At 65.7% G+C, this 57,671-nt stretch carries 51 protein-coding genes and 1 pseudogene (1 of these 52 running past the window's edge); 31 read left to right on the top strand and 21 right to left on the bottom strand.

Annotated features, from left to right (window positions below):
• Positions 1 to 731: the 5' portion of a helix-turn-helix transcriptional regulator gene (locus tag ACT86A_RS13510; RefSeq protein ID WP_445092441.1), read on the bottom strand. It extends 1 nt beyond the left edge of the window; the window shows 731 of its 732 coding nt (coding positions 1-731); it begins with the start codon at positions 729 to 731; only part of the stop codon is in view: it crosses the left edge, with 2 bases visible at positions 1 to 2.
• 243 nt (positions 732 to 974) lie between these two features.
• On the opposite strand from ACT86A_RS13510, the gene ACT86A_RS13505 reads away from it, so the two are divergent.
• The 4 genes and pseudogenes from ACT86A_RS13505 to ACT86A_RS13490 form a co-directional block, all read left to right on the top strand.
• Complete coding sequence (locus ACT86A_RS13505) at positions 975 to 2,057, top strand: amidohydrolase family protein (RefSeq protein WP_445092440.1); 1,083 nt, start codon at positions 975 to 977, stop codon at positions 2,055 to 2,057.
• Positions 2,054 to 2,437 (top strand): metal-sulfur cluster assembly factor, encoded by a 384-nt coding sequence (locus tag ACT86A_RS13500; RefSeq protein WP_445092439.1) that lies wholly within the window; start codon positions 2,054 to 2,056, stop codon positions 2,435 to 2,437. Before ACT86A_RS13505 ends, ACT86A_RS13500 begins: the two co-directional genes overlap by 4 nt.
• The gene (locus tag ACT86A_RS13495; RefSeq protein ID WP_445092438.1) at positions 2,434 to 3,216 is read left to right on the top strand and encodes an SDR family NAD(P)-dependent oxidoreductase; all 783 of its coding nucleotides are present in this window, start codon (positions 2,434 to 2,436) and stop codon (positions 3,214 to 3,216) included. Before ACT86A_RS13500 ends, ACT86A_RS13495 begins: the two co-directional genes overlap by 4 nt.
• A gap of 111 nt (positions 3,217 to 3,327) precedes the next feature.
• A pseudogene (locus tag ACT86A_RS13490) lies at positions 3,328 to 3,779 on the top strand (LLM class flavin-dependent oxidoreductase); the annotation flags it as partial.
• 79 nt (positions 3,780 to 3,858) lie between these two features.
• Here ACT86A_RS13490 and ACT86A_RS13485 read toward each other — a convergent pair.
• The 3 genes from ACT86A_RS13485 to ACT86A_RS13475 all read right to left on the bottom strand — a co-directional run bounded on the left by ACT86A_RS13485 (position 3,859) and on the right by ACT86A_RS13475 (position 6,385).
• Positions 3,859 to 4,113 (bottom strand): ferredoxin, encoded by a 255-nt coding sequence (locus ACT86A_RS13485; protein WP_445092437.1) that lies wholly within the window; start codon positions 4,111 to 4,113, stop codon positions 3,859 to 3,861.
• Between the two features lie 323 nt (positions 4,114 to 4,436).
• On the bottom strand, positions 4,437 to 5,855 hold the full coding sequence (locus ACT86A_RS13480; protein ID WP_445092436.1) for an aldehyde dehydrogenase family protein: 1,419 nt from the start codon (positions 5,853 to 5,855) through the stop codon (positions 4,437 to 4,439).
• 125 nt (positions 5,856 to 5,980) lie between these two features.
• Positions 5,981 to 6,385, bottom strand: coding sequence for an SCP2 sterol-binding domain-containing protein (locus tag ACT86A_RS13475; protein ID WP_445092435.1), 405 nt, complete (start codon positions 6,383 to 6,385; stop codon positions 5,981 to 5,983).
• Between the two features lie 283 nt (positions 6,386 to 6,668).
• Here ACT86A_RS13475 and ACT86A_RS13470 point away from each other — a divergent pair, with 283 nt between their 5' ends.
• Positions 6,669 to 7,217, top strand: coding sequence for a TetR/AcrR family transcriptional regulator (locus ACT86A_RS13470; protein WP_445092434.1), 549 nt, complete (start codon positions 6,669 to 6,671; stop codon positions 7,215 to 7,217).
• A gap of 119 nt (positions 7,218 to 7,336) precedes the next feature.
• Here the strand turns inward: ACT86A_RS13470 and ACT86A_RS13465 are convergent, their stop codons facing one another.
• The 3 genes from ACT86A_RS13465 to ACT86A_RS13455 all read right to left on the bottom strand — a co-directional run bounded on the left by ACT86A_RS13465 (position 7,337) and on the right by ACT86A_RS13455 (position 11,548).
• A complete protein-coding gene (locus ACT86A_RS13465; RefSeq protein WP_445092433.1) occupies positions 7,337 to 8,245 on the bottom strand; it encodes an SDR family oxidoreductase in 909 nt (302 codons plus the stop codon).
• Between the two features lie 165 nt (positions 8,246 to 8,410).
• A complete protein-coding gene (locus ACT86A_RS13460) occupies positions 8,411 to 9,946 on the bottom strand; it encodes an acyl-CoA synthetase (RefSeq protein ID WP_445092432.1) in 1,536 nt (511 codons plus the stop codon).
• 399 nt (positions 9,947 to 10,345) lie between these two features.
• Entirely contained in the window at positions 10,346 to 11,548 is a 1,203-nt protein-coding gene (locus ACT86A_RS13455) for a TetR/AcrR family transcriptional regulator (protein WP_445092431.1), read from the bottom strand.
• A 261-nt stretch (positions 11,549 to 11,809) separates the two neighbouring features.
• Here ACT86A_RS13455 and ACT86A_RS13450 point away from each other — a divergent pair, with 261 nt between their 5' ends.
• Positions 11,810 to 13,105 carry a cytochrome P450 gene (locus ACT86A_RS13450; RefSeq protein ID WP_445092430.1) on the top strand — a complete coding sequence of 432 codons (1,296 nt, stop codon included), beginning with the start codon at positions 11,810 to 11,812 and terminating at the stop codon, positions 13,103 to 13,105.
• 537 nt (positions 13,106 to 13,642) lie between these two features.
• Here the strand turns inward: ACT86A_RS13450 and ACT86A_RS13445 are convergent.
• The 4 genes from ACT86A_RS13445 to ACT86A_RS13430 all read right to left on the bottom strand — a co-directional run bounded on the left by ACT86A_RS13445 (position 13,643) and on the right by ACT86A_RS13430 (position 18,436).
• The gene (locus ACT86A_RS13445; protein ID WP_445092429.1) at positions 13,643 to 14,500 is read right to left on the bottom strand and encodes a PaaI family thioesterase; all 858 of its coding nucleotides are present in this window, start codon (positions 14,498 to 14,500) and stop codon (positions 13,643 to 13,645) included.
• Between the two features lie 35 nt (positions 14,501 to 14,535).
• Positions 14,536 to 15,300: an enoyl-CoA hydratase/isomerase family protein gene (locus ACT86A_RS13440; protein ID WP_445092428.1), complete on the bottom strand. Its 765-nt coding sequence runs from the start codon at positions 15,298 to 15,300 to the stop codon at positions 14,536 to 14,538.
• A 42-nt stretch (positions 15,301 to 15,342) separates the two neighbouring features.
• Entirely contained in the window at positions 15,343 to 16,971 is a 1,629-nt protein-coding gene (locus ACT86A_RS13435) for a class I adenylate-forming enzyme family protein (RefSeq protein WP_445092427.1), read from the bottom strand.
• Positions 16,972 to 17,221: 250 nt separating this feature from the next.
• The gene (locus tag ACT86A_RS13430; protein WP_445092426.1) at positions 17,222 to 18,436 is read right to left on the bottom strand and encodes a TetR/AcrR family transcriptional regulator; all 1,215 of its coding nucleotides are present in this window, start codon (positions 18,434 to 18,436) and stop codon (positions 17,222 to 17,224) included.
• A gap of 131 nt (positions 18,437 to 18,567) precedes the next feature.
• On the opposite strand from ACT86A_RS13430, the gene ACT86A_RS13425 reads away from it, so the two are divergent.
• The 5 genes from ACT86A_RS13425 (at position 18,568) to ACT86A_RS13405 (ending at position 24,629) form a co-directional block, all read left to right on the top strand.
• The gene (locus ACT86A_RS13425; RefSeq protein WP_445092425.1) at positions 18,568 to 19,797 is read left to right on the top strand and encodes an acetyl-CoA C-acetyltransferase; all 1,230 of its coding nucleotides are present in this window, start codon (positions 18,568 to 18,570) and stop codon (positions 19,795 to 19,797) included.
• Positions 19,798 to 19,850: 53 nt separating this feature from the next.
• Positions 19,851 to 22,004, top strand: a complete 2,154-nt coding sequence (locus tag ACT86A_RS13420; RefSeq protein WP_445092573.1) for a 3-hydroxyacyl-CoA dehydrogenase NAD-binding domain-containing protein — start codon at positions 19,851 to 19,853, stop codon at positions 22,002 to 22,004.
• Entirely contained in the window at positions 22,001 to 22,864 is an 864-nt protein-coding gene (locus ACT86A_RS13415; protein WP_445092424.1) for an SDR family oxidoreductase, read from the top strand. Before ACT86A_RS13420 ends, ACT86A_RS13415 begins: the two co-directional genes overlap by 4 nt.
• On the top strand, positions 22,857 to 24,011 hold the full coding sequence (locus ACT86A_RS13410; RefSeq protein WP_445092423.1) for an acyl-CoA dehydrogenase family protein: 1,155 nt from the start codon (positions 22,857 to 22,859) through the stop codon (positions 24,009 to 24,011). Before ACT86A_RS13415 ends, ACT86A_RS13410 begins: the two co-directional genes overlap by 8 nt.
• 111 nt (positions 24,012 to 24,122) lie before the next feature.
• Positions 24,123 to 24,629 carry a nuclear transport factor 2 family protein gene (locus ACT86A_RS13405; protein WP_445092422.1) on the top strand — a complete coding sequence of 169 codons (507 nt, stop codon included), beginning with the start codon at positions 24,123 to 24,125 and terminating at the stop codon, positions 24,627 to 24,629.
• Here the strand turns inward: ACT86A_RS13405 and ACT86A_RS13400 are convergent.
• The 10 genes from ACT86A_RS13400 to ACT86A_RS13355 all read right to left on the bottom strand — a co-directional run bounded on the left by ACT86A_RS13400 (position 24,578) and on the right by ACT86A_RS13355 (position 34,838).
• Complete coding sequence (locus tag ACT86A_RS13400; RefSeq protein WP_445092421.1) at positions 24,578 to 25,387, bottom strand: FadR/GntR family transcriptional regulator; 810 nt, start codon at positions 25,385 to 25,387, stop codon at positions 24,578 to 24,580. The two genes, ACT86A_RS13405 and ACT86A_RS13400, sit on opposite strands and share 52 nt — an antisense overlap.
• A gap of 100 nt (positions 25,388 to 25,487) precedes the next feature.
• Positions 25,488 to 27,158: an AMP-binding protein gene (locus ACT86A_RS13395; protein WP_445092420.1), complete on the bottom strand. Its 1,671-nt coding sequence runs from the start codon at positions 27,156 to 27,158 to the stop codon at positions 25,488 to 25,490.
• Positions 27,155 to 28,204, bottom strand: coding sequence for an acyl-CoA dehydrogenase family protein (locus ACT86A_RS13390; RefSeq protein ID WP_445092419.1), 1,050 nt, complete (start codon positions 28,202 to 28,204; stop codon positions 27,155 to 27,157). Before ACT86A_RS13390 ends, ACT86A_RS13395 begins: the two co-directional genes overlap by 4 nt.
• On the bottom strand, positions 28,201 to 28,980 hold the full coding sequence (locus ACT86A_RS13385) for an enoyl-CoA hydratase-related protein (protein WP_445092418.1): 780 nt from the start codon (positions 28,978 to 28,980) through the stop codon (positions 28,201 to 28,203). The genes ACT86A_RS13390 and ACT86A_RS13385 overlap by 4 nt, the downstream gene beginning before the upstream one ends.
• Positions 28,977 to 29,840, bottom strand: a complete 864-nt coding sequence (locus ACT86A_RS13380) for a 3-hydroxyacyl-CoA dehydrogenase family protein (RefSeq protein ID WP_445092417.1) — start codon at positions 29,838 to 29,840, stop codon at positions 28,977 to 28,979. The genes ACT86A_RS13385 and ACT86A_RS13380 overlap by 4 nt, the downstream gene beginning before the upstream one ends.
• Before the next feature lie 38 nt (positions 29,841 to 29,878).
• Positions 29,879 to 30,754 carry a 3-hydroxyacyl-CoA dehydrogenase family protein gene (locus ACT86A_RS13375; protein ID WP_445092416.1) on the bottom strand — a complete coding sequence of 292 codons (876 nt, stop codon included), beginning with the start codon at positions 30,752 to 30,754 and terminating at the stop codon, positions 29,879 to 29,881.
• Between the two features lie 33 nt (positions 30,755 to 30,787).
• Positions 30,788 to 31,546, bottom strand: coding sequence for an SDR family NAD(P)-dependent oxidoreductase (locus ACT86A_RS13370; RefSeq protein WP_445092415.1), 759 nt, complete (start codon positions 31,544 to 31,546; stop codon positions 30,788 to 30,790).
• Positions 31,543 to 32,796 carry an acyl-CoA dehydrogenase family protein gene (locus ACT86A_RS13365; RefSeq protein ID WP_445092414.1) on the bottom strand — a complete coding sequence of 418 codons (1,254 nt, stop codon included), beginning with the start codon at positions 32,794 to 32,796 and terminating at the stop codon, positions 31,543 to 31,545. Before ACT86A_RS13365 ends, ACT86A_RS13370 begins: the two co-directional genes overlap by 4 nt.
• The gene (locus tag ACT86A_RS13360; protein ID WP_445092413.1) at positions 32,793 to 33,584 is read right to left on the bottom strand and encodes an enoyl-CoA hydratase/isomerase family protein; all 792 of its coding nucleotides are present in this window, start codon (positions 33,582 to 33,584) and stop codon (positions 32,793 to 32,795) included. The genes ACT86A_RS13365 and ACT86A_RS13360 overlap by 4 nt, the downstream gene beginning before the upstream one ends.
• Before the next feature lie 21 nt (positions 33,585 to 33,605).
• Positions 33,606 to 34,838: a CaiB/BaiF CoA transferase family protein gene (locus ACT86A_RS13355; protein WP_445092412.1), complete on the bottom strand. Its 1,233-nt coding sequence runs from the start codon at positions 34,836 to 34,838 to the stop codon at positions 33,606 to 33,608.
• A 108-nt stretch (positions 34,839 to 34,946) separates the two neighbouring features.
• On the opposite strand from ACT86A_RS13355, the gene ACT86A_RS13350 reads away from it, so the two are divergent.
• From ACT86A_RS13350 to ACT86A_RS13255, 20 genes are all read left to right on the top strand, one after another.
• A complete protein-coding gene (locus tag ACT86A_RS13350; RefSeq protein ID WP_445092411.1) occupies positions 34,947 to 36,113 on the top strand; it encodes a thiolase family protein in 1,167 nt (388 codons plus the stop codon).
• 50 nt (positions 36,114 to 36,163) lie between these two features.
• Positions 36,164 to 36,622 carry a Zn-ribbon domain-containing OB-fold protein gene (locus ACT86A_RS13345; RefSeq protein ID WP_445092410.1) on the top strand — a complete coding sequence of 153 codons (459 nt, stop codon included), beginning with the start codon at positions 36,164 to 36,166 and terminating at the stop codon, positions 36,620 to 36,622.
• A gap of 5 nt (positions 36,623 to 36,627) precedes the next feature.
• Positions 36,628 to 37,131: a MaoC/PaaZ C-terminal domain-containing protein gene (locus ACT86A_RS13340; RefSeq protein WP_445092409.1), complete on the top strand. Its 504-nt coding sequence runs from the start codon at positions 36,628 to 36,630 to the stop codon at positions 37,129 to 37,131.
• A gap of 82 nt (positions 37,132 to 37,213) precedes the next feature.
• Positions 37,214 to 38,737, top strand: coding sequence for an FAD/NAD(P)-binding protein (locus tag ACT86A_RS13335; protein ID WP_445092408.1), 1,524 nt, complete (start codon positions 37,214 to 37,216; stop codon positions 38,735 to 38,737).
• Positions 38,734 to 39,804 carry a hypothetical protein gene (locus ACT86A_RS13330; protein ID WP_445092407.1) on the top strand — a complete coding sequence of 357 codons (1,071 nt, stop codon included), beginning with the start codon at positions 38,734 to 38,736 and terminating at the stop codon, positions 39,802 to 39,804. The genes ACT86A_RS13335 and ACT86A_RS13330 overlap by 4 nt, the downstream gene beginning before the upstream one ends.
• 64 nt (positions 39,805 to 39,868) lie before the next feature.
• Positions 39,869 to 40,711, top strand: a complete 843-nt coding sequence (locus tag ACT86A_RS13325; RefSeq protein WP_445092572.1) for an alpha/beta fold hydrolase — start codon at positions 39,869 to 39,871, stop codon at positions 40,709 to 40,711.
• Positions 40,708 to 41,520, top strand: coding sequence for an enoyl-CoA hydratase/isomerase family protein (locus ACT86A_RS13320; RefSeq protein ID WP_445092406.1), 813 nt, complete (start codon positions 40,708 to 40,710; stop codon positions 41,518 to 41,520). Before ACT86A_RS13325 ends, ACT86A_RS13320 begins: the two co-directional genes overlap by 4 nt.
• Positions 41,517 to 43,154 (top strand): AMP-binding protein, encoded by a 1,638-nt coding sequence (locus ACT86A_RS13315; protein WP_445092405.1) that lies wholly within the window; start codon positions 41,517 to 41,519, stop codon positions 43,152 to 43,154. The genes ACT86A_RS13320 and ACT86A_RS13315 overlap by 4 nt, the downstream gene beginning before the upstream one ends.
• Positions 43,155 to 43,159: 5 nt before the next feature.
• The gene (locus tag ACT86A_RS13310) at positions 43,160 to 44,299 is read left to right on the top strand and encodes an acyl-CoA dehydrogenase family protein (RefSeq protein WP_445092404.1); all 1,140 of its coding nucleotides are present in this window, start codon (positions 43,160 to 43,162) and stop codon (positions 44,297 to 44,299) included.
• 54 nt (positions 44,300 to 44,353) lie between these two features.
• Positions 44,354 to 45,490 carry an MBL fold metallo-hydrolase gene (locus ACT86A_RS13305; protein ID WP_445092403.1) on the top strand — a complete coding sequence of 379 codons (1,137 nt, stop codon included), beginning with the start codon at positions 44,354 to 44,356 and terminating at the stop codon, positions 45,488 to 45,490.
• A 41-nt stretch (positions 45,491 to 45,531) separates the two neighbouring features.
• Positions 45,532 to 46,548: a cyclase family protein gene (locus ACT86A_RS13300; RefSeq protein WP_445092402.1), complete on the top strand. Its 1,017-nt coding sequence runs from the start codon at positions 45,532 to 45,534 to the stop codon at positions 46,546 to 46,548.
• Positions 46,549 to 46,685: 137 nt separating this feature from the next.
• Positions 46,686 to 47,843: an acyl-CoA dehydrogenase family protein gene (locus ACT86A_RS13295; protein WP_445092401.1), complete on the top strand. Its 1,158-nt coding sequence runs from the start codon at positions 46,686 to 46,688 to the stop codon at positions 47,841 to 47,843.
• A 14-nt stretch (positions 47,844 to 47,857) separates the two neighbouring features.
• Positions 47,858 to 48,835, top strand: a complete 978-nt coding sequence (locus tag ACT86A_RS13290) for an NADPH:quinone oxidoreductase family protein (RefSeq protein WP_445092400.1) — start codon at positions 47,858 to 47,860, stop codon at positions 48,833 to 48,835.
• A gap of 93 nt (positions 48,836 to 48,928) precedes the next feature.
• The gene (locus ACT86A_RS13285) at positions 48,929 to 49,510 is read left to right on the top strand and encodes a DUF6125 family protein (protein WP_445092399.1); all 582 of its coding nucleotides are present in this window, start codon (positions 48,929 to 48,931) and stop codon (positions 49,508 to 49,510) included.
• Positions 49,511 to 49,719: 209 nt separating this feature from the next.
• Positions 49,720 to 50,259 carry a TetR/AcrR family transcriptional regulator gene (locus tag ACT86A_RS13280; protein ID WP_445092398.1) on the top strand — a complete coding sequence of 180 codons (540 nt, stop codon included), beginning with the start codon at positions 49,720 to 49,722 and terminating at the stop codon, positions 50,257 to 50,259.
• 229 nt (positions 50,260 to 50,488) lie between these two features.
• Entirely contained in the window at positions 50,489 to 51,394 is a 906-nt protein-coding gene (locus tag ACT86A_RS13275) for an SDR family NAD(P)-dependent oxidoreductase (protein WP_445092397.1), read from the top strand.
• Between the two features lie 3 nt (positions 51,395 to 51,397).
• Complete coding sequence (locus ACT86A_RS13270; protein WP_445092396.1) at positions 51,398 to 52,297, top strand: FAS1-like dehydratase domain-containing protein; 900 nt, start codon at positions 51,398 to 51,400, stop codon at positions 52,295 to 52,297.
• Positions 52,298 to 52,301: 4 nt separating this feature from the next.
• On the top strand, positions 52,302 to 54,269 hold the full coding sequence (locus tag ACT86A_RS13265; RefSeq protein WP_445092395.1) for an AMP-binding protein: 1,968 nt from the start codon (positions 52,302 to 52,304) through the stop codon (positions 54,267 to 54,269).
• Positions 54,269 to 55,408: a thiolase family protein gene (locus tag ACT86A_RS13260; RefSeq protein ID WP_445092394.1), complete on the top strand. Its 1,140-nt coding sequence runs from the start codon at positions 54,269 to 54,271 to the stop codon at positions 55,406 to 55,408. The genes ACT86A_RS13265 and ACT86A_RS13260 overlap by 1 nt, the downstream gene beginning before the upstream one ends.
• A 1,418-nt stretch (positions 55,409 to 56,826) precedes the next feature.
• Positions 56,827 to 57,671, top strand: an 845-nt coding sequence (locus ACT86A_RS13255; protein WP_445092571.1) for an MlaE family ABC transporter permease, incomplete at its 3' end; no start/stop codon positions are given.

The raw sequence follows: 57,671 nt of genomic DNA, 5'->3' as shown, positions 1-57,671 counted from the left end.
CAGGACACTCCCGTACGGATGGATAGCGCCAGTTCGGTACGCGTCCGGCAGCCTGTAGCGGCCAGCACCCGGCTGACGTATTTCTTCACCGTGTCCTCGGCGAGATGCAGCCGCATACCGACGTCCGCATTGGTCAGTCCCTGGCCCACAAGCAGCGCGACCTCTCGTTGGCGCCCATGAATTCCGTCGAGAACGTCCATTTGTTCGGATGGTCGCAGAAACCGGGACACCGATGAGAGCCGCTGCGCAAGCATCTCCAGGCCGCGCGCGTCCTCAGAGACGAAGCGAGCAGGGTCCGGGCCGAAAAGGCCGACAAGTCCCACGGATCCGTTGCCGAGCGGAAGCAGGATCGCAGCCGAACCGGCGAGCCCGCCGGGCATAAGAAACTCCTTGACGTAGCTGTGCGACTCGACCGAGAGATCAGACAGCGCGCTCAGCACGGCCACCCGCCGGTGGACGAGCTGATTGATAGCAGCGGGCGTGCTGTACACGTCATAGGGCTGCCACCGTTCCTGATACTCCTCATACATGTGTTGCGCAGGCGAGTCACCCGAGATCACGGCCCGCTGATCGGAAAAAGCGGCGCGTAGGCAGCTGCCGGTGAAAAAGCTCGCATAACGGACCTGATAGGTCGTCTGGAGCACCTCGACGAGGCGCTCCTTGAAGTCATGCATCGCCGTCGCACCATCGCAGTGCTCGAGCACGGTGAAGACACGTTCGTATCCCGACACGGTCAATCCATGGCGCCGTGAATAGTCATTTGGTGCCGCGACCAATGGTTCCCACCTCAACGTGGTCAACAGCCCCTCCGAGCTGAGAAGGGGCCACCCCGTGCCAAATATAGTGTCTATTCACTAGGTTGCCAATGCGTCACGATCGCCTTTTGTCCTTTCGTCCACCTTCGTGCACTGCCATGTCACCGCCCCGCTCCTTAGCGTGAAAACGACCTACGCAACCTGAGCAAAGGCGATCAGATGCTCGACGGAAAGTTTGTCATCGACGGCGTGGCCCATGCCTACAACGTGGACCCGTCGAACTACGCCGTGCAACCGACGGCGCAAGCGATCACCCAGATGGTCTATGCAGTGGCTGGGGGCAACGTCCCACCCGAGTATGCGGTACCCCCGGAGAAGTGGATCCGAGATTGGAGCACGGACGAGGTTACCAACCTCCTCTTCCGCGAAAGTGCCACGGACTTCGCCATTTTCCACCCCACACCGATCGGCGCCTACCACGACGGGATGACTTCCGTCGAGAAGGCCGCCGACACCATCCGACGATGGCCGTCGCGGTTCCTTACCTACGCCACCGTCGATCCGCTCCGCGGCAAAGCCGCGCTTGAAGAGTTCGACCGGCAGGTCGAACTCTTGGCGCCGATTGGCCTCAAGCTCTACCCATCCAGTTGGACTAAGGGTTACCACGAGGGCTGGCGGATGGGCGACCCGAAGGTTGCATTCCCGTTCTTCGAGCGGGCCCGCCAGCATGGGATCCGCACCGTAGCTGTGCACAAGGCCATCCCATTCGGCGACGTGCCGATGCAGTCCTACAAGGTCGACGATCTGGATGCCGCTGCCGCGGCATTTCCCGACTTGAACTTCGAGATTGTCCACGGCGGCGTGGCGTTCGTTGAGGAGACCGCTTGGCTACTGGGCCGATTCCCGAACGTTTGGGTTAACCTCGAAGGCCTCAGTTTCATCCTCGGCGCGAATCCGCGAACCTTCGCCTCGCTCCTCCTGGGACTCTGCAGCGTGGGCGGACCACTTGCACTCGATCGCATGGTCTGGGCCACCGGCGCGATGGCGGCCCACCCACGTCCGCTGCTCGACGCGTTCGCGCGTTTCCAGTTTCCGGACGACCTGCTGGCGAACGACGGCGGGCTGTTCAGCTCGGTCCCGCAGATCAGCGAAGAAACCAAAGAAAACATCCTCGGTCGCAACTATGCCCGCATGGCGGGCCTGGACATCGAGAAACTCGCGGCCGGCATGGCACGCGACGAGTTCAGCGGCGCCGACATCTCGGTTCCCGCCTACTCGACCACGAAGGTCGCCGTCGTATGAGCACACACAAGCGTATGGACGACCTTGCTGACCGCATCTACGAGCAACTGCGCGAGGTCATCGACCCGTGCAGTGTGGGGTCCGGTAACCCGATGAACATCGTCGAAATGGGCCTGATCAAAGCGATAGACATCAACGGCGGCGCCGTCCGTATTGATATGTGCCTGACATCGCCCACCTGCATGATGCTCGAACATTTCGTGGCCGAAGCACGTCGTTTCATCGGTCGGCTACCAGGAGTGACCGAGGTGGATGTGCGGGGCGACGTCGGTCTGGAGTGGACACCCGACCGAATCGACGACGCTGCCCGCAGTCGACGTCGCACGCACCTCGACCTGCTGACCGCTCGTCTCGCTCTGGAGGGAGGCGCAATCTCATGACAGGCAAGCTTGGTCGATTCGACGACAAAGTCGCGGTGGTCACCGGCGCGGCATCCGGCATCGGAGCCGCGATCACCCGGCGTTTGGTCACAGAAGGCGCACATGTGGTCGGTGGCGATATCTCCGCAGATGGACTCGAAGCACTCAACGACGAGCTCGGCGACGCGTTCTTCGGCGTACCCACAGACGTCACGGTCGAAGACCAAGCCGAGAACATGGTGAACATCGCCGAGCAGATGTGGGGAGCCCTCCACGTGGCGTTCAACGTGGCGGGCTCCGCCCGGATCGCCCCCGTCACCGAACTGCCAGAGGAGGATTGGGACTACACAATAGACTTGGTCCTCAAGGGTGTGTACCTTTGCACCAAACACGAGGCGCGCCTGATGCGGAGGACTGGTGGCGGGGCGATCGTCAACGTCTCGTCGCTCAACGCACACGTTCCGATGTTCGGCGGCAGTCCCTATGCGTCAGCCAAGGCCGGCACCGAGATGTTTACCAAGAACGCCGCGCTCGAGCTGGCAAGATACGGAATCAGAGTTAACGCCATCCTGCCCGGACTGGTCGACACACCAGCCACCGCGCAGTTCCTGAGTCATCCCGAACTGCGGGCCGACTATCTGAGCAGAATCGCACTCGGGCATCCTGCCAGCGCCGCCGAGGTCGCCGGGCCGTGCCTCTATCTGGCCAGTGACGACGCTGGTTACATCACTGGAACCAGCCTTGTCGTCGACGGCGGCTGGGAAATCACGGGCTATCCCGATCTGAGCAAGTACCTTTGATATGCCACTGCGTTTTCTCATCAGGGTGGCTTGCCCGACACCAGCCCCAATACCAGTGACTTGGAAGCTCGTTCACCGACGCCCGGATCCAGACGATCTAGGTCATGAAGGATATCGACATGCACGACCAGCCGATCTGCTCATCCGGAGCTGGGCTGTTATCTGCTCGCAGGCGCGCCTCGTTCACCGCGCGACCTGATCGATGAGGTCGTGCAAGCCGAGCAGCTCGGGCTGGGCTCGGCGTTCATCTCGGAGCGGTGGAACATCAAGGAGGCGGTCACCCTGTGCGGCGCCGCCGGTGCCGTGAGCAGCTCGCTGCAGATCATCACTGCGGGACGAACACCAACACCCGCCCTCCCCTGGTCACGGCGTCCTTCGCGACGACGATGCACCGGCTCACAGGCGGACGGTTCACCCTCGGTCTTGGGCGTGGTGCGAAGGGTATGTACGACATGTTCGGTCTGCCGACGTTCACCACGGCAGAGTTGGAGGACGTCGCGGGCCTGATGCGCAGACTGTGGTATGGGGAGACGGTCGTCGGCCATTCCGGCCCGGCCGGAGAATCCACATCGCCACCGCGGCGCCGACGAGCACCGCGGCAGGCGACGCTCGAGGCGCGAGCCGAATCCACCTGATCCGCAGTCAGCGCACGATCCGAAGCGCCTCGGTCGGGCAACCCTGCACCGCCTGCTCGACCGAGGCTAGCTCGTCATCCGGGACGTCTTCCCGAAGCTGGATGAGTTCGCCATTGTCGTCGACTTCGAAGAACGCCGAAGCTAGCGACTCGCAAATTCCCAACCCAGTGCACTTGCTTCGATCGACAACGACCTTTGACATTTCCGCCTCCTCTGTCGGGGTAACGATCGAGATGCCATCCGATCCTCCCCACTTGTTCATGGCCCTATTCGCGGCCACATTTGAATTGAGAACAAATTAGATTTTCATCCCGGTCAACGGACAGGGAACCGATGACTCCGACCCCGGGGGCACGCCCTGGGATACCGAAAGTTGGTGCGGCGCGAGCCCCAGGACAAGCCTTCTTCACCGCGACAAAGGGAGTCACTCGGTGGCAAAGAATCCTCCTGTACCGGGCTCGTACATCCGCGCCCGACGAAATTACGCGAACGAAACCGGTTGACGGAGCGAGGCTCATTTCCCGGATGCGCAGACCTTGCCGACATCGCGGCCGTCCGCAACAAGGACGTTCATCGCACCGACGACTAGAAGATCTTGCGCATGATCTTCATCGCGCGGTCGGTGTACGGCGGATAGATGAGCCGAATGTCCGGACGGAACGTCTTCTTCAGAACAGATTTGCGGTGGCTCAATGCCTCGAAACCCCAGCGACCGTGGTAAGCGCCGATGCCGCTGGCGCCGACTCCGCCGAACGGGAGTTGCGGCACCAGGCAGTGCATGGCGATGTGATTGATCACCACGCCGCCGCACGGGATATCGTCGACGAGACGCTTCTGCACGGAGCCGGACTTCGTGAAGTAGTACCCGGCAAGCGGTTTCGGCCGCGCGTTCACGAAGGCAATCGCCTCGTCGAGTGTTTCGTACGACAGCACGGGCAAGATCGGCCCGAAGATCTCCTCCTGCATCACCGCGTCCTCCGGATGCGGATCGACGATCACGGTCGGCTCGATCGACAACGACGACTCGGTCGCTCGCCCGCCGAGCACGATCCGTCCCTGCGTCTTGTCCAGATAGCTAGCAAGGCGATCGAACTGGCGCCGGTTGACGATGCGCCTCCCGTCGACGCTCGACTCCTGTTCGAATTCGCGGATCTGCGCGACGATCTTGTCCACGAGGCGATCGCGAATCCGACTGTCTGCCAGGACATAGTCCGGCGCAATGCACGTTTGCCCAGAATTCAACAGCTTGACCCAGGCTATCCGGCGGGCAACCACATCGAGATCCGCGTCCTGGGCGACGATCGCCGGGCTCTTGCCGCCCAGTTCCAAGGTCACCGGAGTCAAGGTCGGGGCCGCGCCGGCCATGATCTTCTTGCCGATGTCGGTACCACCGGTGAACAGCGCGTGATCGAACCCACGAGACAGAAGATCCTGGGTGACCGATGCACCGCCCTCGACCACCGCAACCGCGTCGGAATCGAGGTATTCCGGCACCACCCGGGCCAGCAGGGCGGACGTCGCGGGGGCGAGCTCGGACGGTTTGAGCGCCGCGCAGTTACCGGCCGACAAGGCAGCGACCAGAGGCGAGAGTGTCAGATAGACCGGATAATTCCACGGTCCGATGATCAGCACCACTCCGAGCGGCTCGAATTGCATCCATGCCGAGCCCGGGTAATGGATGACGGACAGCGACTGCCGCTGCCGCCGCATCCAGCGGCGTAAGTGCTTGATCGCGAAAACGGCCTCACCGCGGGTGGAGGCGATATCACCGAACCATGCCTCGGCTTTGTTCCGGCCGAGGTCGTCAGCGAGCGCGGCGGCGATCTCCTCCTCCCGCTCGTCGAGCAGCCGCACAATGCTCCGCAGTTGCTCGAGCCGCCACTCCAGGCCACGGGTCCGGTTCGAAGCGAATCCACGCCGCATTCGCGCCACTGCTGCAGTCACCTGCTCGGCAGTCACCTGCTCGGCAGTCGTCTGATCGGTCTTCATCTGGTCTGTCGTCATCTGCTCGGTTTCGATCTGCTCGGTGTGCTCATCGGCACAACATCGCCGGGAGGTATTCGACGGCATGGACTTCCGGGAACATCGGTGCGGTAGCTCTTCCGATACATCCGCTGCTCTTCGCCGTCTCAGACCAGTAGGTCCGCGCGCGCGTCCCGCTTCAGGCTCTCGATATAGACGGGGTATAGCTTGCTGCCCAGTGGAGCCAGCTTGAGCATGCTTCCGATGTTCCCGCTGATCTTGATCTTGCCCCTGGCCATCGCGAGCGGCAGACTGACCTTTCCCTGCCAATAGGCGTTGCCCGTGTCGGCAGTCATCTGCATGGTCGCGGTCGCCCTCCCGAAATGCTCCCGTCCCAGTTCCACCACACTCGCGGCCGCGTCGACGACCAGGAAGGCCTCCGGATCGGAGAACTCGAAACCGAGAACGACACCGGTGGCCGCCAACTTCGGCCCGATCTCCGGGTCGGCGAACACGGAATCGAAGATTCCTCCGATGTATTTGTAAACCTCGCCCGCGTCCTTGAAGGCCATGCCAGTTCCTCTCCCACGCGGCAGCGCCCGTGTCAAAATGGAATATAGCTTCAATTAAATTTTGTCCGAGAATTGTCGCACCGTCCCGCAGATCGATATCCCAGCGCAAGCTGCCGATCCGGCCACGCGTTACGCTGTCGAGCCGATCCCGCTCAGCTACGCCAACCCCGTCGTGGTGCGGCTCACCGACAATGTGATTAGCGTAACATAAGTAGACTTACGCACAAGTGGCGGCTTCCGGCCAGCGTCAGCAACCGACAACCCCACATACCGACGGAGACCCATGGCCACCAAGCAGGACTACTTCGATGCCGCGTTCGAACTGCTCGCCGAACAGGGCTACAGCGCACTGAAGCAGGCGCCGCTGTGCAAGCGGCTCCGGGTGACGACAGGGTCGTTCTATCACTACTTCGACAACTGGCACGATTTCACCTCGCAGCTGCTCGCGCACTGGCTCAGCGAGCGCACGACGCAGCTGGTGAAAATCGCGCAGCAACACCGCGACCCCACCGACCAGGTGGAGACACTGGTGCATTTCGCACTCGAACTCCCCCATCGCGCCGAGGCCGCGATACGGGTTTGGAGCAAGATCGACCCCGAAGTCCGCGCAGTGCAGGACGCGGTGGACAGCCAGCGGATGGAGGTGGTGCTGCAAGCCGCGCGGATGATCTTCGACGACGAGGAGGAAGCGCTGAACCATACCCGCTGGGGCCTGTACCTCCTCACCGGATACCAGCAACTGGACGCCGGCGAGAACCTGGCGGCGTTCGAATGGGTTGTGCGCAGACTGTTGCGCGATTTGCAGGACGCCTATGCGAAAAGGGGTACCTGAGCGCCGATCCGGAGCCGGTCGTCCCTTCTCGGTGACCCGGCTGCTGCACATCCGGCGCGGTGCACGTCGGCGAAGTGGTTGCGGGCGAGCCGCGTCGCCCATGTCGCCACCGATCGCTCTCACCTGGTCGGCGCACCCTTCGGCTCTTCGGCCTCAGGACCGGCCCCCTCCGAAGCGCTATCGGAGAGGGCGACCCCGACCCGCGAATCGTATTGCTGCCGCTCGGCGCGGTCGAACTCGAGGAAAGTCGTATCGGCGCCGATCAGACGGTTCAGGGTGTCCCGCAGGCGACGCCCGAGCAGAGGCTGGATCAGCAACATGACGCCGAGCGCCCCAGGCAGGTAGACATCCCGCTTGCGTGCCGCAATTGCGCGCACGATGCCCTCGGCCACCTCTCCCGGCTCGAGCGTACGGAAGAATCGCGTACCCGATGTGCCCGAGATCAGTTCGGTATTGGTGAACGACGGCAGGACACAGGTGAAGAACACGCCCGCCTTCGCGAACTCCACGCGCGCCGTCTCGGTCATCGAGATGGCAGCCGCTTTGCTGGCCCCGTAGGTCAGGCCCCCGGGCACCGGCGCGGTACCTGCCATGGAGGACACGTTCACAATGTGTCCCTGTCCACGAGCAATCATGGCGGGCAAGGCGGTGCGCATGCCGATCAAAGGACCCGCGACGTTGATGTCCAGGATTCGCTTCGACAGCGGTGTCGATTCGTCGAGAAACGGGCCGATCGGCATGATGCCCGCGTTGTTGATCAAAATGTCGAGTGGGCCGAACCGCTTCTCCGCCCGGGCCAAGAAGGCGGCGAAAGACTGCTCGTCGGCGACGTCGAGCCGCATGGCTTCGACATCCGGCCCGATCTCGGCGGCCGCGCGCACGACGGCGTCGCCGTCGATGTCACCGATCACCACCTTGGCGCCGCGGCGATGCAACGCCTCGGCGGTCGCCCGTCCGATTCCCCGCGCCGCACCGGTAATGGCGACAACGCGACCTCCGATCCGTGCGGTCAGTTTCGATTCTCTCATTTCCTACCTACTTCATCGGAGGTCGTCGGCCGCGATTTTCTATTCGACATCGGGCGCGCCGACGGCCTGAACGATTAGCGTCTTGATTAATCTGCATTAGATAGTCGATGGGCGGACGCCCATCGTCGACGGAGCCGAGCTCCGACGGACGCCCGAGAAAGGTGTTCAGGACCCGGCGTACCGTTTCTTCAGTTCACCCTTGATCAGCTTGCCCGTCGGCGTCCGCGGCAGGTCGTCCACGAAGAACACCTTCCGCGGCGCCTTGTACGAGGCGATCTTCGACTTGACGAAAGCGATGATCTCCCGCTCGGTTTCCGGCCCCGGCTGAACTCCCGGGGCGGGCTCGACGAACGCAGCGACGTACTCGCCCATCTCCGGGTCGGGAAGGCCGACCACCGCGACGTCGTGAATCGCCGGATGCAGCGTCAGGATGTTCTCCGTCTCCTGGGGATAGATGTTCACACCACCCGAGATGATCATGAAAGCCTTGCGATCGGTGAGGAACAGGAAACCGTCTTCGTCCAGGTAACCGACATCGCCCAGGGTCGTCCACGTCTTGTGGTCGGGATGCTGTGCGGCTTCGGTCTTCTCGGGGGCGTTGTGGTAGGCGAACACCTGGGTCTCGCGTTCCACGTAAACGGTGCCGATCTCGCCGACGGGCAGCTCGCGGCCCTCGTCGTCGCAGATGTGCAGCACTCCGATAGCCGATTTTCCGACAGTGCCGGGCTTGGTCAGCCACGTCGCGCTGTCGGTGATCGTCATACCGTTGCCTTCGGTACCGCTGTAGTACTCCACCAGGATCGGCCCCCACCAATCGATCATCTTCTGCTTGACTTCGACCGGGCACGGGGCGGCGGCGTGGACGGCGGAGCGCAGACCGGATACGTCGTACCGATCGCGAACATTCTCGGGGAGTTGCAGCATGCGCACGAACATCGTGGGCACGAACTGGGCGTGCGTGACACCCCGCTCGGATATCGCGCGCAAGCAGGTCTCCGCGTCGAACTTCTTCAGCATGAGGACGGTTCCGCCTGCGGCGTGCACCGCGGCGCACCAGCGCAGCGGCGCGGCATGATAGATCGGCGCGGGGCTGAGATACACCGTGTCCTCACCGAGCTGAAAGTACATCCGCAGCAAGCCGGCCAGCGGGTCTCCCCCCTCGGTGATCTGGGTCGCGGGCAGCGCGGGCCGGACGCCTTTGGGCCGGCCGGTGGTGCCCGACGAATACAGCATCGGCATGCCGTGCGGCTGATTGTCCAGCGGCGTGTCCGGAGCGGAGCCAAGTGCGTCCTCGTATGGCGCATAGCCTTCGACCGTGCCACCGAAGGCGAGCTCGAGTTTCACCGCGACCGTCTCGCCTGCGATGGCGGACGCGACCTCGCTCTTGGCCGCCGCGACGATCAGCGCACGCGCACCCGAGTCATTGACGATGTAGGCGACTTCTTCGGACGCGAGGTGGTGGTTGATGACGGTGATATACAGGCCGGAGCGCAGGGCTGCCCAGTAGACCTCGAAAGCCCGCAGATCGTTGTCGGTCAGCAGGGCGATTACATCGCCCGGGCGAAGCCCGGAGTCGGCCAGCAGGTGGGCCAGTCTGGTCGAGCGGTCCTCGAGCTCGCCGTAGGTCAGGGTCTCGCCCGTGTCTACGAGGGTCGCCGCGACTTTGTCGGGCGTGCGGGCGGCATAAGTACCCGGGTACATCGATCTGCTCCTTACGAACTGTAGTGAAGTGTTCTGAACGGGAGCGAGCCTTTGCGCACCGCGCGATTTCGCTCCCCGACGCGACATGGATCAGAGCGTGGTTCCTGCACGCCTCGCGGCCGTGGCCGGGCTCCGGAATGGGACACGGGCGATCGGTCTCGGCCGACGAGCGACCGAAGCGCCCGGAGATGCCGGGGCGGCATCCCTTGTGCTGTCGAAGGGTCTGGACATTTCACGGGCGCTATCGCCTCCCGATCTCGAAATCTCAGCTTGCCGAGGCGGCCGGCACGGCTGGACCACTGTGATGTCTGGCACAACCTGGCTAAAATCTAGTTAGCCCTAACTAGAAAATCAAGGGGCAGAGCAGAGCGCTCCGAATCTCCCAGCGGGAAAGACCGCTCAGGCGTGCACCAGTATCGCGTGCGCGATCGCATCGATCTCCTGGGCCAATCGAGGCCGCGCGTGTATGTCCTCGACCCGGACCAGCTCGTGCACGGCCGACAGGGCCGCGTTTACGCGGACTTTGGCGACAGCGTCGTAGAGCCTTCCGTCGAGCTCTTGCAATGCCACCACCCACTCCCGCACCCCTTCACGGAGCACGGCGGTCGTCTGCTGCCGAGCAGCGGGCGGCAGATTGACCGACTCGCAGACGTAGATGCCGACCAGCGCATAGTTCTGCAAGCAGAATGCGGTGTACGAGCTGATCAGCTCTGCCAAGGATGGGCTCGCGCCACTCACGGCACGGCGCTTCCGGTCAGCCGCCAGCCGGGTGGTCGCGCGCTCGAATGCCGCGACCAGGATGTCGGCTTTGGTCGGGAAGTAGTAGTACAGGCTCGGTCCGGTCATGCCGATCGCGGCACCGATGTCATCGAGCGGGACCGCATTGTATCCCCGATGAAAGAACAGATCGATCGCCTTGTCGACTACCTCCGTGCGCCGGGAGTCCACCGGCTCGACGGGTTCGACCGCCTCGTCCTTCGGCTGCCCGACAGGCGCATCGCGAGCCGGGAGGTCTTCGAGACGGAGACGAAGCACGGCCAGGGCGGCGCGGGCGAGTTCACGCTCGTACACCATGCGCGGCAACGTCGTCTTACTGATCGAGGGGCTGGATAACGCCGCCGCCGCCGCGGCCACCAGCAGACGGTCCGTGCCGGGGGTGAGACCAGGCCGTTCTCTTCGCAATCGTTCGGCTACCTCGTCGGTGATGCGACCCCACTGCTCCCAGACCTTTGCGCCCGAGTCCGGGTCCAGGAAGCGGGACTCGCGTTGCAGCAGGATCCACAGATCAGGCCGATCTATCCCGATGTCGGCGAGAGCGGAGATCAGGTCGTCGAGGGAGCCGTCGGTGGTGCGGACCAGCGCCTCGTCGACCGCGTCCAGGCCGGTCGCTATCGCTTCGGCCAGCAACGCCTGCTTGTTGCGAAAATGCCGGTACACCGCCGGTCCGGTGACACCGACTTCCGCGGCCACGTCAGCGAGCGAGACACGGTGGTAGCCGAGTTGATGGAACCGGGCCGCCGCGGCCAGTGCCAGCTGTGCGCGGCGCTCGGCTGCGGGCAGGCGCGCGGCGCGCACGGCTATCGCGCCGTCCGGTGAGGCCATGCTGCGGCTCCTCGCTGCTGTGTTCTGATGTTCGCTCTCGCCAATCGTGCCCGGCTGCGGGCACGGCAACAAACCATTGCTTAGTTAATGCTAACTAGACTATCCTCTCAACTGTTGGCGCGGAACATCGTGAGCGATATCGCCTTGACAAAGGGCGGCAGGCGCAGGATCCGATCCACGCAGACGAGCCCTTGCCGTGGACGGCGGGCATCGATGCGCTCCGCGTCACGCCCAGATGCGCAAATATCGGGAGGTTCGACCTTGTCAACGCCTGACGCTTCCACCAGCACCACAGCGGCCCACCGGCCGTATCACCCGATCGACATCTCCAGTGACGAATTCTGGAGACTTCGCCCAGAGCAGCGAGAGGAGTTGTTCGCACGGCTGCGGGCCGAAGCACCCGTGTCCTGGCAGCGGCCGATCCACAGCCCCCTCATGGGCGGCGACGACGGATCCCCTGGCTACTGGGCCGTGGTGAGTCTCAACGACATCGCGACCGTGAGCCGCCGCGCGGATGTGTTCTCCTCCGCCCGGGGCGGGCCGACCTTCGAGGAGTTTCCGCCGGAGGTACTGGAGATGGCCAGCTCCATTCTCGCGATGGACGCTCCGCGCCATCCGAAGGTCCGCAAACTGATCAGCTCGGTGTTCACTCCCAAGCGGGTTGGTCTGATCGAGGATCAGATCGCGGAGCAGGCTCGGCGTATCGTCGGAGCCATCGCGGGTAAGGGGAAAGTCGAATTCGTATCGGAGGTCTCGTCGAGACTGCCGATGTGGACGATCTCGGAAATGATCGGGATTCCGCAGGAGCGTCGCGAAGAAGTCACCGCGGCGGCCAACGCCATGATCAGCTGGGGGGACGACGAGACGATCGCGGACTCGGATTCGCTCACGGTCATGTTCAACGCCCTGGTGACCCTGCACGGCGCATGCCAGGACGTGATCGAGATGCGCCGCGAGCGGCCCGAGAACGATCTGATCTCCGCACTCATCGCCGCGGAAGTCGACGGACAGCGGCTCACCGACGACGACATCCGTTCGTTCTTCACGCTGCTGTGCGTGGCGGGCAACGACACCACCAAACAGACCACCACGCACACGCTCCGCGCACTCACTATGCACCCGGAGCAGCGGGACTGGCTGCTGGCCGACTACGACGCACGGATCGTCGGCGCCGTCGAAGAGTTCGTGCGCTGGGCATCACCCGTGATGACCTTCCGCCGGACCGCCTTGGAGCGATTCGAGCTGAACGGCGTGACCATCGAGCCCGGTGCGAAGGTCGCCATGTTCTACAGCTCCGGCAACCGTGACGAGGAGGTCTTCGACCGCCCGCTGGAGTTCGATCTCCAGCGCGCCCCCAACCCGCACGTCGCCTTCGGTGGCGGCGGACCGCACTACTGTCTCGGCGCGCACCTCGCCAAGGCACAGCTGCGATCCATCGTCCGAGAGCTCTACACCCAATTGCCCGACATCAAGGCGGTCGGCGAGCCCAAGTACCTCGTCAGCACCTTGATCAACGGCATCAGCGAGCAGTGGTGCGAGTTCACCCCGGTCAGGTGAGAACCCCTCCCGTGCACAAGGCTGTGGCGGCTGTCCTGCGCAGAGCAGCGCCCGCCATCGCCGCCCGGTTGTCCGAGCGGCCCGGCGAGCGAGTGACCGGTTAGCTGGCATCTGCCGTGAAATCCGTGCTCCCGGACCAGCGTTCGGGCACGACGGCGGGTGTCAGCGCAGCGGATGCCGAGCGCGCATACTGCGAGGGCAGTCGACGCACCCCTGCGGCCCAACCGCAGCCTGCCTCCGCGCCCGCCCGCTCGAGGAGCAGTCCGGATGGGCCGACGCGAGTAGGCCTGCGCGCAACTCGTTGTAGAACAAGCGATCCGGCGTGCCGGTGTGCGCCCTCGAGGCGATCGCGCTGACCGGCAGGCCGCACCGCTGCCCGCTCGGGGGCAGGCGCCTCGACAGGCCGATGACCGCGCCTCGGCCGCGGAGTCGAGCGCGTATCACCGGTCCGGACCCGCGTCGAAGCCGACAACACTTGCCACGAGTTCGTGAAAGTTCGGTGCCTGCAACGCTTCTGTTATTCGTGCGCGGCGACGGTCACGACTCGTATTGCCGTCCGGTGACTACGGCTCGGACGCATTGCCGGCCGGTACTGTCGAGCCCGGTCACCTCGATCAGCCCGAACAGTCGGCCGACGTGAACCGGCCGGGCCTCGACGCGCACCGCCGCACCCCGCGCGGGCGGCCGCAGATACGCGACCTGAAGCCGCGCGGTCCGCAGGCAGCCATGCCTCGCGAACACCTCGGCGGCCGCCGCCTCGGCCAGGCCCGCCCACACCCCGCCGTGCAGGATTCCGTATACGTTGTGCCATCGTCGCGGATCGGTGAGCTCCACGCGCACGGCATCCGCGTCCGAGGCGATCCGCAGTCCCATATGCTCGGCGAAATTCGCTGCTCCGGAACCGAATTCGGCCATATTCTGGGTGCCGTTCAGTGCCTGCGAGGCAGCCACGTATTGCACCCGGGTGGTGCCGACGGCGATGAGTATCCCAGCGTCGTCCCGCACTTCGCACTGGGCGAATCCCGATGTCCGATCCTCTTGCGGGGCCCAGGAAATGGCGTGCACCGCGGTCGTGGTCCACGGCGGCGGCACGATGACATCGAGCGACAGCTCAGTGGTCAAAGACCACTTGTCCGCCGCGCGGGCGACGTAGAAGACCTCGCCGAGGACGTGGTCGAGCAGCACGCCGAGCGCGCCGACCTGCGCACGCCCGGCGGAGTCGTTCATCCACGGGCCGGTCAGCATGACCGAGCGCAGCAGCGAGCCATCGGCGCGGCATCCGACGACACCGAAGCGCCGCTCCACCGCGCCCGGCTTGCAGTCCGGGGACAGGTCCGTCAGGAATTCGCCATCGGACGTCGGAAGACCACCATAAACAGACTTCGGGCAGGACATCGTGCTCCTCGTGCTCGGGCAGGCAGGCGGCTCGGTTACTTCTTCTTGATCTTGCTGTAGGCCTCGTTGATCCGCGCCACGATGTCCGGGTGCCAGATCACCTCCCGGTAGGCGAGCGTCTCGTAGGTGAGCGCGCTGATCGGATCCATGGCGGGCGCTCGCCGAGCCATCTCTTTGTTGTTCACCGCGGACTTGGCCGTGGTCTCGGCGATGGAACTCGCCAGCGCGGTCGCCTGCGCCACGACTCGGCCGGTGGGCGCGAGCCGATCGATCAGTCCGATCCGCAAAGCCTCCTGAGCGTCGATCCGGTCGCCGGAGAACGTCAGCAGCTTCGCCTGGCTCAGGCCGACGATCCGCCAGAGTGGGGAGAAGTACGGTGTGAGGCCGAACTTGATCTGCGGATATCCCAAAATCGCGTTCTCGCTGCCGATCCGGATGTCGGCGAAGACGGCGATATCGCAACCACCACCCAAAGCGGGTCCGCCGACCGCGGCGATGGTGGGCTTGCGGTAGTCCAGCAGTGTGCCGTAGGCGCGCAGGCACGCCTCCGAGTAGATCGCGCGAGTCTCGGTGTCGTTGAATCCGGACTGGAAGTTCAGGTCCAGACCTGCGCAGAACACATCCTCACCACCGGTGATCACCACCGCGGCGACGTCGTCGTCATAGGCCCAGGCGTCGAGCTGATCGCTCAAATCCGTCATGAGCTCCACGCTGAGCGCGTTACGGCGGTCGAGCCGGTCGAAGGTGATCGTGCCCACGCCATCTTCGGCTGTCGACTTGATGTTCTGGAATTCGGTCACGGTTGCGTCCTTTCGTGTGTTTCCCTCAGTGGAAACCCGAGGTCATCGGGTTCGGGTGGAATAGTCGATGTCTTCGATTTCGGCGAGCCGATGCTTCTGGATCTTCCCGGTCGCGCTCCGGGGAATAGCCGCGACGACGTGCCAGTGCGTGGGGATCTTCTGCTTGGCCAGCTTCTGCTGCTCGAGGTGCACGATCAGCTGATCCGGTCCCTGCCACTGGACGCCGCCGCGCAGCACGAGCCATGCCCCGACGCCCTCGCCCAGCCGGTCGTCCGGTACGGCGGTGACCGCCGCGTTCTCCACATCAGGGTGCGAGGCGATGGCGAGTTCGATGTCCATCGTGGAGAATTTCTCGCCGCCGCGGTTGATGATGTCCTTGCTCCTGCCGGTCATCTGAACCCACCCCTGATCGTCGACCAGTCCGACATCACCGGGGTAGAACCAGCCGTCTCCATCGATCTGCGCCGCGGTCAGCTCCGCGTCGGTGTAGCCGGACAGCAGTTGCGGCCCTCGTATCCGCAGTTCTCCTACCGTTCCCGGCGCCACCAGCCGCCGCTGCTCGTCCACGACCTGAATCTCCATGCCGCGCAGGATCCGGCCGTCCCACTCCCGGCGCCGGCCGAGGGGGTCGTGCCGCGAGGCGCCGGCGCAGACACCGGCGGTCTCGGTCATCCCGTAGGCACGGAAGGCGGAGACCCCCACCTCGGCGGCGCGTTCGATGAGAGGCGCCGGGATGGCGGCGCCGGCGCAGGCGTACACGGAGAGGCGATGTTCGGCGGCGATGCCTCGCTCGTATCGCTCCACCAGGTCGGATAGGAAGACCGTTGCGCCCATCATCAGTGACACCCGTTCCTGCTCGATGAGCCGGACCGCCTCGTCCGGCTGCCAGCCGCGGACGATCACCGACCGGCCGCCGAGGAATGCCGGGAACACCACTCCGGCCACGAAACCGCCCAGATGCGACAGCGGCGTCGCCGCCATGGTCACGGTCTGCTCACCCGCCTCGAGCACCTCCTGGAAGTTGCGCATGTGCGCGAACAGCGCCCGGCTGGACAGGAGCGCGCCCTTAGGTGCCGAGGTCGTGCCGGAGGTGTACAACAGCAGCGCGGGCTCCTCGGCCGACAGCGGCTCCGGGAGTTCCGTGTCGATTTCGCCCGGACCGGAAGGCACGTGCGCCCATCCGTCCCGGCTCCCCCCGACGACGTAGCGAACGACGGGCTCCAGATCGAGTTCGGCGAGCAGGCCGTCGATCTCCTCGACCGGCCGCCGGCCGTGCAGCTCGGTGATCGCGGCGATCGCGGCAGGCCGGCAGTCCGCCAAGATGCGGCGTATCTCGTGCTCACGGTAGATCGGCACGATCGGAACGTCGACCGCGCCGATTCTGAACGCCGCGACCTGGAGGACCAATGCCTCGAGCGAGTTGGGCAGTTGAACCAATACCCGATCGTGTCTGCGCACGCCGCGGCGGAACAGATCGGCGGCCACCGTCCGGGTCCAGCCGTCGAATTCGCCGTAGGTGACCCGCCTGCCCTCGAAGCAGAACAGCTCGCGATCCGGGTCTTGCGCGGCCCGGGCAGACACCAGATCACCGATCCGCTCGTCAGTCCACAGGCCTGTTGCCCGATAGGTCGCGTACCGGTATTCGGCGGACAAATGCGATGTGGTGGTCACCATCGGCTCCTTTCCAGGGACGGCTTCGCCCTCGGTTGCGCGTGTGTCAGTGGCCCAGACCTTCGGTCGCCCCGCCCTTTCCGAACGCGGGCAATCGGACCGTCAGTGAGCCGGCGGGTGAAAGACCGCTGTATCCGGAGTCCGCGGCGACGCGCGGCCGGCAGCCGGTGGCGCCGATGTGGTCCAGCTTGTTCGCGTGACGCCACTTCCCTCGCCTGATCTTAGTGAAGATTAACTAAGTATCATAGTCTCATCTCGATGGTTGCCGCACGGCCATCGGAAACCCGAGGTCCGCGCCGAGTACCGCGCCGAGCAGGGCCTCGAGTTCGACTCCGATCCGCGGGCGGACATGCAACTGACCGACTCGAGCGACGTCGTTCACGACGCCGCGAGCCGCGTGCACCAGCACGAGACGCGATTGTTCGTTCAAGTCCGGCCGTCGCAGCGCCAGCGCGTTCGACCACTGATCCACGTTGGCCGACAGCTCGGCGCCGATCCGGCGGCGGTATTGCGGGGGCAGGTTGATCGCCTCGGTGACGTAGACGCCGATCAGGTGCCGCTGCTCGATGCTGACCTCTATATAGCCGCGCACCAGGTCATCGAGGGCGGTATTCGACCTCCCCTCCTGATCGATCGTGAACCGGTGCGCGGCCCTGGTGAATGCCGTCACCAGCAGATCCGACTTGGTCGCGAAGTGGTAGTAGATGCTGGGACCGGTCGAGCCCGCCGCCGTCGCGATGTCGTCCAGGCTGACCGCGCCGTAACCGTGCTCATGGAACAACCTGATCGCGGTCTCCAGCAGCTCCTCGCCCCGGGAGGGCGCGACATCCCTGCGGTCGGCGTCGAGCACGAGGATCGCGGCCGGGCCTGTTTCGGGAAGCCGCGCCCCGGCCACCGCCGCCGCGGCGGCGACAAGGACTTGTTGATACTCCTCGCGCGGCAACTGCACCCGACTCACCGACGGACTGGACAGCGCTCCCAGGACCGCCGTGACGAGCAGTGCGCTCTGCGCATTGTCCAAATCGGGTCGTGCGCTTCGCATCCGAGCGGAGAACCGGGCTACGAACGCGTCGAAACGGGCCTTGACCGGCGCACGCTCCTCGCCGTCCAGATGCCGCATCTCTCGTTGCAGCAGGACCCACAGGTCACGTCGGTCCAGCGCCGCACCGGCAAGGCTGAACAGCAGGGCGTGCATCGAATCGTCGCGGACCTGGTCGAACGCGGTGTCGACCACGTCCAGCGAGTTGTCAATAGCTGCGGCGAGCAGGGCGTTCTTGTTCCGGAAGTGCCGGTAGACCGCCGGTGCGGTCACACCGACCGCGTTGGCCACATCCGCCAGCGACACCTGGTGGAAGCCGAACCGGTGGAAGCGCCGCGCGGCCTCCTGCGCGAGTTGCCGCCTGCGCTCTTCGGCCCGGATCCGGCGCGCACCGAGGCGGGAACTGTCCGTTGTCGCTGGTGCCACCCCTTCGGTCCTCCGTTCTGCGCCCAGTTCTCGTCGACCGGGTTTCCGCTCTGGACTTCATTAGTTAATATTCACTAAAATACAGTGTGGATCCGTAATGGCAATTCGATGAAGCAACGGAAGGACAGACCATGTCGAACTCACCGTCGATATCGGAGGCGTTCATCTATGACGCGATCCGCACCCCTCGCGGACGCGGGAAGAGTTCGGGCTCCCTGCACACCATCAAGCCCGTTTCCCTGGTGGTCGGCCTGATCGACGAACTCCGTGCCCGGCACCCCGGCCTGGATCCGGCCGCGATCGACGACTTGGTCCTGGGGATCGTCTCCCCGGTAGGCGACCAGGGATCGGTTCTTCCTCGCACGGCCGCGATGGCAGCCGGACTGCCCGACACGGTCGCCGGAGTCCAACTCAACCGGTTCTGCGGCTCGGGTCTGGAGGCGGTCAACACCGCCGCCCAGAAGGTGCGTTCGGGCTGGGACCAGCTGGTGATCGCGGGCGGCGTGGAGTCGATGTCCCGGCTGCCCCTCGGAGTCGACGGCGGCGCGTGGATGAACGACCCGGACACCAACTTCCAGACCTCGTTCATCCCGCAGGGAGTCGGTGCCGATTTGATCGCCACGATCGAGGGCTTCACCCGCGAGACCGTCGACACCTACGCCGAACGCTCGCAACGCCTCGCCGCGGCCGCCTGGTCCGGCGGCTACTTCACCAAGTCGATCGTGCCGGTGCGGGACCGCAACGGCGTAACCGTTCTGGACCAGGACGAGCACATGCGGCCGGGCACCACCGCCGAATCGCTCGGCTCGCTGCGGCCTTCCTTCGAAAAGCTCGGGCAGCAGGGCGGTTTCGACGCGGTGGCGCTGCAGCGTTACCACTGGGTCGAGCGCATCGAGCACGTGCACCACGCCGGCAACTCCTCGGGCATCGTCGACGGAGCCGCGCTGGTGCTGATCGGAGAGGAGCGGATCGGCACCCGCTACGGGCTCACCCCGCGAGCACGGGTGGTCGCGACGGCAACCTCCGGAGCCGATTCGACGATCATGCTGACCGGTCCCATCCCGGCGACGCGCAAACTGCTCGATCACGTCGGCCTGACTGTCGATGACATCGATTTGTTCGAGATCAACGAGGCGTTCGCGGCCGTCCCGCTGAAATACGCCAAGGATCTCGGCATCCCGCTCGACAAGATCAATGTGAACGGTGGGGCCATCGCGATGGGCCACCCGCTGGGCGCGACCGGCGCGATGCTCGTCGGCACCATGCTCGACGAGCTAGAGCGCAGGCAGGCACGCCGCGCCGTCATCACCCTGTGCATCGGCGCCGGAATGGGCGTCGCCACCCTCATCGAGCGGCTGTGAACCGCCTCCACCAACCCACTGGGAGCCACTCCGTGAACAACTTCGAACACCCGATGTTCCGCTGGGAACGAGACTCCGACGGCATTGTGACCGTCACGATGGACGATCCCGGCCAGTCGGCCAACACCATCAACGACCGGTTTCGCGCCGAACTGCCCGTACTCGTCGACCACCTGTGGGCCGAACGCGATTCGATCGCCGGAGTGATCATTGCCTCGGCCAAGAAGACCTTTCTCGCCGGCGGCGATCTGCACATGATCGTGCAGGCGACGCCGGATCGGATCACCGAGGTCACAGCTATGTTCGGGGGCGTCAGGCATGCCCTGCGCCGGCTGGAGACCCTCGGCAGGCCGGTCGTCGCGGCGATCGCCGGAGCTTCGCTGGGCGGCGGCCTGGAACTCGCCTTGGCTTGTCATCACCGTGTCGCCCTCGACGGGCCCGGCGTCAGCGTCGGTCTTCCCGAGGTGACGCTCGGGCTGATGCCGGGCGCGGGCGGGACCGCACGCACGGTCCGCATGTTCGGCCTGCAGACAGCGTTGCAAGAGATCCTGCTGACCGGAAAGAAGTTCCGTTCGGCCGCCGCGCTGCGCCAGGGACTCGTGGACGAGCTGGTGACCGACGCCGCGCAGCTCACCGAGGTGTGCCGGGCCTGGATCCTAGCGAATCCCGAACCGGCGGCCCAGCCCTGGGACCGCCCCGGATATCGGATCCCCGGCGGCACCCCGGCCGACCCGGCGGTGGCCGCCATCCTGCCGTCGCTGCCCGCGATCCTGCGCGGCCGCACGCACGGGTCCCCAGCGCCCGCACAACGCAGCCTGCTCGCCGCCGCGGTGGAAGGAGCGCAGGTCGACTTCGACAACGCGCTGCTGATCGAATCGCGGTACTGCGCCGAGCTGGTCTGCAGCCCGATCTCGACCAACATCATCAAGTCGATGTTCTTCGACATGAAGGCCATCAACGAAGGCTCCAACCGGCCCGCGGGGTACCCGCCGCATCGGGCGCGCAAGGTCGTCGTGCTGGGCGCGGGGATGATGGGCGCGGGGATCGCCTATGTGAGTGCGCGCGCGGGTCTCGACGTCGTACTGAAGGACGTGTCCCAGGAAGCCGCCGAACGGGGGAAGGCCTACAGCGCAAAGATTCTGGACAAGTTCGTCCAGCGCGGCACCATCACCGCCGAACAGCGGGACGAGATCCTCGCACGGATCCGTCCGACCGTCGACGCCGCCGACGCCGCGGACGCGGACCTGCTCATCGAAGCGGTCTTCGAGGACCCCGCACTGAAGAAGAAGGTCATCTCCGAAACGGTGGCCTACCTCGCACCCGGCGCGGTGATCGCCTCCAACACCTCGACGCTGCCCATTTCGGATCTGGCGGAAGGGGCGTCCGCACCGGAGGACTTCATCGGGCTGCACTTCTTCTCCCCCGTGGACAAGATGGCGCTGCTGGAGATCGTGGTCGGAGAGAAGACCAGCGATGCCACCCTCGCCAAGGCGATCGACATCGCGCGGCAGATCGGCAAGACCCCGATCGTCGTCAACGACAGCCGAGGGTTCTTCACCAGCCGCGTCATCCTGGAGTTCGTCAACGAGGCCATCGCACTCGTCGGCGAGGGCGTCCCGGCGGCGTCGATCGAGCAGGCGGCGACACAGGCCGGTTACCCGGTCGGCGCGCTCGCGCTCATCGACGAACTGTCGCTCACCCTCATGCGCAAGATCCGCGAGGAGACCGGCGAGAGCTATCGCGCGGCAGGCGTCGAATCGCCGGTTCACCCCGCCGCGGCGGTCGTCGACCGGATGATCGACGAGCTGGGGCGCAAGGGCCGCGCGGCCGGTGCGGGCTTCTACGAGTACTCCGAGGGGCGCAAGGCCGGCCTGTGGACTGGTCTGACCGGTGCCTTCGGTGGCACGAACCTGACCGTTCCGTTGATCGACATGCAGGAGCGCATGCTTTTCGCGGAAGCGCTCGACACGGTCCGATGCCTGGACGCGGGCGTGCTGCGCGCGGTCGAGGACGCCAATGTCGGCTCGATCCTCGGGATCGGCTTCCCCGCGTGGACCGGTGGGGTTATCCAGTACATCAACCAGTACGAGGATGGTTTGCCGGGATTCGTGGCGCGATCCCGTGACCTCGCCGAGCGCTACGGCGAGCGTTTCACGCCGCCGACGTCCCTCGTTCGCAAAGCAGAGAATGGAGAAATCTACTCGTGAGCATCGAAATCTCGGCGCGCCCGCTGGCGGGACGCACGATTCTGATGTCCGGCGGCAGCCGGGGCATCGGCCTGTCCATCGCTGTTCGCGCAGCGCGCGATGGCGCGAATATCGCTCTGCTCGCCAAGACCGACACCCCCGACCCGCGGCTGCCCGGTACCGTGCACACGGCGGTGGCGGAGATCCAGGAGGCCGGCGGCAACGGCCTGGCCATCGTCGGCGATGTCCGCAACGAGGACGATGTCCAGCGTGCGGTGGAGCAAACCGTGGCCGCCTTCGGTGGGATCGATATCCTCGTGAACAACGCTTCGGCGATCACCCTCTCCCCCATCGGCAAACTGCCGATCAAGCGCTACGACCTGATGCTCGACGTCAACGCGCGCGGCACCTTCGCGATGATCAGCGCCGCGTTGCCGCAGCTGTACGAGTCCGACAACCCGCACGTCCTGACGCTGTCGCCACCATTGAACCTCGATCCCTACTGGATGCACGCGCACGCGCCGTACACCGTCAGCAAGTACGCCATGACGATGCTTACGATCGGCCTCGCCGGCCAGGAGCACCCGTCGCCGCTGGCCGCGAACTGCCTGTGGCCGAAGACCACGATCGCGACCGCGGCCGTCCAGAACATCGTCGGCGGGGACGCGGCGATGCGCGTATCGCGCTCGCCCGAGATCATGGCCGACGCCGCGCACGCGATCCTGTCCCGCAAGGCTGCCGACTGCACCGGTCAGTGCTTCGTCGACGACGAAGTGCTGCGCGCCGAAGGCATCACCGACTTCAGCGGATACCGGTTCGCAGACGCGGCCGAAGCCGACCTCCAGACCGACCTGTTCCTGGCCGGGGGCGAAAGTGCCTGACTCGACGCACAGCGCCTACGACGAGGAACACGAACTGTTCCGCCAGACCGTGCGTTCCTTCATCAAAGCCGAAGTGGCGCCGCATGACGAGGAGTGGGAGGCACGCAAGCGCGTCGACAGGTCGATGTTCCGCAAGGCGGGCGACGCCGGGATGCTCCTGTTCGGCACCCCGGAGCAGCACGGCGGAACCGGCGTCGACGACTTCCGCTTCAACGCGGTGCTGGATGAAGAGTTCGCCCGAGCCGGATACGGCTCGGCGGGCCTTGGCCTCGCCCTGCAAAACGACGTCGTCGGCCCGTACCTGCTCGATCTGACGAACGAGGAGCAGAAGGCGCGCTGGCTGCCCGGCATGACCTCTGGCGAGCTGATCGGCGCGATCGCGATGACCGAACCGGGCACCGGCAGTGACCTCGCGGGTATCGCGACCCGCGCGGTGCGCGACGGCGACGACTACGTCCTCGACGGCGCCAAGACATTCATCTCCAACGGACAGAACGCCGACCTCGTCGTCGTGGCGGCGCGTACCTCCGACGACAAGCACCGCGGCCTGACCCTGCTCGTCGTCGAACGGGGCATGGCCGGTTTCGAACGGGGACGGAATCTGGACAAATTGGGCTTGCACGGCCAGGACACAAGTGAACTGCACTTCACCAATGTGCGTGTGCCCGTGGCCAACCGGCTCGGCGAAGAGGGCCAAGGATTCTTCCAGCTGATGCGCAATCTGCCCCAGGAACGGCTTTCTCTGGCGGTGACCGCGGTCGGCGCCGCGGAGGGCGTCCTGGCTCGCACCATGCAGTACGTCACCGATCGCCGTGCTTTCGGCCAGCCGATCGGGTCCTTTCAAAACAGTCGGTTCCTGCTGGCCGAGCTGCACACCGAGGTAGAGATCGCCCGCATCTTCGTGGATCACTGCGTGGCCCTGCACACGCGAAGACAGTTGAGCGCGGTGAAGGCCGCCAAGGCGAAGTGGTGGTGCACCGAGCTGCAGGTCCGGGTCGCCGACCGCTGCCTGCAACTGCACGGTGGCTACGGTTACATGCGCGAATACCCGGTCAGCAGGGCATTTGCCGACGCCCGGATCCAGACCATCTACGGCGGCACGACCGAGATCATGAAAGAGATCATCGGTCGTGACCTCGGTCTCTGAGGACATCGGGATGACCGCACCGGTAACGCTGACCGACAGAGCCTGCGCCGGGCGGTGTCCCGGCTATGGCATCTCCCGAGAAGGCATCTTCTGTAATCGAGGTACTGCATCATGAGTCTCGGCACTACGCCCGATACCGCATTCCTGCGTGAGTTCGCCGACCGGTGGCTCGCGGCGTGGAATTCGCATGACACCGAGCAGGTCCTGGCCCTGCTACATCCCGACATCGTTTGGGACGACACTGTTTTCTGGACCGAAGTCATCCGCGGCAAAGCCGCCATGGCGGAGTACATCGACCGCATCTGGGCAGCGATGCCGGACGTCCAGTTCGAAGAGGTGCAATTGTTCACCGCGCCGGAGAACGGCCGAGCGGTGGTCCTGTTTCGCCAGGAGGGCAGCGGTCCACCTCAGCTCGACCCCACCCGCCGCTTCTCCACCTATGGTTGCGACATCTTCCTGAAGTTCACCGACGGTCTGCTCTCCCAGTACCTCGGGCAGTACGAGATCACCGAGATGATGCGGCAGCTCGGCGCCCTGCCGCCGCGCGACGGGAAGATCGGCGGCGCCTACCTGCTGTCCTTGCTGCGGCGGGGCCTGACCGCAGCGGACGCGTCCTGACTCTCGCCGTTGGCGGCTTTGATGTGGTTGCGGAGATAGGTCAGATGGGCGGTGATCGCTTGCTCCGCGGCGGCGCTGTCGCCCTCGGCGATCGCATGCACGATCGACTCGTGCTGCAGGTAGGTCTCCCGCCCCACCTCTGCGGACAAATCGAGGTAGCTGACCGGCTCGGACTCGCGGTGGACCGCGTAGACCAGGGCAGCGAGAACGCGATTGCCGGATATCCGCGCGATAGCGATATGAAACTGCGCGTCCAGCTCCGGGACCGCCGGATCGTCGACGGAGCGAGTCCGTTGCTCATCGAGCAACTGGCGAAGCTCGGCGATGTCCGCGTCGGTCCGGTTGCGCGCGGCAAGGATCGCCGACGGCACTTCGAGATGCTGACGCACCATCGCGACCTCGTCGAAACTGACCGTGCCGAGCTGCAGCAGATTGTGCACCGACTCCTGCACGATCTCCCCCAACGCGTGGTGGTCGACAGTCTGAACGAAGCTGCCGCCGCCCGCGCCCTGCGCCTTACGGATCAGGCCCTGGGTCTCCAGGGCCGACAAAGCCTCCCGGATGGTCGGCCTGCTGACACGGAACTGACGTGCCAGCTCCGTCTCCGGGGGCAGGCGCTCGCCCGTGCGCAATTGACCGCTCAAGACCGCCGTCCGCAGCGCCTCCTCCACCTGCTGTCTGGGACGCAATACTCGGTGACCGAGGATCGCGGCCCCATTGGGACCACCACGGTCTACCTCGTCAACCTCAGTAGTCACAACCACACTCCAGCCCGCAACGCGCCGCGACTCCGCACCGACCCACTCTTCGTCGTTCCAGCATAGAACTCGGCGCCTGCGCACCTGTCATCCGCGCCTGTCACCCCGATATTTCCGGTGCCAGTAGCTCGCGCAGCTTGAACTTCTGGATCTTGCCGCTCTGGGTCATCGGCAACTCGTCGAGCACGACGAGCCGTTCTGGCAGGTAATGCTTCGACAACCCCGCAGTGGCCAGGAACTCGCACAGCTCGCCGAGTTCTAGGCGCGCACCCGATTCCAGCGTCACCACCGCGCACGCGCGCTCGCCGAGCCGCGCGTCGGGGACAGCGACGACGGCGGCATTCACGACAGCAGGATGGTCGAACAGCAGAGTCTCGATCTCCGTCACCGGAATGTTCTCGCCACCGCGAATGATGATGTCCTTGGTGCGCCCACGTAGCGACACCCAGCCGTGCTCGTCGATCGACGCCGTGTCGCCAGTGCGGAACCAGCCTCCTCGCGCGAAAGCCGCGGCGGTCGCGTCTGGGCGTTCGAAATAGCCGAGGAACAGCGAGGGCCCACGCACGAGCAGCTCGCCGGTCGCGCCGGGCGGCAGGTCGCGACCGTCGTCGCCGACCACCCGGGCCTGTGACCCGTCGAAGACGGATCCATCGGTCGTCAGGATCTCGGCAGGCGCCGACGGCGTGCACGAGATATTGATGCTGCACTCGGTCATGCCCCAGGCAGGCGCGACGTAGGCGCCGAATGCCTCAGCGGCCCGCGTCGGCAGCGTCCGCGGGACCGAGGAACCGGCAACCACCACGCACCGCAGCGGGCATTCCCGGTCGTCGGCCAGATCGGTGCGCAACATGTCCTGGAGGAAGGCCGGGGCGCCGAAGAACGTGGTGATTTTCTCCTGGCGGATGATATCCACGCCCCACTTCGGGTCCCAGCGATCAACGTGCACGCCGGTGCCGGCCATATAAATGGTGCACAGCACGCCCCAGACGAAACCTGTGTGGTGCCCGGTAGGCGAGGCGACCAGCTGCACCATCGGGTCACCGAATGTCGTCGCGCCGAGATGTTCGACGAGCCGGCGGACGCTGTGGATCAACGTCTCGTGCGTGTGCATCGCGCCCTTCGGCTCACCCGTCGTGCCTGAAGTGAACCCGAGATAGCAGACGTCGGTGGGCTCTCCGGCCGCGACCGCGCCGATACCCGGCAGATCCGTGTACGCCGACCACAGGTGCTCGCCCGCATCGAGATCCGATCCGTCCTCGTCGAGAACGACGATGTGCTCGAGGCACGGCAGCTCGGTTCGCAGCCGCCGGGCGAGCGTGAGGTGCTCCACGCTCCGCCACCGGCGGGGCACCACCAAGACCTTGGCCTTGCTGTTGCGCAAGATCGCCGCCGCTTGGCGTTCACCGTAGGCCACCGGTATCCCGGTGTAGATCGCGCCGATCTCGTTGATACCGAACAGCAGCGCGGCATACTCGATCCAGTTCGGGAGCATCACCGCGACCACATCACCTGCCTCGACGCCCAGGTGGGTCAACACCGCCGCGGCGTGCGTCGCGGCGGTGTCCAATTCGCGGTAACTCATGCGCTCGGTGGTGCCGTCGGTCCGATGGCCGACGAGCGCCTTCCGGTCCGGATCGGCCGCGACGACGTCGGCCAGGACCGCACGGATGGTGCGCTTCTCCCAGTTGTCGTCGGCCCGGAAGCGCGCGGCGTCCGCCTCGGTTATCCACGTTTCGCCTGACTCGATGAGCCCGGCCAAGGTCACGGTCATGGGAGTTTCCTCATAGCTTTGCTGTCGGAGGGACCGGTCAACACGGCCGCACCGGATCGGGCACCGGCGAGGGCGCCGGTCGCCGCGCGCAGCGACACGGCGTCGCGCAGAAGGCGTTCGATGCCGTACTCGGCCAGGTAGCCGTACCCGCCGTGGGATTGCACCGCGGCGGTGGCCGTGGCGATCGCGCGCTCGCAGTTTCCGGCCAGCACGGCCGCCGCCCGAAGCGGCGACGGCTCGGCGCCGAGGGCGAGCGCCAGCGCGTCGGTGGCCTGCCCCGCCTGGTCGAACAGGGAAGCGCGGACGGTCGGCAGCTCGGTCAGCGGAGCCGCGAACTGAATGCGTGTACGCGAATACTCGAGGCTTCGTTCCGCGGCCTCGATCGCGATACCCGCCGCGATCGCTGCCCCACCGAGCCGCAGGCGGGCGCGCACCTCGTCGACCGGCGCGCCGGTCACGATCACCCCGCCATCGACTGCCGCCGCCACATCCGCCGTGACCGTCAGCGCACCCGCCATCCCGGTGCGGCGCAGCTGCCGCACCCGCCGCACCGTGTCCGGCGGAAGAATCCATGCGGTCGAATCGTCCACGAGGACCACCACATGCGGATCATCGCCGGCCGGATCGAGCCGCCACACCCGCCCGCGGATGTACCCGTCGGCAGCTTCGAGCTCTACGCCGGGAACGGCGGTGTCGACGACGGCGACCGGCTCGCCGGCATGGATGCGGGACAGAAGGCCGCCGGTGTCGCAGACCAGGATCTCGGCGGCCGCGTGGGCTTGCGCGCAGGCCCACGCCCACGCGGTCCACCGCCGGCCCAAGGCACACAGGGCGGTTTGCCGCAGCGCGAGCGGTGCGCCTCCCCCGCCCTGGCTCTCGGGCACACCGAGCGTCCACAGACCCGCCTCGGCAAGCGATTCCCGCGCACGTGCGGCCTCGCCGGGGTCGTCGCCGACAGGCGCGTCCCCGTGTTTGCCAATGACCGCGCCGACCAGATCCACCAGATCCGCCTGATCCTGCGACAGAGCGGCGCCGGACCAGGTCATCGCCAGAACCTCTCCGGGTCGGCGTCCCTGCGCTCGCGGAACGCCGCGTTCATCTCGTGTGCCTCGGCCGTGGTCAAGTAGACGGTCAAATGCTGGTCATGGGCCATCCGCGCCTGCCCCGACACTCCGTTGTGCCGAGCAGAAAAGGCGGCCTTGAGCGCGCCGATCGCAAGCGGACTCCGGGAGGTGATCTCACGGGCCACCGCGTGGGCGCGCTCGAGCAGCTCCGCGGGCGCAACGACCTCGTTGACCAGACCTCGGGCGAAGGCCTCCTGCGCGGAGTACTTGCGGTTGAGGTACCACATCTCCTTGGCGCGCTTGCGGCCGATCGAGTCCTCGAGATACCAGGTGCCGTAGCCTGCGTCGAAACTGCCGACGAGCGGACCGACCTGCCGGAACACCGCGTTCTCCGAGGCGATGGTGAGGTCGCAGACGTTGGCCAGCACGTTGCCGCCCCCGACCGCGAACCCGTTCACCGCGGCGACGACGGGCTTGGGGATGGTGTCGATCGCCTGATATACGTCGATGATCGGCAGCACCTGTGACTGGTCCAGCGACGTTGTCTCGTCGTGTTCGCCGCCGATGCAGAAGAACTTGTCCCCGGCACCTGTCAGCACCGCAGCACGCAGCTGCCGGTCCAGCCGGAAACGCTGGAGCGCGTCAGCGAGCTCCAGGCAGGTCTGATGGCGGACCTTGTTGTCGGCCTTCTCCCGGTTGATGGTGAGTGTGAGAACCGCGCCGTCACGGTCGACCAGGATGTCCTCGTAGACGGTCACGCGTCCACCTCCAAGTCACGGAAACCGTTGCTGGTCTTGTTGCCCAACCGGCCTGCCGCGACCATCGCCTGCAGGAGCGGCGGCGGCGCGAATGCGGGGTCGAGGATCGCCTCATAGGCGCTGCGGGCCGCATGCTCGTGAACGTCCAGGCCGATCATGTCGAGCAGTTCCATGGGCCCTTGCTTGTAGCCGAGCCCCAGCCGGATGGCGGTGTCCAAATCCTCCGCGGTGGCCAAGCCGTCGTCGAAGGCCTGGATCACGTCGTTCAGATAGGGCATCAAAAGGCGGTTCACCAGGAATCCTGGCCGGTCTTTCACCGGCACCGCGTCCTTCCCCAGCTCCCCGGTGAACGCCATGAGCCGATCGAACACCTCCTGCGAGGTCTGCAGCGCCCGCACGACCTCGACGACCTTCATCAGGGGCGCCGGGTTGAAGAAGTGCAGCCCGGCGAACCGCTGCGGCGACCTGACCGCCGTCGCGAGATCGGACACCGCCAGTGCCGAGGTGTTGGTGACGATGACGGTTCCCTCGGGCACGGTGCCGGCGACCTCGGCGAGCAGTTCCCGCTTGACCGCACGATCCTCGGTGACCGCCTCGATCACGAGCTGGATATCGGTCAGGTCGGCGATCGAGGTCGTGCCACGCACCCGTTCGAGAACGGCGGCGCGTTCGTCCTGGGTGATTTTGCCGCGGCGAACGCCGCCATCGAGGAAGTCCCCTATGCCGACGATGGCTGCGTCGAGCCGTTCGCCACTGGTCTCCACGACTGTCACTTGGCAACCCGCCTGGGCCGCCACCTGCGCGATCCCCCGGCCCATGGTGCCCCCGCCGAGGACGGCTACCCTGTCGAACTCTGGCATTGCTGCTCCCTTGCTGCTGGAATGTCGAGGCGAAACGGTCAGGAACCGAACAACCGCGTGTCGTCGTAGGTGTAGAAGCCACGGCCTGTCTTGCGTCCGAGGTCGCCGGCGGCGACCATCCGCTCGACCATGGGTGGCGGCGCGAATCGGGGCTCGCGCAACTGCTCGTAGAGCCGCATCGCTACCTGCTGGTGGATGTCCATGCCGACGACATCGAGCAGCCGGAACGGCCCCATGGGGTGACCGAGCGCCCCCGTCACCGCGGCGTCGATGGACTCCTTGGTGCCCAATCCCGCTTCCAGGGCGCGGATGCAACTGTTCTCCCACGGAATCAGGAACCGGTTCACGATGAAGCCCGGCATGTCCTTGGCGACGACCACCGTCTTGCCGACGGACGCCAGGTAGTCAGCGGTCACCTTGTACGCCCAGTCCGCGGTGTGCTGACCGCGGGCGACCTCGACGAGCTTCATCAGGGGCGCCGGATTGCAGTAGTGCGTACCCACGACACGCTCGGGGCGGCGCGACCCGGACGCGATCGCCGTAACCGACAGCGTGGAGGTATTGGTGTGGAACACCGTCGACTCCGAGACGATCCCGTCCAATTCACCGAACAGGTCTTTCTTCGTACCCAGGTCTTCGAAGACGGCCTCGATGACGACGTCGCATCCAGCGAGGTCCGCGAGATCGGTGGTGCCGGTCAAGCCGGCGATGGCGGTCTCACCCTGTTCGGGTGACAATCGCCCCAGCTCCATACTCTTGGTGAGGAAACCTCGGACCGTGGCGATGCCGCGCTCGACGCGCTCCTCGGTGAGGTCGTGCAGGATCGTGCGGTGGCCTGCGCGGGTGGCCACTGTGGCTATCCCGGATCCCATCGTTCCCGCGCCCAGCACAGCGACGGTCGTGACCTTGGTCATGGTGAACTCATCTCCTTGGCATTGCAGGTTTGGTCATCGCGCGGACTGGCCACCGTCGATGACGATCGTCTCGCCGGTCATGAAGTCCGAGGCGGCGCCGGCGAGCAGCAGGACCCACGGCGCGAGCTCGGCGGCCTCGCCCATCCGGCGCGCGGGGATGGCTCGCAGGACCTTGGCCGTGGCGGCGCTGTCGGCGCGTAGCGCCGAATTCAGCTCGGTGGCGAAGTAGCCCGGCGCCAGGGCATTGACCTGCACGTTGTTCCGGGCCCACTCCACCGCCATGCATTTGGTGAAGGCGATGATCCCCGCTTTGGACACCGCGTAGGCCGCGTGGTGGGGCACACCCATCAGCCCGAAGTTGGAGGCGATGTTGATCACCTTGCCCGAGCCCTGTTCGACGAGGTGCCTGCCCACAGCGCGCGTGGTCAGGTAGATACCGCGCAGGTTGGTGTCGATGACGCGGTCCCAGTCCCCGGCTTGCTGCTCCAGCAGGGGGACCGAGGACAGGACGCCGGAGTTGTTGACCAGGATGTCGATCCGGCCGAAGGCCTCCAGCGTCCGATCGACCAACTCCCGGACGGCTTGCTCGTCGGTGACATCGGTCGGCACGGCCAGCGCGCGACCGCCGAGCGCGTCGGTTTCGGCGACGAACGACGCGAGTTGCTCGGGCGTGCGTGACGCCACGGTCACCGCCGCGCCAGCCTCCGACAGCGCTCCCGCGATCGTCCGGCCCAGGCCACGCCCGGCGCCGGTAACCACCGCGACCTTTCCCTCCAGGGCTCTTCCGTTCACACCAGCTCTCCGATACTGCGCGCGATGTCACGCCCGATGAGCAGGCGCTGCACCTCATTCGTCCCGTCATAGATCTGTGTGACCTTCGCGTCACGCAGGTAGCGCTCCACACCGATGTCGGCGAGGTCGCCGAATGGTCCGAGCAGCCGGGTCGCTTCGACAGCCGCACGCCAGCCCAGGTCGGTGCAGCTCTGCTTCATGATCCCGATCCGGCCCGGTGCGGGTGACTCGGAGCGGTCCACCTCGCGTGCGACGGCCAGCAACAGGAGCCGGCCGCGCAAGATCTCACCGCGCAGCTCCGCCAGGGCGAACGTCGTCTCGTCCGGAAGCGCGGGCCCGTGCAGCCGGTGCAGGGCCGACAGGGTGCGCGTGTACACCGCCCGCGCGATCCCGATGCCCTGAGCCGCGGCGCTGATTCGCGACTTGACAACGGAGGCGGTCACGATCGGCCAACCTTCGCCCTCAGCACCGAGCAGGTTCTCCAGCGGTACCTCGACGTCGGCGAAGAACAGTTCGGCGGTGGACGATCCGTGCATCCCCATCTTGTCGAAGGGCCGCCCACGGGTGAGCCCGTCGGCCGCACCCTCCACGACGAGCGCGGTGATCCCACGACGTTTGCGGGCCGCGTCCACGGTGGCGAAGCAGATGACCACGTCGGCGCGGTCGCCGGTTGTGATGAAGGTCTTCGAACCGCTGAGCCGGTACCCCGTGAGCAATCCATCTGCTCGCACCGCTGTGGCCCGTGTTCGCAGTGCGGCCGCGTCGCTGCCGGCTTCGGGCTCGGTGATCGCGAGCGACCCATAGCGCGTCCCGTCGAGCAACCCGGGAATCAATCGGGATGCGAGCTGCTCGGAGCCCGCGCGCCAGATCGGATATGCCGCGTGCATCTGGGTCATGTAGACGAGGCTGGTGGCCGGACAACCCGCGGCGATCTCCTCCATCGCCATCGCGTACGCGACGTTGGTGTCCTCCGTGCCGCCCCAGCGCCGCGGGAAGATCAGGCCGCCCAAGCCCGCCGCGGCCAATGCCTGGTAGCTCTCATGCGCGAAGGTGTGGCTGCGGTCCAGTGCGGCGGCACGCGGCAGCACCTCGCATGCGACGACCTCGCGTGTCCGGTCCCGCACCTCGGTTTCCCGCTCGTCGAGGAGCTGGTCACTCGCCGGCTCGTCAACCGCCCGTTGCAGAGCGATATAGCGAACCGGGTCCGTTTCGTCCCGGAACAACTCCGTGATGCCCGACACGCCGCTCACCACCCACCCGGTAGGTCCGGGAACACCGCGGTACGGCGCTGCTTGAAGGCGGCGATGCCTTCCCTGGCCTCGGCACTGCCGGTCGCCACCGCGGCCAGCGCCGTCTCGAGCGCGAGTTCGTGTGGTTGCGGAGCGCCGGCGCGCAGCGCCTGCAGAATCGCGGCATGTGCGCGCGGGCCGCGGGCCGCGATCTGATCCGCCACTCGCATCGCGGCCGGGACCAACTCTTCCGGGGCGACCGGCGGCAACGGGCTCAGGCCGAGTTCATACGCGCGCTGCGCGGACAGCCGCGAGCCGGTGAGCATCAGGTGTGCGGCGACCGCGGGACCCGTGATCCGGGAAAGCCGCTGTGTCCCGCCGTAGCCGGGGATCAGGCCGAGTCCGGACTCCGGCAGGCCGAAGGAGGCTTCGGTCGACAGGATGGCGAACGTAGCGGCGAGCACCAGTTCGAATCCGCCGCCGAGGGCCAGCCCGTTCACGGCGGCGATGATCGGCACGGGACTGTGTTCGATACCGGCGAAAATCCGTTGGCCCGTGCGCAGCACGTGCTGCGCTTCGGCGGCGTCGAGTCCCTTGAGCTGGTCGAGATCAGCACCGGCGCTGAATGCCTTACTCCCCGCGCCGGTCACGACCACGGCCCGGACGGACCCGCTCGCGGCCGCCTCGCGCACCGCGGCATCGAGAGCCTCGAGCGCGTCGGCGTCGAGCGCGTTGTGGACCTTCGGACGGTTGATCCGGACGAGCGTAACCTTGCCGTCCCGATCGATCTCGATCGCGTCGTCGGACATCAATGATCGCTTCCTTATCTACTACTCGTCGTCGGCGAGCTGGATTGCGCCCGCACGTGCCAGCCGGTCGATCTCGTCGGACTGCAGACCCGCGGCCTCCAGGACGACACGCGTGTCCGCCCCGAGTGCGGGGAATCGCGTGTTGACGGGATCGGGCAGCGAGCCGAGCCGGAACGGGCTGCGGACACCGAACAGGCCGCTACTGCCGGGAACGGGCAGCAGGCTGCCTCTGGCCTCGACCTGCGGGTCGGCCACCACCTCGGAAAGGCTCTGCACCCGGGTCGCGGGTACCTCGGCCTCCGCGAGGATCTTCAGCCATTCCGTCGCAGTACGTTCCGCCAGCCTCGCTCCCACGATGTCGGTGATCCGCTCTCGCTGGGCGCGTCGGCCGGAATTATCGGCGAGCGCGGGGTCTGCGGCGAGGTCGTCGAGTTTCACGGCAGTGCAGAATCGTCGCCACATCGAGTCGTTGCCGATCGCCACGACGATTTCCCGGTCGGCGGTGCCGAAGGTCTGGTAGACGGCGAGCACCGAATCGGTTCCGCCGCTAGGACTCGGTTCGGCGTCCCCGGCGAGGTAGGCCGCCAGCCGCGGCGCCATCAGGGCCAGATCGCTGTCCAGCAACGAAACGTCGATGAGATCGCCTGTTCCGTCGGCCTGCTGTCGCACCACGGCCGCGCAGATCGCCAGCGCCGCGGCCATTCCGGTCACGATGTCCGACAGTGCTGTCGAGACCCGTTGCGGTGAGCCGCCTTTGGCTCCGGTGACCGACATCAGTCCCGACCGCGCCTGGGCGACCAGGTCGTAACCGGGCAGCCCGGCGTCCGGTCCGTCGAGTCCGAAGCCCGACATAGCGCAGTAGATCAGTCGCGGGTGACGCGCCCGCAGTGCGGCGGAGTCCAGGCCGAGATCCGCGAGTTTGTCCGGGTTGACGTTCTCGATGAACACGTCGGCCCCGGCCAGCAGGGTGTGCAGGACCTCCATGCCTTCAGGCGACCGCACGTTCACGATCACCGAACGCTTATTGCGGTTGGCCGAAGCGAACCAGGCCGAAGTCCCGTCCACGAAGGGCGGACCCCACCCCCGCGCATCGTCGCCGCCGCGCGGTCGTTCGATCTTCACCACCCGCGCGCCGAGGTCGGCCAGATACATCGAGGCGGTGGGCCCAGCATACGAAGTGGTCAAGTCGATCACGGTCACGCCGTTGAGCGGGCCTGCCCCATCCCCGCGGTGAGTGTTCGAGCGCACTGACATAGTGGCATGTTGTCTGACATTTGAAGTGCTGTCAATCTCTTGACAGATCGCATAGGGTTCAGTTTCATACAACACGTTAAGTGTCAGACATTTGAATGGCGGCATCACATGAAGACAATGGCGTCGATCGTCGGCATCGGAGCATTGCCCGTCGGCAGGTATAGCGATGTTCTGGAGCACGAGATGCTGCTCCGGGCGCTGGTAGTGGCGGTAGCGGACGCGGGATTGAGCAAACGTGATATCGACGCGCTGGTCTTCTCACTACCACGCCCCTATTGCGAGCAGCGGTACTTCGGCACGTTCATGGCCGGCTATCTCGAGACGCCGGTCGACGACATCCTGCTGGAAGTGCTGGGCAACGGAATGACCGGCGGCCTGGCATTCGACCTCGCGGTGGACCGGGTCGCGTCCGGAAAGGCCAAGGTCGCGGTCGCACTCGGCGTCAACCGCGAGCTGCACGTGCCGACCGGCGAGCACATGCATCTGTCCATGCGCGCGGTCGGGGATGTGGATTTCCACGTCCCGTTCGGCGTGACGCCGATCGCCTGGTACGCACTCAATGCCACCCGCTACATGCATGAGTACGGGCTCACCCGCGAGGAGCTGGCGGCCATCCCGGTCAAGAACCGCAGGCACGCGGCGCTCAACCCGCTGGCCCAGTTGCGCAAGGAGATAACCGTCGAGGACGTGCTCGCGGCCCGGCCGATCGTTCGCCCACTCGGGCTGCTGGATGTGCCGCCACGCTCGGACGGCGCGGTGGCCATCGTCGTCGCCGCCCCGGACCTCGCCGAGTCCCTCGGTCGCCGAGTCGATGTCGTGAGTCGCGGTTTCTACCACGAAGGCGTGCATCAGGTGTCGAGCAGACCTACCGACCTGACCAGCTTCGAATCCGCCCGGATCGCGTCGGCGAAGGCCTACGCAGCGGCGGGGATCTCCCCCACCGACCTGGACTTCGTCGAGGTTTACGCGCCGTGCTCGATCGTCGAGCTCATCTTGACCGAATCACTGGGGCTCGTCCCGCGGGGTACCGGTGGCGCGGCGGCCGCGAACGGCGAGACCAGCATCGGTGGACGGATACCCATCTGCCCGTCCGGCGGGCTGACGAGCCGGGGCCACCCGCCACACGTCACTCCGCTCTACAACGTCTACGAAGCAGTGCAGCAGCTGCGCCAGGAGGCGGGCGACCGCCAGGTCGCCGGAGCCACCGTCGGTGCGGTCACCGCCGAGCTCGGTGACTACAACGCCACGATGATGCACATCCTCACCGCATCCTGAGCAGCACAGCGAGACAAGGATTTCCCGTGCCACGAGACGAGAGTCTTTCCGTGACAACCGACCAGCTCGCGTATCCGCCGCGAATCACCGCGTTCACGTCGACGTTCTGGGAAGGATTGCGGGAGAAGAAGTTCCGCACCACAAGGTGCTCGGGCTGCGCGCACATCACGTTTCCCCCGAAGCCGGTGTGTCCCGACTGCTGGTCGGCCGAGGTGGAGTGGATCGATCTGAGTGGGACCGGTGTGCTGCGGAGCTACACCGAGGTCTGCGCCGCGCCCTCCATGTTCGCCGACGAGGCGCCGTACATCCTCTGCCTGGTCGACCTCGACGAGGGCGTGCGCTGCCTGAGCCGCATCCGCGCCGACTGGAACGACCTGCGACCCGACGCCCGCGTGCGAGTCCGGTTCCGCGAGTCGACCCCCACCCATCTTTTCGAGTTCGCGCTCGCGGCCGACGAACACGATGGCGACACCGCATCACCGCACACCGCGACCGCAGACAAGGAGTGACCCGCATGACCAGCCAACCCCGCGGCAGATACTTCGACGATTTCACCGTCGGCGATGTGTTCACGACCGGGAAGCGCACCATCACGACGACCGACATCGTCAATTTCGCCTGCTTGTCAGGCGATTTCAACGAAGTCCACACCAACTGGGAGTACAGCGCGGCCTCGCCGTTCGGCGAGCCGATCGCGCACGGCCCGCTCGTCTACGCGGTCGCCGCGGGACTGGGCTACGCGTCGGGCTTGAACGAAGGCACGCTCATCGCACTGCTCGGCATCACCGACTGGCAGATGCTGTTGCCTGTCAAGAACGGCGACACCATCCACTTGGAGCAGGAAGTCACGAACACGCGGTGGTCGAGCAAGGGCGACAAGGGCGTGGTCACGTTCGATCGGCGCATTCGCAACCAGCGCGGCGAGGTCGTTCAGCGGATGACCAGTTCGTATCTCTTCCGGGCGCGCCCGGGTGCGGCGGTCGACGAAATCGCCGAATCCGTTGACAGTGTGCGGTAGTGAAATATATCATTTGCTATATTAATTCGGATGTCGGTGCCGGCAGGCTCTCGCCGCCGGGACACCGAGGGATCGAGCACCAGTGAATCCTTCTCGTGACAACAACAATCGCGTGGTGATCATCGGCGGTGGCCCATCCGGCATCGCCGTGTTCGGCGCCCTGGTCCGGCGCGGCTCCGTCACCTCCATCACCATCGTCGACCCGAACCCCGTCGGATTGGGCAATGTGTACGGCGACCTCTTCGCCAACGACCCGGTGTTGCTGTGCAACACCCCGACGGGCTTCATGTACCTGGACGACACGGCACGCCGAGACTTCCTCGACTACCTAGTGGATCGTGGCTGGCCGGTAGGGCTGGACGATCAGGTTCCACGCTTTCTCTTCGGCGACTACTGCCGCGAGCGCTTCCACACATTCCGTGCCGAGGCCGAGCGTCACGGCACTACCGTCACCGTCGTCGAACGCCGCGCGGAGTCCATTCGCATCGAGGACGACGGCTACGCGGTCGTCCTCGACAACGGCGAGGCGGTGAGCGCCACCGATATCGTGTTGTGCATCGGGATGGAAATTCCGAAGCTGGCGCCGTTGGTGCAACGTTTCCAGGGACATCCACGACTTCTGCGTGGCAGCTACCCGGCAGCGCGCCTGCGGGAGCTCGCCCCGAACTCTCACGTGCTCGTCCTCGGTGTGCGATCCAGCGCCCAGGACGCCATCACCATGCTCTGCCGCAACGGGCACACGGTGACTGCCACGTCCCCGAGCGGCCGCCTATCCGCGGTCCGTGACAGGTGCAGCGTGCCGGATTCGGCCAAGCTCGACCGTGAACGGTGGCTGTCACTGCATCCCGACGACCCGCAGATCATCGAGAAAGTGACCCTCTACCTCACGGAGGAAGTGCTGGCCGCGGGCGAAGGACGTTCCCTCGAGGATCAGATCGTGGTCGAGGACTCCGACACCGTGCAACGATTGAAAGCCGAACTGGCGCAGGCGCTCCGCGGTGACACCCGATGGGCCGACCTGACCTACGAGGGCTTGTTCACCCTGAACTCACTGGTCGGCCCATGGCCACCGGAGGCACGGGCCAAGTTGATGCCCCTCGCCTACCCGCTGCTCACCCACTATGTGAACGCGCTCCCGGTCCTGACCGCGCAGAACCTCCTGGCGAATATCGAAGCGGGCCGGGCGGTGATCAAGGACGTGTTCACTCGCTCGATCGACGCCGATGCGGACGGCTGGACGGTTGTCTGGGCGGACGACTCCACAGAACGATTCGACTACGTCGTCTCGACCAGCGGCTTCCATTTCCCGCGCTTCATCTCCGACGGCGACGCCGTCATTCGGCTCACGCACGACGGCGCGATCGGCGACGCGACCGTGGTCGGGCTGACGAAAGATCTTCGATTGCAACGCCAGGGGCATCCGGCCGAACGCATCTGGGCGGTCGGGGCGGCGTGCGGGCAGCGTTACCCGTTCGCGCACGTGATCATGCTCGCCGCGGCCCAGGCTCCGCACGTCGCCGCGATGCTGGTGGACGGTGCGGCGGGCAACGTCGAGGAGATCGCGCCGACATTCGGCAACGGATCCCGGATGGCGGTGGCGGTATGAGCATCGTCCTGCTGCACGGGCCCTCCGGGCCGGGCGACTTCCTGCAGGCTTTCCGCGAATACGCAGGCAATGTCTCTACTGCTACCGCATCGGACATCATCGGCGAACCGGTGCTGCCCGTAACGCCCGACGTCGTGACCGCGATGCCCTCCGCCGACGAGCGCCTCACCAGCCGACAGCGGCAAGTGGAGGCGCTCGGCGAACTCGCCGCGGGCGCCGGCTGGCGGCCATTCGCCGCAGCGACGACGGTTGCGCCCGAAGCCGGTGGACAGTATGCGGTCTGGCCCGAGGCCGTCGGGTCGGCCACCCCCGTCCGCCTGATCGGCAGCGCCGCGACATCGAGCACTGATGATGTTGTGGCCCAAGGATTCTGGCGACACACAAGCGAACAGGCGAGCCGTTACGGCATCGACACCGTGAGCCTGGACGGAAACCATGTCGTGCAGGCTGTCTTCGAGCATCGCATCGATGTCGTCGGCGACGCCGAGACCTTGCGGCACCGCATCAGCGTGCCGTCCTCGGCCGAGCGGGATGCCGTCGCCGATCTCGCTGTCCGTGGACTCACCGCGTGCGGCGTGACCGCCGGGGCTGGGCACGTGCAGATCGAGCACGGTCCGCGCGGCCTGACGTGCCTCGAGGTGCTGAGCGCCCCTTCGCGCTGGTCGGCCCCGGTCGACGCTTCCTACCACGCGTTCGGCCACAGCCATCAGCACCTGATGGCCGAAAGCGTCCTCCAGCCACATGCCTTCGCGCGTCGACTGCGCAGGCCGCCTCGTGACCGCGGCACGACATTGGCCGTCGCCTACCTGCCCGGCCTACCCGATCACGAGTTCGGTCACCCGGACGCCGGACAACTGGTGCGCAGGCTGCCCGGATTCACCGCGCTGGCCCGCACGCCGGGAGCAAGGGGGGCGGCCGACGAACCCCTCTGGGGGCATGTCGTTTTCGTCCATCCCGACCGAGCGCTGGTACAGCACTCGCTCAGCGTCCTGCACGAACTCGCCGATTCCGGACAGCTGTGGCAGGCCGGGCGGCGCTTCGTGGACTTCGCCGGTCGACTCTCCTGAATCACAACGCCGCGAACAGGGAAGAAACATGAACGTCACACAGAAGACGGCTCGCGTGAATGATATGGCTGTCGCTTACTACGAGCTCGGATCCGGCCCCATCGCGTTGTGCATCCACGGCTTTCCGGACACACCGCACACCTGGCGGCACCTGATGCCGCGTCTGGCCGACGCCGGGTTCCGTGTCGTCGCGCCGTACCTCCGCGGATACAACGCCGATCTGCCGCCGGACGGCGGCTACCAGGTGGGCGCGCTCGTCTCGGACGCCATCGCCCTGCACGAGGCGCTCGGCGGGGACGGCGACGCGGTCATCATCGGCAGCGACATGGGGGCCTTGGCCACCTACGGGGCAATCGATCTGGCCCCCGAGCGATGGCGCCGGGCGGTGACCATGGCTGCCGCACCGCATGGCGTGCTCGCCGACGCGTTCCTCGACTACGACATGATCCGCCGCATCTACTACATCTTCATGCTGCAAACGGACACCGCCGACGTGATCCTCGAGCGGGATCCGTTCGGCTGGCTGGAGTCGATCTGGAACTACTTCTCCGCCGGATACGACGCGACGGCCGATATCGACTATCTGCGAGCCACACTCGCCAAGAAGGAAAACCTATGGGCGGCCACACGGGGAATCTTCAAGGCACGGCTCAATCCTGCATACCACCTGCCGAAGTACGCGCGTGAGCAAGCGGCGGGCGATGGCCCCTTCCAGGTCCCGATCCGATACCTGCACGGCACCGAAGACGGTGTGTTCCCGGCCCGGCTCGCCAAGGCCGCCGATGGCGCGCTTGGCGGGCAGAGCGAAGTGGTCTTCCTCGACGGCGTCGGGCACTTCTTGCACCTCGAGGCGCCGGAGGTCGTCAACGACCTGGTTGTGGACTGGATATCCCGGGGATCGGCATGACGCTGCTCGACTCCCATACGCCCGACTGCCGCTGGACCCTCGACAATGGCGTACTGGATATCCAGGTCGAACGTCCCCACGTGCGGAACGCTTTCTCGCCGGAGGTCTACGGCGCGGTCAAACGCGGCGTCACCCTGGCCGGCGCCCGGGACGACGTGCGTGCGGTTCTCCTGCGGGGAACACCCGGAGCGTTCGGGGTCGGCGGCGATCTCTCCATCTTCCTCGGTCTGCTGGAAGAGGGGCGGGAAAGCTTCCTGAGCCGATTCGAGTCGCTCTACGATGATCCGCTGCCGTTCCATGCGATCCTCGACTGCCCGAAACCGGTGATCGCGGCGGTCGATGGTTTGTGCGTCGCCGGCGGCATGCTGCTGGCGGCGTGCGCCGACATCACGATCGCCACCCCGCGTTCGACTTTCGCCATCCCCGAGGCCCGGGTCGGCCTCGCCGACGGCATCGCGGCGATGTTGCTACCCCCGATCGTCGGACAGGCACGAGCGCGGTATCTGCTGCTCACAGGCTCGACCATAGACGCGGAGACCGCGGCGGACTGGGGTCTGGTCACGTCGGTCACCGACGACCTCGCCGCGGAGACCGAACGCATCCTGAGCGAACTGCGGCGTTGCTCACCGCAGGCGCAAGCCTCGTACAAGCGCATGCTCAACAGTTCCGTCGCGATGCCGTCCGCGCGTCCGCTGATGCAGTCCGCGGTCGACGGCGACGGATCCGCCGGGCTGCGCGCATTCGTCGACAAGCGGCCCCCGCCATGGCTGGCCGACCAGACGCATCCGATCTCGGGAGTAGGACGTTGACGACGTTGCCGATCGACTCGAAAACACCGACGGACCTGCGAACGGTCTACGGTTCCCTGCAGCTGGCCGCCGCACTCGCGCCCGGCAAGGAAGTGCTGCGCCTGCTCGGCGACCGCGGCTACACCGCCCAGGACATCATCGACCGCGCGGCTCGCTGCGCGTCGGTCCTGGCAAGCCTCGGCGCGGGGCACGGCGAGCGCGTGGCGATCATGCTCACCAACCGGATCGAATTCGTCGACAGTTTCTTCGGCATCGCACAACTGGGCGCGATCTCGGTTCCGCTGAACACCAGCCTGCGCGGGCCGATGCTCGAGCACCAAATGCGCGAGACCGATCCGGCAGTCGTCGTGGTCGAAACGAGCATGCTCGAGGTGATGCGGCCCGCCCTCGGGGCCATCGGCAGCCGCGCGCGGGTGCTGGTGGTCGGCGCCGAGCATCCGCTGGACGCCGGATATGTGCACTACGCCGCGGCTGTCGCCGATGCCCCCGTCGCGCCGGTCGCACCCGTCGACCAGCGCGACGTCGCGGCGATCCTCTACACCTCGGGTACCACCGGACCTTCCAAGGGCGTTGTCCACAACCACAATTCGCTCATCGCCTTCTCCGAGAAGTCGAGCTGGCTGGCCGAGTTCAACGGCTCCGATGTCGCCTTCACCTGCCTGCCGTTCTTCCACGCGAACGCGATCGCGTCCACTCTGTTGCCGATGCTGCGCCTGGGCGGAACTGCGGTGATCACGGAGCGTTTCTCGGCAGGCACCTACTGGGAGGACGTGCGTGCGGTCGGGGCGACTGCGATCAACCTGCTCGGCTCCATGGTTCCGATTCTCTGGAACGCGCCCGCGTCCGCCGCCGACACGGCGAACCACGTGCGGGTCGCGGTCTCGGTACCGACACCGACCGCCGACATCTACAACCGGTTCGAGGAGCGGTTCGGATTGCGCGTCGTATCGCTCTACGGCAGCACCGACGCGACAGTCGTGATCGGCACGCCGCCGGGCGAACACGGACGACCCGGGTACTGCGGCAAAGCCCACCCGGACTTCGACTGCCGGGTAGTCGACGACGACGACAACCCGGTGGCACCGGGCGTGCCCGGCGAGCTCATCATACGGCCGCGGGTCCCGGACATCATGATGCAGGGCTACTGGGCCAATCCGGCGGCGACGGTCGAGACCTGGCGCAATCTGTGGTTCCACACCGGCGACATCCTCGCCATGGACAGCGACGGCTGGTTCCGGTTCATCGACCGGAAGAAGGACGCGCTGCGACGTTTCGGGGAGAACATCTCGAGCTTCGAAGTGGAGTCGGTGGTGCTGATGCACACCCAGGTGGCCGAAGCCGCGGTCTACGCGGTGCCATCCGAGCTTTCCGAGGACGAGGTCATGGTGGCGGTCGTCCCCGAGGACGGCGTCACGGTCGACGCCTCCGACCTGTCCCGGCACTGCGAGAAGCTGCTGCCGTACTTCGCGGTCCCACGCTACATCGACGTGCGCACCGCACTGCCCAAGACCGCCAACGAGAAAGTCCGCAAGGACGTGCTGCGGGCCGAAGGGATCACCGCGGCCACAGTCGACACCGGCCCCCGCGGACGGCGGGCCCGGGAGCGGGCCACCAGCGAATCAGCAAGGAAGTGAGCCGCATGAAAAGAGATCTGTTCACCGCCGAGCACGAGGACTTCCGGAAGATGGTCCGGGACTTTCTCGACAAAGAGATCGTGCCGCAATTCGGTGAGTGGCACGATCTCGTTCCCCGCCAGGTGTTCTCCCGCCTCGGCGAGCTCGGAATCATCGGGGTGCGGCTGCCGGAGGAGTACGGCGGCGGGGGCGCCGAGGGCTTCCTGTGGAACGTGATCATCGCCGAGGAGACGGCCCGCGCCCTGGTGACGCTCGGGCCGCTCCGCTGCCACATGGACATCGTGTCCCCCTACTTCACCAAGTTCGCGAACGAGGAGCAGCGCAAACGCTGGCTCCCCGGGCTGGCATCAGGCGAGCTGTTCAGCGCGATCGCGATGACCGAACCGAATACGGGATCGGATCTCTCCGGGATTCGCACATCGGCTCGGCGCGACGGCGACAGCTACGTGATCAACGGCGCCAAGACGTTCATCACCGGCGGCTGGCATGCCGATCTCGTCGTCGCGGTGGCCCGGACCTCGAACGAGGAGAACCTCCGCCAGGGGCTCAGCCTCATCGTGGTCGAAGCCGGTACGCCCGGGTTCGAGAAGGGCAGGCGACTGCCGAAGATCGGACTGCCGGTGCAGGATCTGTGCGAACTCTCCTTCACCGATGTGCGTGTTCCGGCCGAGAACCTCCTCGGCGAGGAGGGCATGGCCTTCAGCTACCTGACGAGCAATCTCGCTCAGGAGCGGCTGTCGATCGCCGTGGGCGGTGTCGCCGCGGCGCGAGCCGCGCTCGATACCACGATCGCCTACGTCAAGGACCGCAAGGTCTTTGGAAAATCGCTGTCCAGCTTCCAGAACTCGAAGTTCGAGCTCGCGGCCGTGGCCACCGACATCGAGGCGGGCCAAGCGCTGGTGGACCGCGCGCTGAGCAAGCACGATCAGGGCGAACTCACGTCGGCGGATGCGGCGAAGGCCAAGCTTTTCTGCACCGAGCTACAGAATCGCGCGATCGACCGGTGCCTGCAGCTGTTCGGTGGTTACGGCTACATCACCGATTACCCGATCGCAAGGCTCTACGCGGACGCCAGGGTGAGCCGTATCTATGGCGGCACCAGCGAGGTCATGAAAACGATCATCAGTAAATCCATCGGTTTATGACGACTACGAGCCGACCCGGTCGATCACGGTCGGCCGCTCGAGAGAGGTGACATCGTGGATGCATCACAGCGTGAGGGAACCACGCTCACCCTGCCCCGCCCCGACCTGGCGACGCAGTTCACCACCATCGACACCATCGCGCCCTATCGCACGGCGCCCGGCGGATTCGGCGCTCGTCTGGCTGCGGCCCGTCGAGTCGCGGCGGACTTCAAGCGCGAGTTCATCACCACGGGCACGCCCGACTACGTGGAAACCTTCGACCTCACCGGAACACCGTATCCGACGAAATTCGGGCTCTGGCGGGCGGCGATCACGCCCGCGCCGCTGGTGAAGATCACCAACCGGCTCACGGTCATCCAGTGGCGCGACAGCTCGGGGCAGCGGAAGACTCTGCTGTTCGAGCCCAGCGATGGCCGTTTGGGTGGCAATACCCCCTATCTCGCGTCGCTGTATTCGAAGCTGCCAAAACCGGTGCGCAGCCGCGAGATCAGCTCGCACGGCAATGTCAAGAAGGTACTGGCCCGCATCGGGCTGCGGCCCGAAGACGTCGATTACCTCGCCTTCGACCACCTGCACACCCAGGACGTGCGGCGCTGGCTCGGCACGACACGACCGCAGCCGGACATCTCTCCCGCTGCGCCGATCGAACCGTTCCTGCCCAACGCCAAGCTGCTCGCCCAGCGCGACGAGCTCGAGGCGATGGCGCAGCTCCATCCGCTGCAGGCCCCGTGGTATCAGGCCGCGACCTACCGCGACCTGCGGCCCGAGGGGTTGCTGGCGCTCGACGGCGACGTCCTGCTCGGCCCGGGTATCGCCATCCTCGCGACCCCGGGGCACACCTGTGGCAATCAGTCACTCGTGCTCAACACCGATACGGGAGTGTGGGTGATGAGCGAGAACGTCATCGCGACCGAGGCATTGACACCGGAGCACAGTCGCATCCCGGGCCTTCGGGGATGGGCCGAACGCATGGGCCAGGAGATCATTCTCAACGCCAACACGATCGAGACCACCGCTGAGCAGTACAACTCGATCATCCTGGAGAAATCGCTGGCCGACCGGTCGATGCGCGATTCGCGGTTTCTGCAGTTCTTCCCGAGCAGCGAGCTGACGCCGCTGTGGCTCAACCCCGGTACGGACCCGACGTTCTTCCACGGTGAGTTGCGGCACGGCACGTTCCTGAAGTCTTGAGCCATTCGACCTGTCGGCACACATTTTGAAGAGGAAAACCAATGGGGAGAAAGGCCTTCGGCCACTACGACCCGCAGTGGAATCCACCGGGTTACACGGTCGATGAAAGCGGCAAGGTCATCGGCGGTTACAAGCCACCCGGTGTCAGCAATTGGGGCCGTTGGGGTGAGCACGACCAGCGCGGCGCGTCCCAGCTCATCGGCGAGGCGGAAACCTTGCGGGCGGCGCGATCGGTCCGCCGAGGGGCGGTATTCTCCCTGGCCCTGCCGATCGACGCGACGGCGCCGCGCTGGCCGGGCCGCCCGCCGGCGAAGCACTACTTCGCCGTCTCCGGTTCCGACGTGCTGGCCGGATCCCGGTTCAGCGAGATGTTTCCCGGTCATGTCCACCTCGACGACCACCTCGACATGGCGCTACAGGGATCCACGCAGTGGGACGCGCTGGCGCACATCCCGGTGGACGACACCTTCTACAACGGTTATTGGGTCGGCACGGCTACCTCGGACGGCGCGCCCTTCGACCACATCGGCCATCAGCGCGAGAGCTTCGTCGGGCGTGGTCTCCTGCTCGACCTGGCGCGACATGAAGGGGTCGACTCGCTGGAACCCGGACGCGCGGTCGGACCGGACGAGCTCGACGCGGTGTGCGCGGCCGAGGGTATCGAGGTGCTTCCCGGCGATATCGTTCTCATTCGAACGGGTTATCTCAGCCGATGGTGGAGCCTGAGCACCGATGCGGAGAAGCTCGCGTATTTCATGGACGGATGCCCAGGCCCTGGTGCTGCGTGTGCGGAGTGGTTCGCCAGGAACGATGTCGCGGCCGTGGCCGCCGACACAGTCGGCTTCGAGGTCATGCCCGCACAGGATTCCGCGCGACCCTTCGCTCTGCACCGGCGACTGCTCTGCGATCTCGGCGTCAGCATCGGTGAGCTGTGGAGCCTCGACGCTCTGGCGGCCGACTGCGCCGAGGACGGGGTGTACGAGTTCTTGCTCGTCGCTCCCCCGCTGTACATCCCCGAGGCGGTCGGATCGCCACTGAATCCAATCGCGATCAAGTAGCACGCTTGCCGGCCGAATTCGCCTCGAGTCCACTCGCATCCGATTAATATAGCAATTGACATATTAGGTGGGTTTCCGCAGCCACCCGGCGACATCGCCGGTACCGCTCGGATCCCGCCGACATCGAAGGAGATACCGTGGAGCTGCTGCTCGACACGGAGGCCAGGGAGTTCCGCGACGCGGTGCGGTCCTGGGTCGACTCGAAGTATCCGAAGTCCCGTGCTCGCGAGATCGAAGCCGACAAGGAATATCCGTACGAACTGTGGGACGACTTCGCCGACGCGGGATTTCACGGAATCGGTATCGACGAGGAGTACGGCGGGCAGGGCGGCGACGTCGTGTCGCAGGTTCTGCTGGGACAGGGACTCGCCCGTAATCTGGGCGGCTTGGTCGCGGTATGGGGTATTCCTTCCTTCGCTGGCGCGAAGTCCGTGGGCGCCTATGGAAGCACCGAGCAGAAGCAGCGTTTCTTGCCCGATCTGGCCAAGGGAAAGCTGCGTTTCGCTATCGCGATCACCGAACCCGGCGGCGGAACCGACGTGCTGAGCGCGATGCGTACACGCGCCCAGCGCGCGCCGGGAGGATGGACGATCACCGGTCAGAAAGTGTGGTCGACCGGCGCGCACGTCGCCGACTATCTGCTCGTGCTGGCCGTCTCACATCCGGAGGAGAAGCCCAGCCGCAGGTGCAGTCTGTTCCTCGTCCCGACAGCCAACGAGGGGTTGACCTGCCGGCCCATCCCCAAACTGGGCATGCGTGCGGTGGCGTCGAACGAGGTCTATTTCGATGACGTTTTCGTCCCCGACGAACTGATGCTCGGCGAGCCTGGACGCGGTTGGGGCAATATCGTCGCCACCCTCAACAACGAGCGGATTCTCACCGCGTCGTTCGCCACCGGCATGATCGAGGGCGTCCTGGAAGGCGCCGTGGAGTATTTGCAGCAGCGGTCGGCGTTCGGCGGCCCCATCGGCCGCTTCCAAGCGCTACAACACTATGTCGCCGATATCGCCGCGTGGCTGCGCCAAAGCGAACTCGTCACCTACTACGCCGCTCTGCTTCAGCAGCAGAATCGGCCCTGCGGAACGGAGGCGACAATGGCGAAAATGGTCACCGCCGACTACGTCACGCAAGCCGCCGACCTGGGTATTCAAATCCTCGGCGGATTGGGTTACTCGCAAGAGACCGATATGCAGCGCTTCTGGCGGGACTCCCGGCTGTTCCGGATCGCGCCCATTACCAATGAGATGGCCAGGAACATGATCGCCGAATCGTTCGGTTTGCCGCGCTCCTATTGAGAACGGATCTTGCAGTGAAAGCACTCGTTTGCGACACCTTCGGATCGGTCGACCACGTGGTCTACCGCGACATCGACGAGCCGGCGCCGGGGCCGGACGACGTCTTGATCGATGTGCGGGCCGCCGGCGCCGGGTTCTACGACGTCCTCTTCGCCGAGGGGAAGTACCAGATCAAGCCGGACCCGCCGTTCGTCCTCGGATGCGAGGTCGCCGGAGTCGTCGCAGCCGTCGGCTCGAATGTGACCCGGCTGGCCGTCGGAGATCGCGTCATGAGCCTGGGAATCCATTTCGGCAGCTTCGCCGAGCGGATGACCCTTCCCGGATGGCTACCCACTGTACTGCCGGAAAACATCGACTTCGAGCAGTCGGGTGGCACGATGTCGTCGCTGGGTGTCGCGCAGCACGCGCTGTGCCAGCGAGCGAATCTCCAATCGAGTGAAACGCTGGTCGTGACGGGCGCTTCCGGCGGCACGGGCAGCGCCGCGATTCAGATCGGAAAGCTGTTGGGGGCCCGCGTGATCGCGGTGTGTTCTTCCGAGGAGCGCTCCGCCTACTGCAGACAGGTCGGTGCCGACGACGTCATCGATTACACGACATCCGAGGTCAAGCAGTCGATCCGGGAACTGACCGGCGGACGCGGAGCGGACGTCGTCTTCGACACGGTCGGCGGCGACGTATTCAGCGCATGCGCCCGCGCCATGGCGATGGGTGGACGGCTGCTCGTCGTCGGCTTCGCTTCCGGCCAGATCGCCGCGTTTCCGCCCAATCTGTCGCTCGTGGCCGGTTACGCACTGGTCGGCGTCAACTGGCTCAGTTATCTACGTGCGCAGCCCGCCGATCACCATCGCACGATGAGCCGGCTCACCGACTGGCTCCGCGCGGGCGAGGTCTCCCCCACGATCACCGATGTCGTACAGATGTCCGAAGGCCGAGACGTCCTGCGGCGCATAGCGAACCGTGCGGTCATGGGAAAGATCGTGCTGGTGCCATGAGCGGGTCACGCATCAGCCGACGTAGAACCGCTACGTCGATCAAAACCGGCCCGCATCGGTCCGAGAAGAAACACCAATGAATCAGGAGTTGTGATGACGAAAGAACTCGACGACCTCAGCGGCCCGTTCGACCCGGATTTCAAACCCGAGGACCTCTCCAAGGAAGCGCTGCTGAAGTTGTGGCGCTCGACCTGCCGCCTGCTCATCGGCATCGACGGGCACTGGGCCACCAGGGTTCGGGAGAAGCTCGGCGAAGAGGCGACCTTCGAGATCAACAACGGTGTCTGGGAAGACATGGTCGCCCGGGAAAAGCGCTGGATCACCGACGGCATGAACATGACGGGGAACGACCTCGCGACCTTCTTCAAGTTCCAGCAGGTAAATCCCGCGACAGCGGGAATTATGGAGATCGAGCTGGATTTGGAATCGGCGAACAAGGGCACCATGACCGTCACCCGGTGCTCCGTGCTCGAGTCCTGCGAGAAGCTCGGTATGCCGGAACGCCAGAAGGCCTGCTGCGATATGGATGTCATCTACTTCCCGAACCAGGCGCGCGAGATCAACCCGAATATCGAGACCAAGTGCCTGAAGCTGCCGCCGCGGCAGAGCAAGGACGAGATCGCGTGCAAGTGGGAGTTCACGCTCGAGCCGCAGACCGACTCCCCCGGCCTTTGATCGCCCGCGCCGCCCGCACCGCCCTGCCTTCTCGTATCGAGCGCCGGCACGCGGCTATCGAGGCCCGTTCGGCGCCTGCGCGGACAGGGTCTGCACAATGGTGGAGGAATTCGGGCAAGTTGGCGCGGACAGAGGCGGTGACCAGGCGTATGGCGAAGCGGGGACCGGGCAGAGCCCCGGCCGGCACGTTGGATGGACGCGGCTCGGTGATGCGGGCAGCCCGGGAGGTGTTCGCCGAGTACGGCTACGCCGGGGCGAAGACTCGCGATATCCTCGCTCGCTCCGGAATTACGTCGCCGACGCTGCATCACCATTTCGGTTCCAAGGCGGGGCTCTACCTTGCCGTGCTGCATGAGGTCATCGAGGAGATCCTTCATGCGCTGGAGGACGCCGTCGACGGACGATCGACCTTCCTCGATCGCGTGGACGCGATCCTGGACGCCAGTGTCCGCATGAACCGCCACGACCCGACGCTGTCACGGCTGGTCTTCGCCGCTCCGGTCGAGGTACGCCGTAATCCGGAACTCACCTCCGGGGCGGAGCGAGTCGGCGGCCTCGCGGCGTTTTTCGAGAACATGTGCCGGACGTCGGACGGGCTGGCCGTGGATCCGGTGTCCGCCACTCAGGCACTGATGACCATCATCTATGGGCTCGGCCGCTCGGCCATGACCCTCGATCAGCGTCAATACGAAGAAGTCGTGGCCGCTGTGCGAGCACTCGTGCACGGCGAGTTCGCCGAGCACGCCTGACCGATCCCACGGAAAGCGCTCGACAAACCCGGCTGAATTAATATATCGTTCGATATATTAATTCAGCGTATTCGCAGACCACGTCGCACTTTCGGCACGGTTGACGGCCGGTTCGCACAGAACCGCTGAGCCCTGCTTCACATCGATCCCCGACCGGATCGCTAGCCAGGCGGAATGGATGCCCTTCAGAGCGCCGCCGACCTTTCGCATAACGAATACAGGAGTACGGATGACTTTCCTCCAGGGCAAGGTTGCCGTGGTGACCGGTGCCGGACAGGGCCTCGGGCGCGAGGAAGCGCTAGCGCTTGCCGACGCCGGAGCCATCGTGGTAGTCAATGACATCGGGAACGCGCCCGAACCGGACGGTGAGCGGCCCGCCCAGGCGGTCGCCCGCGAGGTCCGCGAAGCCGGTGGCACAGCCGAGGCCAATTTGGACGACATCAGCACCTGGTCCGGTGCCGAAAAGCTGATCGACCAGGCGTTCGCGATCACCGGTCGCCTCGACATCCTGGTCTGCAATGCCGGCATCGTCCGGGACCGCATGCTGTACAAGATGTCCGAAGCGGAATGGGATGCCGTCATCCGGGTGCACTTGAACGGTCATTACTTTCCGACGCGCTTCGCCGCCGAACGCTGGCGAGCGCAGGCGAAGGAGACCGGGGCGGTGGGCGCCCGCGTCATCTACACCACCTCGGAGGCAGGCTTGTTCGGCCATGTCGGACAGGTGAACTACGCGGCCGCGAAGGCCGGCGTCACCGGGATGTGCTTCACTGCCGCACAGGAGCTCGCCCGCATCGGAGTCACCGTCAATACCGTGTCGCCGCGCGGACGAACCCCGATGACCTTCGGTGCCTTCGGTGAAATCGCTATTCCGAAGGGCGGATTCGACGTGTGGGATCCGGCCAACGTGGCGCCGATGGTGGTGTTCCTGGCCCGCGACGAGGCCGCCGAGATCTCCGGCCAGGTCTTCGTGGTGCACGGGGGCACCGTGAGCAGGTTGGCAGGCTGGCAGGAACTGGCCTCCATCAAGATCGACCATCGCTGGGGTCCCGAGGAACTGCACAGTGCGGTGGCCACATCACTTGTGCCGCAACTGAAAGCGGCACCGCCGGAATTCCCCGTCGAGATCGGGTAACACGTGACCCTGACCGACGAGGCGCGCGAGGAGCGCGTCATCGGCCCTGTCACACGTACGGACTTCGTGCGATACGCAGGTGCCGGAGGAGATTTCAACCCCTTGCACCATGACGACGAGTATGCCCGAAGCCTGGGCCTGCCCTCGGTGTTCGCCATGGGGATGTGGACCGCCGGGCTGCTGGCGTCATTCGTATCCGATCGGCTCGGACCCAGTTCGGTCGGGGCCCTCGACATGCGGTTCCGATCACCGGTCTGGCCAGGGGACGAGCTGCGGCTGGCTATCGAGGACACGAACGGCGCCGGGGAGTCCCGCGCGGTGTCGGTGACCGCGGGCGGCGCACCGCGGATCAGCGGAACCGTGCGGGTCGGGTCCGCACCTGCGCGGAACGCGCCCGACTCCGCGCCGCCCACGGACGAACGGCTGCGAGCGATCACCGCCACCACATTCGAGGATGTCGTCTTCCCCGTCGAGCGCGGGAAGATCATCGAATTCGCACGTGCGGTGCACAGCACCTCGCCCCTGCATTCCCGCATCGCCGACGCACGTGCCGCGGGGTATCCGGATCTCGTGGCGCCGTTGACATTCACCAATTCTCTCGCCCACTGGTCCGGCGGAGACGCTACCGAGACGCCGATCCGGCTCGGCCTCGATCTCGCGCGGGTCGTCCACGGCGAGCAGCGCTATCGCTTCACCCGCCCGATGGTCGCCGGCGACGTGCTGACCGCACGCAGGCGCGTCGGGGACGTGAGCGTGAAGGCCGCCCGCGACGGCGGCGAGATGACCCTGGTGAGCGTCGTCACGGAATTCGTAGACCGCTCGGGCGCGACGGTCGTTGCCGAGGAGATGGTGATGATCGAGCAGCCCGCCAGATCCCGGGCGTCACAGTCGGTTAGGAGATGATGAGATGACCGACACCCAAGAGTACGTAATACTGGACCCTGAGCACCTCGCTCTCACCGATCGCGGCCCGGTGTTGCGCGGCAGCAAATGCCCCGAATGCAAATTGCACTTTTTCCCGCCCCGGTGGGAGTGCGCCGTCGACCAGACGCCGTGCGCCGACGTCGACTTGTCCATCGAGGGGAAGCTGCACGTCGCAACGTATGTCCACTTCCCCGCGTACGGAAAGAGCACGCTCCAGAGCGAGGGGTACGGCGTCGGGCAGGTGGACCTTCCCGAGGGGGTACGCGTCCAGGCCATCCTGGCCGGCGATCGGGCCCGCTGGGTCCACGGCACCGTCATGCGGCTGGTGACCGAATCGGTCGGAGAAGACGATCTGGGGCGTTCCCGGATCGCCTACCGGTTCGCTCCACGCCCGAGCACGACGCCCGAGAGCGTCGGCTGGCTCGCGGCGCGGGCGGCGCAACAGTGGCCGGACGCGACCTTCGCGCACCTCGGTGACCGGACACTGACCTTCCGCGAGTTGTCGGCCCGGATCAACACGGCCGCGGCCGAGTTGATCCGGGCCGGCGTCGAGCCCTCGGACAAGGTGCTGGTGCACCTTCCCAACGGGTTCGAGGTGGTCGTCTTCCAATTGGCTGCGTGGCGGATCGGCGCCATCGCGGTTCCGGTCGTCCCTATCTACCGCCGCCACGAACTGTCCGACATCGTCGGTGACGTCCGGCCGCGCGTCATCATTACCTCCGGCTCCAGCGGAAATGGTGATAACACAGGGCTTTTCGACGAAATCGTTGCAGCACACGGCCTCCAGGACGTGGGGAAGTGGCAGGTCGGGGGTGATGCCGAGGGATGGTTCCCAGCACCCGGGTACGAACACGGTGAGCACGCCGTCGACCTCCCTGATCCGGCGGAGCAGACCGAGTGCTGCCTGATCCTTTACACCTCCGGTACGACGTCGACACCCAAAGGCGTCATGCTGTCGTCGGCATCGCTCGTCGAGGCGCTGGCCGGCTGGACCGCGATCGGCGTCGGACACGACGACGTCGCCCTGGCGGTCGCGCCCCTGGCCCATATCGCCGGGCTCATCCCAGGCGCCCTGCTCCCGCTGACCGTGGGCTGCCCGACGGTCATCATGCCCAAGTGGGACCGCCATCGAGCCGTGGCGCTCATTCACGAACACAAAGCCACCATTTCCGCGGGTGCGGCTGTCTTCCTGCATGATCTCGTCGACGAATATCGCAGCAGTCCTCCGGACGTACACAGACTGTCGCACTTCATCAGCGGCGGTGCCTCCACTCCCCCCGAGCTCGTCCGCGAGGCCGAGCAGGTCGGTATGCGTGCCTCACGCGCCTTCGGTATGACCGAAACCGCGGGCGTGATCACCATCGCCGCACCGGACGCTCCTTTGGAGCAGCGAGCGCAGTACGACGGCCACCTCGTCGATTCGATCTCCGTACGAATCGTCGATGCGGAGGGCAACGAACTCCCGCCAGGAGAGGAGGGCGCGCTCCGGATCCGGGGGCCTCAGCTATTGATCGGTTACACGGATCCGCAGCGCACTGCCGAGCAGTTCCAGGACGGATGGTTCGATCCCGGCGATATCGGGCGCGTGACAGCCGACGGCTGGCTCCAGATCACCGGACGCACCAAGGACATCATCAATCGTGGTGGTGAGAAGTTCTCCGCGCGCGATATCGAGGAGGCTCTCCTGCGGTATCCGGATGTCGAGCGAGCGGCGGTCATCGCCGTTCCGCACCAGCGGTTCGGCGAAGCGGTGGGAGCCTTCCTCGTACTCGCGGCCGGAACCAGCTGGGACGGCCCGGAGAACTTGACGGCCTTCCTCATCGAGTCCGGTCTTGCCAAAGCGAAGGTTCCCGTCGAGTGGACCATCCTCGATCACCTACCGGTGACAGCCAGCGGAAAGATCCAGAAGCATCTGCTCGCGGAGCTTCGCAATACCACGAAGGAACACTGATGAAAGACGTGGCCGTCCTCGGTGTCGGGATGACTCCATTCGTCGCCAAAACCGAAGTGTCACTTCGTGAACAAGCCTATCGAGCCGGCCGCGCCGCCCTCGACGACGCAGGAGTGGGATTCCCTCGGGTCGGGTCGGTGTACATGGGTTATCTGTGGGAGCCGACGATGACCGGCGTCCGGTTCCTCAAGGAATTCGGTCTCACCGGCGTCCATGTGCAACACGTCCAGAACGCCTCGGCTACCGGGTCGGCGGCGCTGCTGGAAGCAGTACGCGCAGTAGCAGGCGGACACAGCGAGATCGCCATGGCCATCGGCTTCGATGACATGCAGCGGATCAACGGCGCCGGCTTTTCCAATGAGTCGGCGGAGGGCGTCATCCTGCCTGCGGCGTTCTTCGCGCTGTGGGCGCAGGAACGCATGCTCACCTACGGGACGACGCCTGCGACCCTGGCCGCCATCGCGGCCAAGAACTGGAACAACGCCGCCCGAAACCCGATGGCGCAGCGGCGGCCGACGACCGCAGTCACCGCCGAAAAGGTGCTGGCGTCGAAGATGATCGCGGATCCGCTTACCTCCATGATGGCCGCGGGGGTAGGCCAGGGCGCCGCGGCGGTCATCGTGGGCAGCGCCGAGCTGGCACGCAAACTCCACCCCGACCGTCCGCCCGTGCTGGTGGCGGCCTCGACCATGCAGAGCGAAAGCTATACTCCCTACCACCTTTTCGTCGGTCCTGTGATCGGCCCCTCCGGGATGACGAGGACAACCGCCGAGGTGGCCTACAACCAGGCAGGTCTGGGACCGGACGATCTCGACCTGGTGCAGGTCCACGACGCCTTCCCCATCGAGGAACTCGTCTACTACGAGAAACTCGGTCTCTGCCCGGAAGGTGAGGGCGACAAGCTGGTCGCCGAAAACGCCACGGGGCTGGGCGGTCGAATCCCGGTCTCGACCGACGGCGGACTGATCGGTCGCGGCCACCCTGGCGGCCCGACCGGGTTGGCGCAGATCTGGGAGACCACGTTGCAGTTACGGGGCGAGGCCGGCGAACGACAGGTCCCTGACGCGAAGGTGGGCTTGTGCCACATGGTGGGCGGTGGCAGCGTCTGCGTCGTGCACATTCTGCGACGCGGGAGCTGACCGGCCGCGAACCGCCTGTGCTGAAACGGGGCTCGTCTCTCTGAGACCGAGCCCCGTTCCTTTTCACTCCTAGCGGCGCCGCCCTGCGAGGTCCGCTCAGGTTCCATTCGCGGGCGGTCACCGGATTCCAGTTCGCCAGGGGCGGTTGCTCGACACCCACGTTGCGTTGGTGTGCCGGGGCGAAGTACCGGAAATCCTCGGGTGTGAGTCTGCGCCCGCCGGCGTGACGGGTATCGAACAGGGTCGTAATCCTCGGTGAGCGTCCGCAATTCACCCTCAGCGCTTCGTCCGAACACCACAGTGTCGCACACCTCGAACCGACCGGCGGTGATGTCGGCCTACAACTTCTGCTGCTGCTTGTATTCGCACCATCCCGAGGATTATCGGAATCACTCGCCGACCGGGCCGGAGCAGCGGCGCTTCGGCAGACTCAGAACACGCAGTCCGGAATTCCAGGGTTTCGCGCGCTGGTCCACAGCAGTGCGCCGCCGACTTCGGGCAGATAGTGCCGGATGGCGTTCGGGATTCGAGACACGATCGCTGCTGCCGAAGTGAGCCCCTGTGCCGCCAAGGCGAGCGCGAACTGTGTCCGCTGGGAAATCCGACGATCGCAAACTCTGTACAGCCGATTCGCCGAGGTCGTCGGCCCGATCCAGCATATTGCGCCGGTAGTCGAGGTCCGGCAGATATTTCGCGGCGTAGATCGTACGCCGCACCGCCCGCTAGTTCACTCGTTTGACGGCAAATTCTCTGTGTTCAGAGTGTTCACACCTCCGGAAGCACTATTTTAAAGCATAAAGACCATTTTTAATTCTTCATTAGCGCCATGGCGGTCGGTGCGCATCATAAACTTGTTGCGCATAACAGGACTTATGCTATGCTGAGCTGGTAGTGATCCAGGGCACATGAGTGTCCGAGTGGCAGCGTGGATCACGTGCCTGGCCGTCGACTCGGCCGGATTCCTTGGCTCCGTCTCGTTTGTTGCGTTGCGGCAGGTAGGAGTTTGCTCGGCTAATCATCTAATTCAGGGTAGAAAACTGCGATATGGTCGCAGCAGAATTGTTGCCCTCGGGTGCATCGCGGCATCGCAAGGTTGAATCCGCCTGCACATGCGCCCGACGATGCCAACTCGGTAAAACACCGAGGTGATTTCTCTGCCGAATCAGGCCAGTGTCCGTTCCGGAACTGGCGTACACGGCTTATCCGAAGAGATCTATCTGCACTTCCGCCGAGGTTTCACCAGTACGCGGAATGCATTCGATCTATCTGTCGAAGCCGGAAACAGGCACTGAGCACGGAGTGATCATGAGAAACGATATCGCAATATCAAATTTGCAACTCCACCGAGGTCGCGGAGCGGATGGTGCCCGATGACGCAGACGGTGCAGCCCTCGACGCAACACCGCCCTGGGCCGGACATGCCCGCGGTCCCCCGCGTGCCGGATCGATTGCGCCGCGATTTCGGGAAATCGGTGACCTATATCAAGGAAACACCGAAGCGCTCCCTCGCCACGATCGGCAGGTCCGCGCAACTCGTCGCCGCCGTGCTGCGGTACGCGGCCGTCGACACCGCGCGGATGCGGCTTCCGTTGTACGAGACCGTCGATCAGATGTGGTCGCTGCTCAAGGTGACCGCGCTGCCGGCCCTGCTGATGGCCGTCCCTATCGGAGCGGAGATCTCGGTTCAGGTCGGCGGGATCATGAGCCAGGTCGGTGCGAACTCACTTGCCGGAGCTGCCAGCGGAGTCGGTGTAGTAGGGCAGGGCGCACCCATGGCAGCCGGCCTGTTGATGAGCGGGGCCGCCGCGTCGGCCATCGCCTCCGACCTCGGTGCACGGTCGATACGTGAAGAGATCGATGCGATGCGCGTCATGGGCGTCGATCCGGTCGAGCGCTTGGTGATGCCGCGATTCCTCGCGATGGTCGCGATCTCCCCGGTGTTGTGCATCGTCATCATCAGCGCCGGCGTCTACGCGGGCCTTACCATTTCCTCGATTGCCAATGGTGTGGTGCCCGGTAGCTTCTGGCAAACCTTCGGAGCATTCGCGACCCCTACTGATGTCGGGTTCGCCGTGCTGAAGTCGTTCCTGTTCGCGGTGATCGTCGTCGTGATCGCCAGCTTGCGCGGACTCGAGGCGAAAGGGGGGCCGAAGGGCGTCGCCAACGCGGTGAACGCGTCCGTCGTGCTCAGCGTCTTCTTGATCTTCATGACCAATCTCATGGTCAGTCAGTTGCAGGCGATGTTCTTCCCGGCCCAGTTGGC

The sequence above is a fragment of the Nocardia glycosmidis genome (genome assembly GCF_052545115.1).
This window is presented reverse-complemented; position numbering and strand designations above follow the sequence as displayed.

Excerpts from the sequence above, each read along its gene's own strand:
- ACT86A_RS13500 (WP_445092439.1), top strand. The coding sequence starts at position 2,054 with ATGAGCACACACAAGCGTATGGACGACCTTGCTGACCGCATCTACGAG.
- ACT86A_RS13355 (WP_445092412.1), bottom strand. The coding sequence starts at position 34,838 with ATGTCAGTGCGCTCGAACACTCACCGCGGGGATGGGGCAGGCCCGCTC.
- ACT86A_RS13275 (WP_445092397.1), top strand. The coding sequence starts at position 50,489 with ATGACTTTCCTCCAGGGCAAGGTTGCCGTGGTGACCGGTGCCGGACAG.
- ACT86A_RS13330 (WP_445092407.1), top strand. The coding sequence starts at position 38,734 with ATGAGCATCGTCCTGCTGCACGGGCCCTCCGGGCCGGGCGACTTCCTG.
- ACT86A_RS13390 (WP_445092419.1), bottom strand. The coding sequence starts at position 28,204 with ATGACCTGGTCCGGCGCCGCTCTGTCGCAGGATCAGGCGGATCTGGTG.
- ACT86A_RS13425 (WP_445092425.1), top strand. The coding sequence starts at position 18,568 with ATGTCGAACTCACCGTCGATATCGGAGGCGTTCATCTATGACGCGATC.
- ACT86A_RS13375 (WP_445092416.1), bottom strand. The coding sequence starts at position 30,754 with ATGACCAAGGTCACGACCGTCGCTGTGCTGGGCGCGGGAACGATGGGA.
- ACT86A_RS13460 (WP_445092432.1), bottom strand. The coding sequence starts at position 9,946 with ATGTACCCGGGTACTTATGCCGCCCGCACGCCCGACAAAGTCGCGGCG.
- ACT86A_RS13445 (WP_445092429.1), bottom strand. The coding sequence starts at position 14,500 with ATGTCCTGCCCGAAGTCTGTTTATGGTGGTCTTCCGACGTCCGATGGC.
- ACT86A_RS13360 (WP_445092413.1), bottom strand. The coding sequence starts at position 33,584 with ATGTCCGACGACGCGATCGAGATCGATCGGGACGGCAAGGTTACGCTC.
- ACT86A_RS13300 (WP_445092402.1), top strand. The coding sequence starts at position 45,532 with ATGGGGAGAAAGGCCTTCGGCCACTACGACCCGCAGTGGAATCCACCG.
- ACT86A_RS13495 (WP_445092438.1), top strand. The coding sequence starts at position 2,434 with ATGACAGGCAAGCTTGGTCGATTCGACGACAAAGTCGCGGTGGTCACC.
- ACT86A_RS13465 (WP_445092433.1), bottom strand. The coding sequence starts at position 8,245 with ATGAGAGAATCGAAACTGACCGCACGGATCGGAGGTCGCGTTGTCGCC.
- ACT86A_RS13485 (WP_445092437.1), bottom strand. The coding sequence starts at position 4,113 with ATGAACAAGTGGGGAGGATCGGATGGCATCTCGATCGTTACCCCGACA.
- ACT86A_RS13320 (WP_445092406.1), top strand. The coding sequence starts at position 40,708 with ATGACGCTGCTCGACTCCCATACGCCCGACTGCCGCTGGACCCTCGAC.
- ACT86A_RS13475 (WP_445092435.1), bottom strand. The coding sequence starts at position 6,385 with ATGGCCTTCAAGGACGCGGGCGAGGTTTACAAATACATCGGAGGAATC.
- ACT86A_RS13280 (WP_445092398.1), top strand. The coding sequence starts at position 49,720 with ATGCGGGCAGCCCGGGAGGTGTTCGCCGAGTACGGCTACGCCGGGGCG.
- ACT86A_RS13405 (WP_445092422.1), top strand. The coding sequence starts at position 24,123 with ATGAGTCTCGGCACTACGCCCGATACCGCATTCCTGCGTGAGTTCGCC.
- ACT86A_RS13310 (WP_445092404.1), top strand. The coding sequence starts at position 43,160 with ATGAAAAGAGATCTGTTCACCGCCGAGCACGAGGACTTCCGGAAGATG.
- ACT86A_RS13420 (WP_445092573.1), top strand. The coding sequence starts at position 19,851 with ATGTTCCGCTGGGAACGAGACTCCGACGGCATTGTGACCGTCACGATG.
- ACT86A_RS13340 (WP_445092409.1), top strand. The coding sequence starts at position 36,628 with ATGACCAGCCAACCCCGCGGCAGATACTTCGACGATTTCACCGTCGGC.
- ACT86A_RS13480 (WP_445092436.1), bottom strand. The coding sequence starts at position 5,855 with ATGACGACAGACCAGATGAAGACCGATCAGACGACTGCCGAGCAGGTG.
- ACT86A_RS13380 (WP_445092417.1), bottom strand. The coding sequence starts at position 29,840 with ATGCCAGAGTTCGACAGGGTAGCCGTCCTCGGCGGGGGCACCATGGGC.
- ACT86A_RS13455 (WP_445092431.1), bottom strand. The coding sequence starts at position 11,548 with ATGGCCTCACCGGACGGCGCGATAGCCGTGCGCGCCGCGCGCCTGCCC.
- ACT86A_RS13350 (WP_445092411.1), top strand. The coding sequence starts at position 34,947 with ATGAAGACAATGGCGTCGATCGTCGGCATCGGAGCATTGCCCGTCGGC.
- ACT86A_RS13265 (WP_445092395.1), top strand. The coding sequence starts at position 52,302 with ATGACCGACACCCAAGAGTACGTAATACTGGACCCTGAGCACCTCGCT.
- ACT86A_RS13505 (WP_445092440.1), top strand. The coding sequence starts at position 975 with ATGCTCGACGGAAAGTTTGTCATCGACGGCGTGGCCCATGCCTACAAC.
- ACT86A_RS13260 (WP_445092394.1), top strand. The coding sequence starts at position 54,269 with ATGAAAGACGTGGCCGTCCTCGGTGTCGGGATGACTCCATTCGTCGCC.
- ACT86A_RS13470 (WP_445092434.1), top strand. The coding sequence starts at position 6,669 with ATGGCCACCAAGCAGGACTACTTCGATGCCGCGTTCGAACTGCTCGCC.
- ACT86A_RS13395 (WP_445092420.1), bottom strand. The coding sequence starts at position 27,158 with ATGACCGTGACCTTGGCCGGGCTCATCGAGTCAGGCGAAACGTGGATA.
- ACT86A_RS13325 (WP_445092572.1), top strand. The coding sequence starts at position 39,869 with ATGGCTGTCGCTTACTACGAGCTCGGATCCGGCCCCATCGCGTTGTGC.
- ACT86A_RS13285 (WP_445092399.1), top strand. The coding sequence starts at position 48,929 with ATGACGAAAGAACTCGACGACCTCAGCGGCCCGTTCGACCCGGATTTC.